The sequence below is a fragment of the Parundibacterium terreum genome (assembly GCF_014636315.1).
GTDB classification, from domain to species: domain Bacteria; phylum Pseudomonadota; class Gammaproteobacteria; order Burkholderiales; family Burkholderiaceae_D; genus Undibacterium; species Undibacterium terreum.
Genome location: NZ_BMED01000003.1, coordinates 747,059 through 804,729, shown reverse-complemented (window position 1 = coordinate 804,729; position 57,671 = coordinate 747,059). Strand labels below are relative to the sequence as shown.

The window sequence follows — 57,671 nt, the reverse complement described above, 5'->3', positions numbered from 1 at the left end:
GACGATGTGCGGGTGCGCATGATCTACAGGGCAATTGCTTTTTCTTACGCACTGAAAGATTTATTGCGCAATGCATCGCCATCCCCGGAAATCGCCGTATTACTGCGCGAATCAGAAAGAAAACGGCTTACCGGTTCGAGCAACGCCCCACATCTGATGATGCTGGACATGGGGCAGGACCTGCGCATCTGCCTGGATGAAGGCCGCATTGATCCTTGCCTGGCAACCACCATAGACAACACTTTGTCTGCGATGGGCGGGGCCGCCGCTGCATGCGAACGCATCAAGAGCACGCCCATTCCTTTCTCCTATACCTTGCTGCTGCATCGTACCGCCTATCTGTATTGCTTCCTGCTGCCGTTCGGCCTGGTGGACACCATAGGCTTCATGACGCCCTTCGTGGTCGCCATCGTCGCCTATACCTTCTTTGGACTGGATGCCTTGGGCGATGAAATTGAAGAACCCTTCGGCTCCGAAGCCAACGACCTGGCGCTGGACGCAATCTGCAAGAGCCTGGAAATCAACTTGCGGGAATCGCTGGCCGAGCAAAATGTGCCCGCTCAGCTTGCCCCCGTCAATTACTGCCTGACCTGAAAATCTTTGCTCAACGACAGTAAATGCCTTTTTCAATGACTTAATGGAATCCACATGCCAGCCAATTATGCAGACCGGATAAGATTGCCCTACCTGAGACAGAGGATCACCAGCGCGGCAGATGCCGCCAAGTGGATACACGACGGCATGACGATAGGCATGAGCGGGTTTACCCGCGCCGGTGATGCCAAGGCAGTACCGATGGCGCTGGCCGAAAGGGCGCGCAGTGAAAACCTGCACATTACCCTGATCACCGGTGCATCTCTGGGCGGCGATGTCGACAAGGCGCTGGCCGAATCGGGCGCTACGACACGGCGCTTTCCATTTCAATCCGATCCCTCCCTGCGCGCCAAGATCAATAGTGGCGAAATCATGTACGCCGATCAGCATCTGTCGGAAACGGTGGAACAGTTGCGTAGCAGGCAAATGGCTCCGGTGGATATTGCCATCATAGAAGCAGCAGCCATTACAGAAACCGGGGGCATCATTCCCACGACCTCGGTGGGTAATAGCGCCAGCTTCGCCATATTTGCCAAGCATGTCATCATAGAAATCAATCTTAGCCAACCGCTGGAACTGGAAGGTCTGCATGACATTTTTATTCCCAAGATGCGACCGCAACGCGAACCCATGCCGCTGACAGCGCCGCAAGACAGAATAGGAGTTGCCGCGATCGAGATCCCTCCGGAAAAAATCGTCGCTATCGTCATCACAAACACTCCGGACAGTCCCTCCAATGTGCAGGCGCCGGACCACGAGACCGCAGCAATTGCCAAGCACCTGATTAATTTTTTCGAGAATGAAGTCAAACAGGGCAGGCTGGAAGAAAGCCTGCTGCCCCTGCAGGCAGGAATAGGCACGATCGCCAATGCCGTGATGGCCGGTTTTATCGACAGCCCCTTCCACAATATGACGATGTATTCGGAAGTGCTGCAGGATTCAACCTTCGATCTGTTTGATGCCGGCAAACTGGATTTTGCATCCGGCTCTTCAATCACCTTGTCGCAGCAGAAAAGCGCGCAGGTCTTTGCCGATTTTTCCCGTTACAAGGACAAATTGGTACTGCGCACGCAGGAAGTCAGCAATCATCCGGAGATCATACGAAGGCTGGGCGTCATCGCACTCAATACTGCGCTGGAAGCGGATATCTATGGCAACGTTAACTCCACTCACGTGTTGGGTACGCATATGATGAATGGCATAGGTGGCTCCGGAGATTTTTCCCGCAACGCCTACTTGTCCATTTTCGCTACCAAGTCGTTGGCGAAAGGCGGCAGGGTTTCCAGCATCGTCCCCATGGTGTCGCATGTCGATCACAATGAACATGACGTGGATATCATCGTGACTGAAATCGGACTGGCGGACCTGCGCGGTCTGGCCCCCAGGGAGCGCGCGAAGGCGATCATCAACAAGTGCGTTGCAGAGCCTTACAAGCAGATGCTGCTTGATTATGTCGCCGCAGCCAACCTGCGCGGTGGCCAGACACCGCACGTGCTGGAATGCGCATTTTCCTGGCACAGCAGATACCTGGATACAGACAGCATGTTGCTGCCAGAAAAAATTTAATCTATCTGCGGGGCAAATTTTGCCTTGCACTCATCCGTTCAAATACCGCATACGCCTTGCTGCAAAGGCCTGGCTTGCGAAATTTTCTGCGCCAGCATGCATCCTTCTAGCTCCGGATAAATATATTAATGTATTCATACTTGGGCGCACTTAGTTGCGATGGATAAATTCCTCACACTTTCATCTGGAAGTCTGGCAAACTCAACATAAATACCTATTTGCTTTGCTGGGCCAAGTTAAATGAAGTTACGCCAGCCTTGCATGCATTATTGCTCGCGACCATCACAATTAGTTTCTGTATTTTACTGATACCTGTCCAACCAACCTGACAGCCATGGCCACGACCGACAAGCCTACTGATAACAAAGAAGGGGCTTTACAAACCCTGCTGGAATATCAGGCGATACTGGATAATGCCTCCCTGGGCATTACCTTCACACGCGACCGTGCATTCCTTCATTGCAATGAGCGCTTCAGTGAAATGTTCGGCTGGACCAGCAAGGAACTGATAGGCCAGCCTACCTCCATTGCCTACCCATCGCTTGAAGATTATCAGGACCTGGGCGACATTGCCGAGCAAACGCTGGGAACCGGCAAGCGCATGGACATAGAGCTGCTGATGAAGCGGCGCGACGGCAGCACCTTCTGGTGCAGGATGATGGCCAATGCGATAGATCCGCATGACCATTCCAAAGGCACCATCTTCATTACCGAAGATATCACCGAGAGACGGGCAGCCAGCGATGCGATCAGGCAATTACTGCTGGAGCAGCAAGCCATCCTGGCCAACGCCCATATCGGCATCGCCTTTGTCAAACAGGACCGCATCATTACCTGCAACCAGCATCTGGAGCAGATCTACGGCTATCAGCCGGACGAACTGATCAATGCATCGTTCAGCAAGCTGCTGCAAACCGTGGACTCATTCGAGCCTGAACTGGAAATTGCCAGCGATATTGCGAAAGGCGGCAGCTTCATCCGCGAAGTCAGGCAAAAGAAAAAGGATGGCACCCTGTTCTGGTGCAGCATCACCGCCAACCTGGTGGACCAGAGCGCATTGGAAAATGGCGCTGTCTGGCTGCTTGACGATATCAGCGAGCGCAAGCAGGCGCAGGATTCATTGATGCAGGCGCGGCTGGAACTGGAGCTCAGGGTACAGCAGCGCACTGCTGAACTGGCTAACAGCAATCTGCAATTACAGCATGAGATACAAGTCCGGCAACTGGCGGAAGAACATATCCGCCACCTGGCCAACCACGACGCGCTGACCGGCCTGCCCAATCGACGCCTGCTGGAAGACCGGTTGGAACATGCGCTCGGCCATGCCCGCCGCAACCAGAACATGGTCGCTGTCAAATTCATCGATCTGGACAGGTTCAAGGAAGTCAATGACAAGCTGGGCCATCGCATCGGCGACATACTGTTGCAAACTGTCGCCAACCGCCTGCGTAGCCTGCTGCGTGAGATAGACACCATATCGCGCATAGGCGGCGACGAATTCATCCTGGTCCTGACGGATATGAGTTCGGAGCAGCATGTACTGGAAACGGCGGAGAAAATCCTGCACTCGCTGTCGCAACCCTACTTTATCGAGCAGCACACGCTGAGCACGACGCCCAGCATAGGCATCGCCATCTATCCACAGGACGGAGACAATCCGGAGCAGTTGATGTCCAGGGCGGATATAGCCATGTATCAGGTCAAAAAGAAAGGCCGCAAAGGCTACCACCTGTTCAGGGAAGGCGATCAGGCCTGACCGGGTCTGCTTCCTTCCTGCCAAGCTGAATTTTCAGCAGACATCTGCGGCGCAGCCAAAGGCAGGCGCAAGGTAAAACGCGTGCCCTCACCCAAACGGCTCTCCAGCCTTATCTCCCCGCCCAGCACACCGGTAACCAGGTTATACACAATATTCATCCCCAGGCCAGAACCGCCCTGGCCCAGCTTGGTCGTAAAGAAAGGATCGAATACTCGCTTCTGGTCAGCCTCCCTTATTCCTACCCCATTGTCTGCAAATATGATTTCTGCATGCGCATCATCCAGCAAGCGGCTGGACAGGCGCATCTCACCATGAGTCCTGCCGTCAAACGCATGTGTCAGCGCATTGGTCATGAAGTTGGTAATAATCTGCCCCAATGGGCCGGGGAAGCTGTCCATACCTATGCCTGCTGCAAGATCGGTCTCCAGCACAAATGGGCTCTTTTTGTACATGGGAGTCAGCGTAGCAATCACTTCTTCCAGTGCTTTCTGCAAATCAAACTTGCGGCGCTGGCTGCTGGATTGATCCACCGCCACCTGCTTGAAGCTGCTGATCAGCTCGCGCGCCACATTCAAGGTACGCATCAGCAGCGCGGTACCGGCAGTTGCGCTTTGCAGGTACTGATCCAGCGATGAACGGCGCAGCGTACCACCGGCGACTTCGCGCAGCAATTCTCTGGTCTTGTCTTCCAGCGTGCTGGCAACAGTAACGCTATTGCCTATCGGCGTATTCAATTCATGCGCCACGCCGGCAACCAGCGAGCCTAAGGCAGCCATCTTCTCCGAGCGTATCAGCTCATCCTGCGCATGCTTCAGCGACTCCATCGCCTCGCCCAGCTCCAGGTTGGCCTGCTCCAACTTCAGGGTCCGCAGCTTTACCCTGGCTTCCAGTTGAGCCGTCATCTCGCGGATTTCGCGCTCTATCTCATATTGCCGCGTCACATCCAGAAGGGAAAAAATGAACATCCGGCCCTTCTCTATGTCGAACAGCCGAGCCGACATCAGACAGATCAATACATGCCCATCTTTGTGCCTGTGGCGGATTTCAAATTTATCCACCCTGTCATGCAGCTGCAACTGCTTTATCATCGCAACACGCTCTTCCGGCCTGTCCCAGAATCTCAACTCCAAAGCCGTGCGCCCTATGACGTCTTCCTTGCGATAACCAAACTGGTCCAGCCATACATCATTGACTTCCACCACCTCAGATGTCAACACATTCACCAGCCCCATTGCAATCGGCGACAGCTGGAATATCGTTGAATACTTGTGTTCATTCGCGCGCAACAATGTCTCGGCATTGATCCTGGCCTGTTCTGTTAACAGCTCCTGGTCGATATTTTGTGAAGACAGCAGCAAGTATGTCTGATCACCTGCATCGAATTTTGATCCTGACACCCGGCAGTGAAATACGTGACCATTTTTATGCCGGAATTCGATCCGCAAGCCACGGACTTCACCATCGTCCAATATCCTTTGCACCAGTTCCCGCCGCTGACCCGTATCAGCCCACAGATTAAGGTCGCCAGAGGTGCGCCCTATCGCCTCCTCCCTGGTGTAGCCTGACAAAGGCTCCCAGTTACGGTTGACATCGATATAGCGTCCGTCGGAAATGCGGGTAATCGTCAATGTGTCGGGCACCAGCTGGAACACTGTCGCCAGTACGGCCTCACGCTCGCGCAGGCGCGCTTCCGCATCCTTCTGCCGCGTGATATCCACCATCGCGATCACCACCTGCTCTACAGCTTCCGAAGCTTCATCCGAAAAAATAGGATCGGTACTGACATATAGCCAGCGTATCGCCCCGTCAACCTGCCGCAAGCCCAGGGTCACGTTGCGCTGAGATTGGCCGGACTGGAAGGTTTTCCACATCGGCAGATTTTGCTCAAGCAGCGGACTGCCGTCTTCCTGCAAAAAGTCCAGCGATCTCGCATCGCGCATGGAAGACAATTGCTGTTCGGTGACCTGATGTATCTCCGCTGCTGCGGAATTGGACAGCACAACTTGCCCATACCGGTTGCAGACAATGACCCCTTCGCCCATCGCATTGAGCACCGCGCGCAGCTGACGCTCGCTATCATGCAGATTCTTTTCGGCACGCCGGCGGGCCCGTTCATTTTCGGTCTGCCGGGTAGTATCCCGCACTACGGCCAGCATAAACCGCTGCCCATCCGACTCAAACAGTGTGCAGAATGCCTCGACCTGGGCAAGTTCGCCGTTCTTTTTGCGAAATTCCGTGTGAAATCCGCGCACGAAAGACTCGCTCTCCAGCCTTTGCATCAGATGCTCCCGGTGTTCGGGATGCGGCCACAGGCCAAGGTCCGTGGCAGCGCGCTTGCCGATGGATTCGGCCCGGGTGTAGCCGAGTATCATCTCCCAGTTGTGATTGACGTCGACCAGTACGCCGTCCGGCACGCTGGTAATGCTGATGATTTCGGGTACGAGGTCGAACATTTTGACAAAGCGCTTCTCCCGCTCGCGCAATTGCAATTCCACCCGGTTGCGATAGGCTTCCGCCTCCAGCGCCGCGCTGATATCCTGTACCGTATAAGAGACGAAGAACTCCTCTCCTACCTTGACTTTAACGCCCGACACTTTCACGTAGTAGTGATGCCCATCCTTGTGCCTGAGCGTGGCATCCAGCCCCCAGAACTCACCCAGGCTCTCCAGGGTTGCCGCCATCGCATCCCGCTGCGCCAGATCCACCCACATATTCAATTCCAGTGAATTGCGCTCCAGCGTCTCTTGCGGCGAATATCCCGTCAACGGCTCCCAGTGCCGGTTCACTTCTACATAGCGGCCGTCTTTTTCCCGGCAGATGACCAGTACATCAGGAACCAGCTGGAACACCTTTTCAAATAGCTCCTCGCGCTCATGGAGGCTTTCCTCAGCCTTTTTCCGTGTCCCCATTTCCTCGTTCAGCTGGGCAATAGCCTGAGTCATCTGCTGCCTTTGGTCCAGCGCTGCAGCGACCAGCAGCATGATGCCGGCTGAAAAATCCAGTGAAGCACCCAGCGAGAAACCAAAGATCGCCAGTTGTTCAATATTGCGGATAAAAGGATAGTCAAACAGATGCAGGCCGCGCAGGCCTATCAGGCAGGCGAGGATGACATAGCCGGAATTACCGGAACTGCGATGGGCACGCCAAAAGCTAACCGCGGCAAGCAGCAGCAAGCCGCCGGCCAGGAAATGAGGCGGTAGCACACGCCAAAAGAAGGAAACTCTGCTCAGGTGGGCAAAAATGATCCACGCAGCAATCACACTCAGCAGCCATAGATTACGCAGGCTCTGCGGGGCTTGCTTATTGAATGCCCGCACGCCCAGCCACAAGCACAGCGCAAACCCTACGATAAAAAAATCGACCAGCATTGCGAGCCAGGCATAGCCAAACTCCCCCGCCAGCGTGCAGACTAATCGCAGGCTGAGACAGGCATAGGCAGCAGTCCAGTAGCGCGTGGCGTGTTGATTGACCTGCAAACGCTGCAAATAAAAGAGCACCAGCATGACCAGCGCGGAAGCTGCAATGGACATGCTAACGACGGTATGCAGGGAAAGAGATGGCATGAAAGTCCCGGATTCAGCACCTGTTTCAACGATTCTTCGGACCTTTCATTGCATCACCCGCGAAAGTGAACCGGTCCTGTCTATTTAGAACTCATTTCATGCAGGATGCGCGTTACGCAATGCTGCATTGCACATACCCATGAGTACTGTCAGCGTCCATACTATCATTATGATTTTTCAAATTAGCATGGGCTTGATACAAAACTCAGGTTACACTGAATAATCACTTATTTGTCCCAGACAACAAAGAACTGTCAATTCAAGTTGTCAATTTTTAACAAAATAGCCCCCCACGCTCTTGATTATCAATGCAGGTTCACATAAGATTAAATTGAAGAAAAATTTAATCCAAGCAACAGGGAGATAACTGATGAAGCAGCACCACAGTAAAACGCCCGGCTTGATTGAGCGCGCATACCGCTACTACTCCACCCCTCGCGAATTTTCCGCCGCTGGAGTTTATGTTGGAGATATAGGTTTATCGTCGTATCTGACTGAAGATGGCTTATTAAGCTGCAGCCTGGGTCAGAATGACGACGACATTATCGATTTCCTGGAAGAAGACAGTGCCGATTCACAGGCAAAAACCAGCTTTATTCCCTGGAAAATCCTGATCGCCGATGACGACACTAATGTCCACGAAACCACCTTGCTTGCACTGAGCGGAGTGCAGATACATGGCAGGCCGCTGGAATTCCTGCATGCCTATTCTGCCCGTGAAGCCAGGTCCGTCATAGAAACCAACCAGGATCTGGCTCTGGTGTTGCTGGATGTGGTTATGGAAACCGTCGACGCCGGCCTGAAACTGGTCAGCGTCATCCGCAATGACCTGGGCCGTGACAAACTGCGCATCGTGCTGCGTACCGGCCAGCCTGGCTATGCACCGGAAAAACAAGTGAATCACGAGTTCGCCATCGACGGCTATACGACAAAGTCCAAGCTGACTAGGTCGATACTGATATCCGTTCTGAGCGATACGTTGGCCAACAACCCACCTGCCTCCGACGATCTTGCAAACTGAATTGCAAACTGAGTTGCAATCTGGCTGCAAACTAAAGTAAACGGCAGCAAACAAAAAAGGATACCGCAACAGGTATCCTTTTTTTCGCCTGCACATATCCCAGGCCAGCCTGGGATATTGTTTGTTTCATCTATTCCGCATCCGGCTGGCTCGCTGGCGCTGCTTTGATAAACGCGTTCAACTCCAGACATGCCTGATTGATGCGCATGATGGTCGGCATCCGGCTCAGGTCGCAATTAAAGCGCTGCGCATTAAACACCTGCGGAACCAGGCAGCAGTCAGCCAGCGTAGGCGTATCGCCGAAACAAAACCGGCCGGTACGCGGATCGGCTGCCAGCTTCTGTTCCAGCGCTGCCATGCCGGCTTCACACCAGTGCCTGTACCAGGCATTTTTCTGCTCTTCAGTAAAACCAAGATCCTTGGTCAGGTAGCGCAATACGCGCAGGTTATTCACCGGATGGATTTCGCAGGCGACGGACAAAGCCAGCGAACGGACATGTGCACGGTCGATGGCATTCGCGGGCAAGACTGGAATTTCCGGGTAGGCCTCTTCCAGATATTCGATGATTGCCAGCGACTGAGTCAAGGCGACGTCCCGGCCTTCATGCATATCGCAGAAGGCAGGCACAAGCTCTTCAGGATTGATTGCACGGAAGCTGTCGGAATGCTGCTCTCCGCCATTTTTGACGAGGTGAATGGGTACCGTCTCGTAGTCCAGTCCCTTGAGATTCAGGACGACACGCACCCGGTAGGATGCGGAACTGCGAAAATAGCTATACAGCTTCATGCAATCTCCTCTTCAGACCAGTTTAATCTTCAGCGAGCCCAGGCCGGCGATGCGGCCTTCCAGCAAATCGCCCTGCTTGACCGCAGCCACACCTTCCGGCGTGCCGGTAAAAATCAGGTCTCCCGCTTTCAGTTCATAAAATTTGGACAGATACGCGATAGTCTCTGCCACATTCCAGATCAGTTTGCGGATATCGCTGTCCTGACGCTGCGCGCCATTCACATCCAGATGGATGTTTCCTTCGTTGATCAGCTTAGTCTGTGCAACGGGATAGATGGCTGAAATCGGCGCGGAATTGTCAAAGCCTTTGCCGGTGCACCATGGGCGCCCCAGCTCCTTGGCTTCCGCTTGCAGGTCTCGCCGTGTCATATCAAGGCCAATTGCATAACCCCATACATACGAAGCGGCATCTTCCACGGAAATATCTTTGCCGTCTTTGCCTATTGCAACCACCAGTTCAATTTCGTGATGCAGGTTCTTGGTCATGCTGGGATAAGGCATCTCGCCCGTCGTCCCTTCAGCCACCGGCAGCACTGCGTCTGCAGGTTTCATGAAAAAGAACGGCGCCTCGCGGCCGCTGTGGCCCATTTCCTTCGCGTGGTCGACATAATTACGTCCTACACAGTAGATCCTGTGTACGGGAAACAAGGCATCGGAACCGGCTACAGGCACGGCTGCAGCGACGGGGGGAAATACGTAGCTCATCTTTATTCCTTTCATACTTTCATATTCAATGCGTGCCGTGGAATCCGCTCAGGTATCAAGCAAGGAGCGGACTTATGTCACAGACCATATTTCAGAGTTCCGTGCAAGAATTTGGTTTCACTATTGCGGTCAAAGCAGCTGTGATCAAATTGCACTGACTGCCAGAATATTCCGCAATCTCTGTAGTTGCGCCTCTGTCGTCATCGCCGCCAATGCGTACAAATCGCGCAACTGGTCTTCGGCGGCCGTTTGCTTGCCGCCCGACTGTAACGATGCCTGCAATACCTTCACCTGCATCTGCAAACGCTCACGCGAGTAGGCTTCAGGGCTCTCTACACCGGCGATGATTTCCAGTTGCAGCAAATGCTGATCGAAGCTAGCTGCATTATCCCGCAATACGCCGACATACGCCTGATCCCTTGCTTGCAAGGCCTTGACGATGGCGGCAAAGCGGCGGTTCATGGAACTTGCGGCTTTTGCCGGCAAATTGGGCAAAGCAGCCCACTCCGCCGATAGCTGTTCTATCCTGGCATCATCAACAGCATCCAGCACCAGCATGGTTTCCAGTGCGTGGCAGATGCGGATTTTTTGCTCCAGCACCTGTTTCAGCTCTGCACTTTTTGCGCCAAGCAGTTGTCGCGCCAACTCTTCGAGCTTATTGACTGCCGCTTTATAACGCTGCTCTATGGCGGTCTCGTCGGCCTTGGGCACGTAGCCGGCATTACGCCAGGCCGCTGCACTTTGTTGCAATAATTGCTTGATTTTTTGATCATCCGCCAGCTCGGCCTGCTCCAACTCTGCGCATATATTCTCCTTGGCCTGCAGGCTCTCCTTGCGCTGGCTGTCGGCAGTTTCCGAGGCTGCGCGGCGCTGTGCAAAGATCGCATCACAGGCTGCGCGGAATTTTTCCCACAGGGCTTGCTCATCTTTACGCTTCAAGGGAACGCTGCCGGCCTGCTCCTGCCAGCGCGCCTGCAGCGCTCTTACCTGGTCCACCACGGCGCGCTGATCGGGGTTGAGCGCCTGAGCCTCGCTGATCAGTGCCTCCCTGGACAGGATCTCCTGCTGCCTGCGCTCTTCCAAAGGAGTCCACAATATTTTATAGGCTGCGTCAAACTCGGCTTCCAGCCGGGTCCGGTGCTTACGATCGATGGGTCCCAGAGCCTGCCACTTTTGCCTGGCCTGTTGCCCCAGGTTCACAAGGGCTTTCCAATCCACCGGCGGCTGGTTCAGCAAACCGGCATGGGAGCGCAGTTCTGCGATCATCGCATCTGCCTTCTCCAGATTGGCTTTGCGTTCTTCACCCAGCTGCTGGAAGTAGGAGGCAGCAGGCGCATAGGCTTGCGTGCACGCCGCATCAAAACGCTCCCACACTTCCTTGTTGGCAGAACCGCTGACCGCCTCCATGGCCTTCCAGCGATCGCGCAAATCCGCCACACGCTTGGCCAACTCATTCGGCTCCAGTTTCAGTGCAGCCAGTTCTTCGGCAGTCTTGATCAGCTCATCACGTGAAACGCCTCCGCCCCACTTGGCCCAGCCCTGTAAATGCCCCAACTCGCTGCGCAGACGCGTCAGCTTGTCGCGCAAGGAGGTGGAAGCGCCGGATGCTTTCAAATCTATGCCGCGCAGTTCGCGGTCCAGCTTCAGTGCGACCTGTACCGTACCTTGTGCAAGCGCATCTTCGATGCCCTGGATTGCAGCAGTAATTTTTCCCACGCTGGACGTGATCAGGGCTGGCTTTTCCCTGTTTTCCTGGCTTTCTTTTTTTACTACTGGCGCAGGTGCAGGCTGAGTTCCGTCGCGTTGCGCGATATCAGCGGCCACAGCATCCGGCGCAGCGGTAAATTCAATCGCTGCCTGCGCAGCCAGTGCCGCCGCGGCATCAGCGATGGCAGCGGCCTTATCCGCTGCTTTTTTCTCCGCCCTCGCATGTTCTTCTGCCTGTTTGCGCAATACGTCCAGTTGCGCATCGATAGTTTTGCGCAGATCGGCGATTTCTTCCGCAAATTCCTGAGCCAGATTTTTGGGCAGAGAAACAGCCTCGACTTGCGACATACTGTCGTCAAATTCCGCTTGCAACTGGCCCAGGGTATGCTGAGCCTGCTGCGGCTGAATATCATCGGTCGCAGCCAACTCATGCAGCTTGGCGATCAAATTCAAGACCCTGCGCTGCAGGGCGGTTTGCGCCTGCAATCTCGTATCCAGAGTCTGGCGCAGTAATTCAAACTCCTCCCTCAACTCCGCAGGAAAACCTTTCAAGCCGGCGACCTGCCTGTCCAGCTCCGCTACCTGATTTGCCAGCAGATGCTGCGCCGCTGCCATTTGTCGCGCAGCGGCAATATGTGCCTGTGCGGCCGCTTGTTGCTTGCCCGCCTGCAAAATGAGGTCCAGCCGCGACTGCACCAGCTTGGCAACCCGCCTGTCGGTATTCCGGACCGCCACAAGCACCTGGTTCAGCGCTGCCTCTGTATGTATATATTGTGCGGCTTTCAGGCGGCCATCGGCAAAATCGCAAGTAGTCAGAAAATTGACGACCGCAGCCTCATCCTGGGAAATTTGCTCCAATTGTGCCAGGGCTGCGTTTCTTGCCCGCTCGGCCTGCTGCTTTTTGATCTCCTGATTTTCCTGCTGGGACGCCGCCTGCGCAGAAATGGCCTGGGCCGGGGTGGGAGATTTGGATTTTCGTTTGAACAGGAAGTCGAACATGATGATGGTGTACCAGAGGAAAAGGCAAAACGAACATGATAGCAGGAAGGCTCAAATGAATAGTCGCCCGCTTCTATTATTTACCCGGCCAGGCGATCGATTCAATATTTGCACCATTATCTAACAAATAGCCTAAAAGCCCCATTTCCGCACGAATTCAGGGAGAAATTCGCACCCGGTTTGTCAAATTCTAAGCGGGCTCCACACCTGAATGCCCCGTAAAAGCCCAAATCTCCGCTGGCACGCAAACTGCTATTTCCTTTTGTGGAAGTCACGCGTCATCTCATCGCATCTCGCAGTATTTGGTCAACATCTGTCCTCATCACTATTTGGAGAAATCATGTCTCGTCGTACTTTACTAAAAGCAACAGCGCTAGGCGCAATGGCACTCGCGACATCCGGCTGGGTCACTCAAGCCCTGGCTGAAGACACCATCAAGGTCGGCATCCTGCATTCCTTGTCCGGCACCATGGCTATTTCCGAAACATCGCTGAAAGATGTCGCCCTGATGACGATAGATGAGATCAACGCCAAGGGCGGCGTGATGGGCAAGAAACTGGAGGCGGTAGTCGTAGATCCGGCCTCCAACTGGCCGCTGTTTGCAGAAAAAGCGCGCCAACTGGTGACGCAGGACAAGGTCGCCGTGGTATTCGGCTGCTGGACTTCCGTTTCACGCAAATCCACGCTGCCGGTATTCAAGGAATTGAATAGCCTGCTGTTCTACCCTGTGCAGTACGAAGGCGAAGAACTGGAAAAGAACGTGTTCTACACCGGTGCAGCGCCTAACCAGCAAGCGATCCCGGCCACGGAATACCTGATGTCCAAGGAAGGCGGCGGCGCCAAGCGCTTTGTGTTGCTGGGCACAGACTATGTATACCCGCGCACGACCAACAAAATCCTGCGCGCTTTCCTGCATAGCAAGGGTGTGAAGGATACCGATATCGATGAAGTGTATACGCCGTTCGGCCATTCGGACTATCAGACCATCGTAGCCAATATCAAAAAATTCTCTGCAGGCGGTAAAACCGCAGTGATCTCTACCATCAACGGCGATTCCAACGTGCCTTTCTACAAGGAACTGGGTAATGCCGGCCTGAAAGCGACTGACGTGCCTGTCGTTGCATTCTCTGTGGGCGAAGAAGAACTGCGCGGCGTGGATACCAAGCCGCTGGTTGGCCATCTGGCGGCATGGAATTATTTTGAATCTGTGAAAAACCCCGTCAACACCGAGTTCATCAAGAAATGGAAAGACTACGCTGCCGCCAAGAAACTGCCGAATGCAAATACTGTCGTAACCAATGATCCTATGGAAGCGACTTATGTCGGCATCTATATGTGGAAGCAGGCAGTAGAAAAAGCTAAGTCCACCGATACCGACAAAGTGATCGCGGCAATGGGCGGCCAGACTTTCAAGGCGCCTTCCGGCTTTGAACTGATGATGGATAAAACCAATCACCACTTGCACAAGCCTGTGATGATAGGCGAAATCAAGGCTGACGGTCAGTTCAGCGTCGTCTACAAAACCAAGACGACTATCCGTGCCCAGCCTTGGAGCCCTTACATCCCTGGTAACGAAGGCAAGCAAAAGCTGTAATCGCTTTAGCTGTAATGGCTAGTAGTTAATTTACCAACTACTAGCCAGTAGCTGAATCAGCGCGGCCTCAACCGCGCGGCTCGCCTGCCGGAGATGATCGATAATCTCCTGCAGGGTCCTGCGCACGCGGACGCATTACGCCGCCAAGCACCATAACCTTGCGCCGACTATGATCCTGATAAAAAAATGCCTGGCCCTGCTGCTGCTGACGATGTCGTTCGGCGCGCATGCCAATATCGATCCCAAGCTGCTGCAACCGCTGGCCGGCGATGATCCGGATGCCCGCATAGAAGCGGTTAATGCCATTGCGGCACTGGCCAATGAAGATGCTTCCAAAGTGCTGAATGCGCTGAAGAATGAAGCACTGTATGCAAACCCCGCCAAGCCTGATGGCGACGTCTATATTGTCACCGACGACCAGGCCTATAATCCGGCGACAGGAAAATCAACGCCGCTACCGGAAGGGATAGAGGCAATCAGCATCAATAATCGTCTGCGCGGCGCTATCGACAGCGCGTTGTCAGGCCTCAAATTATTTTCCCCGGAAAAAGCACTCAGGCTGGCTGCCGCCAAGGAGCTGCAAAAAGACGCCAGCCTGGAGCAATTACCGCTGGTGACCAAGGCTTACGTCAAAGAAAACGATCCCGAAATCAAGGGCATCCTGCAACTGGTTATCGCCACAGCCAACCTGCAGTCACCGGATGCGGCACAACGCAAGGCGGCAGTGAAATCGCTGGTGGATAGCGACAATGCCAACCTGAAACCCATGCTGCAAAAAATGCTGGCCCAGAACCCGGACGGCAGCTATGGCGAGCCGGATGAGTCAATACGTGTCGAGGTGGTCAACACCCTGAACGCAATCAACTCCCGCCTGACCAGGATGGAGTTTGTCGGCAACCTGTTTTATGGTATTTCCCTCGGCAGCGTGCTGCTGCTGGCAGCGCTGGGCCTGGCAATTACTTTCGGCCTGATGGGCATCATCAATATGGCGCACGGCGAATTGCTGATGATAGGCGCCTACACCACCTATGCCTGCCAGCTCGCCTTCCGCAAATTCATGCCGGGAGCGATTGATGCCTACCTGATCGTCGCCCTGCCGGCAGCCTTCATCGTCGCAGGCGCAGTAGGCATCATCCTGGAACGCACCGTCATACGCTGGCTCTATGGCCGCCCGCTGGAAACCCTGCTGTGCACCTGGGGCATCAGCCTGATCCTGATGCAATTGGTACGTTCCATCTTCGGCGCGCAGAATGTAGAAGTTTCCAATCCTTCCTGGATGTCCGGCGGCATTACCGTGCTGGGCTCGCTGGTGCTCTCGTATAACCGCATCATCATCATTTTCTTTGCCCTGTTTGTCGTGTTCTCGGTATGGCTGATACTGAACAAGAGCAGGCTGGGCTTGTTCGTGCGTGCAGTCACGCAAAACCGGCGCATGGCCGATTGCGTCGGCGTTCCTACCGGCAAGATAGACATGATGACCTTCGGCCTGGGCTCCGGCATCGCCGGCTTGGGCGGCGTGGCCTTGTCGCAACTGGGTAATGTCGGCCCCGACCTGGGACAGGGTTTCATCGTCGATTCTTTCATGGTCGTCGTGCTCGGCGGCGTCGGGCAATTGGCCGGCACGGTGATTGCCGCACTGGGCCTGGGCGAGGTAAATAAATTCCTGGAGCCCGTCGCCGGCGCGGTCATGGCGAAGATCGTGATCCTGGTCTTTATCATCATCTTCATACAGCGCCGTCCGCAGGGCTTGTTCGCGGTTAAAGGCAGGAGCGTGGAATGAGTACGCCATTGATGAACAACTCCCTGTTTTCGCGTCCTGCCTGGACCGGCATCGTAGTGTGTACGGCGGTACTCTTCCTGCTGCCCATTCTGAACCTGAGTTTCCCTGCAGGCAGCGCACTGCATATCTCCAGCTATACGATAGCGCTGGTCGGTAAATTCATGTGCTATGCGATGGCTGCGCTGGCGCTGGACCTAGTGTGGGGCTATACCGGCATCCTGTCTCTGGGTCATGGTGTATTTTTCGCGCTGGGCGGTTATGCGCACGGCATGTACCTGATGCGCGCCATCGGCCGTGACGGCGTATATCAAAGCAACCTGCCCGACTTCATGGTCTTCCTGGACTGGAAAACCTACCCCTGGTACTGGGCGATGACGGACAGCTTCTGGTATTGCATGCTGCTGGTGGTGCTGGTGCCCGGCGTGCTGGCCTTCATATTTGGTTTCTTTGCCTTCCGCTCGCGGATCAAGGGTGTGTATTTTTCCATCATTACCCAGGCGATGACCTTTGCCTTCATGCTGCTGTTCTTCCGCAACAATACCGGTTTTGGTGGCAACAATGGCTTCACGGATTTCAAGCGCATCCTGGGCTTCACCATCACCGCCCCATCCACCAAGGCTGCCTTATACCTGATTACGCTGGGCCTGCTGCTGGGTTCGCTATTGCTATGCCGCTGGATAGTCACTTCCAAGCTGGGCCGGGTATTGCAGGCGGTACGTGATTCGGAATCCCGGTTGATGTTCATCGGCTATAACCCGCTATGGTTCAAACTGTTTGTCTGGACCCTGTCGGCCGTATTGTGCGGCATCGCCGGCGCCTTATACGTGCCACAGGTCGGCATCATCAATCCGTCGGAAATGTCGCCCGGTAATTCAATCGAGATGGTGATCTGGGCTGCTGTCGGTGGCCGCGGCAGCTTGCTGGGGCCGATTATCGGCGCATTCACGGTCAATGGCCTGAAAAGCTGGTTTACCGCAGCCTTCCCCGAGTTGTGGCTGTATGCGCTGGGGCTGATCTTCATACTGGTCACGCTGTTCATGCAGCAGGGCATACTGGGGGTAATAGGCAAGCTGAAACGTAAAGCGGCACCGCCTGAATCAAGCGACGAGAGTGAGAACAATAAAGAAAGCAAGCCAGAGAGCAAACACGAAAGCATCCATATCAGCGGAGAAGCAGCATGAGCGAAATATCTCGCATCCCCTCCGTGCCTGCGATTACGCCGCTCCCGCCGAGCGCACCGGTTTCTCCGGTACTGCAACCTGGCCAGACCTATGACGGCCAGACCGGAGACCAGGGTGTTTCCTACGGCAGGGTCAAGCAGGAGGGCCTGGATACCACACACGGCGCCATCCTGTATCTGGAAGAAATCACGGTTTCCTTTGACGGCTTCAAGGCCATCAACAAGCTGACGCTGGACATCTCCGTCGGCGAACTGCGTTGCATCATAGGACCGAATGGCGCCGGCAAAACAACCATGATGGATGTGATTACCGGCAAAACCCGCCCCAGCTCAGGCACGGCCTTTTTCGGCCAGACCATGGACCTGACCCGCATGACGGAATACGACATCGCCCATGCCGGCATAGGTCGCAAATTCCAGCGTCCCACCGTATTCGAGCAGCACACGGTGTTTGAAAACCTGGAACTGGCGATGAAGATGGACAAGCGGGTCAAGACGACCCTGTTTGCCCGCTTGAACAGCGAACAAAAGGGCAAGATAGACGCGATACTCAAGCTGATACGCCTGAATGGGCAGGAAGCCCGCCTGGCCGGCTTGCTGTCGCATGGGCAAAAGCAGTGGCTGGAAATAGGCATGCTGTTGATACAGGAGCCGCAACTGATCTTGCTGGACGAGCCTGTCGCCGGCATGTCCGACGCTGAGACGGCACGCACCGCCGAATTGCTGAACGAGTTGCGCGGCAAGCATTCAATCATGGTGGTGGAACACGACATGGGTTTTGTCACTGAAATTGCCCAGCAAGGCAAGGTGACCGTCTTGCACGAAGGCTCTGTGCTGGCACAGGGCACGATGCAGGAAGTGCAGGCTGACGAACGCGTGATCGAAGTGTATCTAGGGCGATAGGAAAACTTATGCTGCAAGTAGAACAAATCCACCAGCATTACGGCTCATCGCATACTTTGCGCGGTATTTCACTCTCCGTCAAAAAGGGCGAATGCGTGACCCTGCTGGGACGCAATGGCGTAGGCAAGACCACGCTGCTGAAGTGCCTGACCGGCGTTTTGCCGCTCAGCCGCGGCAGCGTGTCGCTGGACGGTCAGGACATCAGCAAGCTGGCGCCGCACCAGCGCGCGCGCCGTGGCATCGCTTACGTGCCGCAAGGCCGGGAGATTTTTGCAAGGCTCACCGTGGAAGAAAACCTTCGCATGGGCATGGCTACCTTGTCCAGCAAAAAAGCTGCAAATATCAAGGGCGAGGTCTATGAATTGTTTCCTGTCCTCAAAGAAATGCTGCATAGGCGCGGCGGCGACCTATCAGGCGGACAGCAACAGCAACTGGCCATCGCCAGGGCCTTGCTGGCAGAACCTAAACTGATAATCCTGGACGAGCCGACAGAAGGCATACAACCGTCCATCATCAAGGACATAGAACGGGTAATCCGGCTGCTGCGGCAACGCGGTGATATGGGCATCCTGCTGTGCGAGCAGTATTTTGATTTTGCGCGTGCACTGGCCGATAGCTTCCTGGTCCTGTCCCGCGGCGAGGTCGTTGCCTCCGGCGCACAGGATTTAATGGATAGTGATGACGTGAGGCGTCACTTGGCGGTATAGTTTTGGCATGACGCGCACAGAGTTAGCTCCCGATTCCCTGCAAGAAATATCCGCACCCGCCAAGGCACACTGGCAGGCCAGTCTGCAGCTTGGTTTTGCCGATGACCAGGGCACCAGCCGCCTGGTAAAACGCCTGCACAGCGGCCCCCTGCGCGTGCAAAAGCCGCTCTACCCCGAAGGGGATCAGACCTGCCATGCCATCATCATCCATCCACCGGGCGGCGTGATAGGCGGTGACATACTCGATATCAGCGCCACGGTTAGTCAGAACAGCCATGCATTGATCACTACGCCCGGCGCAGCAAAATGGTATCGCAGCAATGCTTACACGTCCAAGCAGCAGGTATGCCTTGACGTGGCAGCAGGAGCAAAACTGGAGTGGCTACCGCAAGAGACCATCTTCTTTGACGATGCCCGCGTTATGCTGCATCAGACCATCAATCTGGCCGCGGATGCGCGCTACATAGGCGCAGACATTTTGTGCTTCGGCCGCACTGCATCTGGCGAAACCTACAATACCGGCGAAATCATGCAGCACACTGAAATCCGTCGGGCGGGTAAGCTGATCTGGTTTGAACAAGGCAGCCTGATGGGCGGCACATCTGCAATGCAAAGCCCGTTGGCGCTTGCAGGAAAAACTGTCTGCGCTACCGTCATTGCCACCGGCGGCAGCCTGGATGCCAACGCTCTAACCGTACTGCGTGAACAAACCCGGCAACTGGCTGAGGACAGGGACACGGGCGCGCAAACCGGCGCCAGCCAGCTTAAATCCCTGATCGTGGCGCGCTACCTGGGTAACTCCAGCGAAGTTGCGCGCCACTGGATGCAATGCGTCTGGCAGCACCTGCGGCCGGCCGTGATAGGCATGCCTGCAGCAATACCCCGAATCTGGAACACATAAGCTACCTAATATAGCTGACAATAGCTGACGAAAAATCTGTCCCTGCCATCTGAACCACATTGCAGCAAACGAATAAAAAGGAAGACCATGGATCTGACTCCCCGTGAAAAAGACAAGCTACTGATCTTTACCGCTGCGCTGCTGGCAGAGCGCCGCAAGGCTCGCGGCCTGAAGCTGAATTATCCTGAAGCGGTGGCCCTGATCACTGCGGCCATCATGGAAGGCGCTCGCGACGGCAAGAGCGTCGCCGAGCTGATGTCCGAAGGCACGCAGATATTGACCCGCGCCGATGTCATGGACGGCATCCCCGAAATGATCCCGGACATACAGGTAGAGGCAACCTTCCCCGACGGCACCAAGCTGGTCACCGTTCATCACCCCATCCCTTAGGCGGACATCATGACTCCAGGCGAAATGCTGATAGAACCCGGCGATATAGAATTGAATGCAGGCCGCCCCACAGTGACGGTCTCAGTCTCCAACGGCGGCGACAGGCCGATACAGGTGGGTTCTCATTTCCATTTTTTTGAAACCAATCCTGCCCTGCAATTTGACCGGCAACTGGCTTACGGCATGCGGCTCAATATCGCCGCCGGCACGGCAGTGCGTTTCGAGCCGGGGCAACAGCGCACGGTGGAACTGGTGGCGCTGGCAGGTGAGCGCAAGGTCTATGGGTTTAACGGCAAAGTGATGGGTGCGCTATGAAAATATCAAGACAAGCCTATGCAGAAATGTTTGGTCCCACCACCGGCGACCGTATCCGCCTGGCCGATACCGGTCTGTTCATAGAGATAGAAAAAGACTACGCCATCTATGGCGAAGAAGTGAAATTCGGCGGCGGCAAGGTGATCCGCGACGGTATGGGGCAATCACAAAGGCCGCATGCCGAGGTCATGGATACCGTCATCACCAACGCGGTGATCCTTGACCATTGGGGCATCGTCAAGGCCGACATCGGATTGAAAAACGGCCTCATCGTAAAAATCGGCAAAGCCGGCAACCCCGACATTCAGTCACATGTGGACATGGCCATAGGCGGGGCTACCGAAATCATCGCCGGAGAGGGCATGATAGTCACCGCCGGCGGCATCGATTCGCATATCCACTTCATCTGCCCGCAGCAGATAGAAGAAGCCCTGATGAGCGGCGTTACCACGATGCTGGGCGGCGGTACCGGTCCTGCGGTAGGCACAGCAGCCACCACTTGCACACCCGGCCCATGGCATATCCATAGCATGATCATGGCAGCCGATGCCTTTCCGATGAACCTGGGCTTCCTGGGCAAAGGCAATGTCAGCTTGCCTCTGCCCTTGCAAGAGCAGATCAATGCGGGTGCCATAGGCTTGAAACTGCACGAAGACTGGGGTACAACGCCGGCGGCAATCGACAATTGCCTCAGCGTTGCCGATGAAATGGATGTGCAGGTAGCAATCCACAGCGATACCCTGAATGAAGGCGGCTTCCTGGAACATACGTTGGCCGCATTCAAGGACAGGACCATCCACACCTTCCATACCGAAGGCGCAGGCGGCGGCCATGCACCGGACATCATCGCGGCCGTCGGCGAAGCCAATGTGCTGCCGTCGTCCACCAATCCGACCCGGCCCTACACCGTCAATACGCTGGACGAGCATCTGGACATGCTGATGGTCTGCCATCATCTGGATCCGGCGATTGCCGAAGATATCGCGTTTGCAGAATCGCGCATACGCCGCGAAACCATTGCAGCGGAAGACATCCTGCATGATCTGGGGGCGATCTCTATGATGTCTTCCGATTCGCAGGCGATGGGCAGGGTCGGCGAGGTCATCATGCGTACCTGGCAGACCGCCGACAAGATGAAGAGTCAGCGCGGCTCGCTGCCGGAAGACAATAGCCGCAACGACAATTTCCGCGCCAAACGCTATATCGCAAAATACACGATCAACCCGGCAATTACACATGGCATCGCGCATGCGGTCGGTTCGCTGGAAGTAGGCAAGATCGCCGATATCGTGTTGTGGAAACCGGCCTTCTTCGGCGTCAAGCCGTCGATGATATTGAAAGGCGGCATGATCGCAGCTGCCCAGATGGGCGATCCGAATGCTTCCATCCCCACACCGCAGCCGGTGCACTATCGGATGATGTTCGGCGCCTTTGGCGGCGGACTGAAAAAATCCTTTACCTTTGTATCGCAGGCGGCGTTTGATGCTGGACTGGGCGAACAATTAAAACTGAGCAAGACGCTGATCCCGGTAAAAAACACCCGCAATGTACGCAAGAAAGACATGATACACAATAGCCTGACGCCGAAGATGGAAGTCGATTCTGAAACCTATGAAGTCAGGGCAAACGGCGAACTGCTGGTATGTGAGCCGGCCAAAGTCTTGCCTATGGCGCAGCGTTATTTTCTTTTTTAAATCGCTGTTTAAGCTGTTTTTACGCTATTTCAGGCTGCTTTTACGTCATTCCTGGGCATTTTTTACTCCCCTGCCAGCAAGCGGGGGAGTACCCTCACCCATAACCAAAGTAAAATTTGCCAGCTATAATTGCACATTGAAATCTCAGAGCAATCAATGTCAACAACAAGCTGCCTCCATCCCAAATGGCTGATTCCGGTTGAACCGCGCGCCACCGTCCTGCAAAATCATGCACTCGTCATCACCGATGACATCATCAGCGCGATTATCCCCAGCGAACAGGCGCGTTTGCAATATCCGGATGCCGTCCACACCGACTTGAGCGAACATGCCTTGCTGCCGGGCTTTGTCAACCTGCATGCCCATTCTGCAATGAGCCTGTTGCGCGGCCTGGCCGACGATCTGGCGCTAATGGACTGGTTGAACCACCATATCTGGCCCGCTGAAAAGAAACATGTATCGGACGAGTTCGTGCATGACGGCACTCTGCATGCAATGGCAGAGATGATACGCGGCGGCACCACCACCGTGAATGACATGTATTTCCACCATGAAGCAGTGGCAACAGCGGGCCTGGCGGCAGGAATGCGTACTATCGTCGGTTGCAGCATCCTGGAATTTCCCACCGGCTATGCGAACAATGCAGATGAATACATCAGCAAGGCAGTAACAGCACACCAGGCTTTTGCCGGGCAGGCAGGCGTGGATTTCAGGCTGGCGCCGCATGCTCCGTACACCGTCGCCGATGAAACGTTTCGCAAGATCATCAAGCTGGCAGATCAACTGGATATAAGCATACACTGCCACATCCATGAAACCCGCGAAGAAATAGAAGGCAGTCTTACCGAGCATGGCAAGCGGCCGCTGCAACGCCTGCATGAACTTGGCCTGCTGACGCCACAATTGATTGCCGCTCACGTCGTGCATGCTAACGATGAAGAACTCGCGCTGCTGGCAAAACAAGGCGTGCATGTGGCGCACAATCCGGCCAGCAACCTGAAGCTGGCGTCCGGCTTTGCCAGGATCAGCGCAATGCAGGCGGCGGGCATCAATGTAGGCATAGGTACCGACGGTGCCGCCAGCAACAATAAAATCGATTTGTTGGGCGACCTGCGCATGGCGGCTCTGCTGGCCAAGGCACAATCCGGCAATCCCACGTCGCTGAATGCCGCAGCCGCGCTGGAAATGGCAACCCTGGCAGGCGCAAAGGCGCTGGGCAAAGGCGATATCACCGGCAGTCTGGTAGCGGGCAAACAGGCGGACATCATTGCCATTGACTTGTCGGCACTGGAAACCTTACCCTTGTTTGATCCTGTTTCGCAAATCGTGTATGCGGCCGGCCGCGAGCAGGTCAGCCATGTCTGGGTCGCCGGTAAATGCCTGATGCAGGAGCGCCGCTTGCAAACCCTGAGCCTTGCAGAACTGGGCGATAAGGCGCGCTGGTGGCAGCAAAGGATCATTCAGCAAATAGCATGACCCGCTTTCTCCACCATTCTTTTTCGCCGTAACACCCAGCCTCAAACATACTCAATTTATGGATGAAACTCACAGCATGATGACACGCCCTACCCTGCCCCTGCTGATCGCCCTTGCCCTGAATTCTGCCGCCGCATATGTACCCGCATATGCGGCCGAAAGCAAACCGTTGCCGTTGACGACTGTCTCGGAGCGCTCCGGTTTCCAGCAGACCGGCCGCTATGATGAGGTAATACAGCTTTGCAATACATTCCAGAAAACCTATCCCAAGGCAGTGCGCTGTGTGGAATTCGGCCGCACGCCGGAAGGCCGCCCTATGCTGGCGCTGATTGCTTCGCGTAGCGGAGCATTGACCGCAGCAGAAGCAGGCAAGCGCAAGCTGCCCGTGGTGTTGATACAGGGCGGTATCCATGCCGGGGAAATAGACGGCAAGGACGCAGGCTTCCTGGCCTTGCGCGAGATTTTGGACAACAAGGCCGCCAAAGGAGCGCTGGACAAACAGGTGCTGGTATTCGTTCCGGTATTTAATATAGACGGCCACGAGCGCTTTGGTCGCTGGAACCGCCCGAATCAGCGCGGCCCCGAAGAAATGGGCTGGCGCACGACCGGACAAAATCTCAACTTGAACCGCGACTATGCAAAGGCCGATGCACCCGAAATGCAGGCCATGCTAAGGCTGATCAACGACTGGGACCCCGTTGCAGAAGTAGACTTGCATGTCACCGACGGCGCCAAATTTGAACATGATATTTCCATACAAGTGGAACCCACCCATGCCGGTGACGAGGGCATGCAAAAAGCCGGCCGCGACTTGCAAGGCGCAGCCATAGAGGATCTGGCAAAGCAGGGCTCGCTGCCACTGCCTTACTATATGTCGTTCAAGGTGGATGATGATCCCATGTCCGGCTTCGCCGACAGCGTATCTCCTCCGCGATTTTCCACCGGCTACTTCCAGCTGCGCAATCGCCTTGGCATGCTGGTAGAGACTCACTCCTGGAAAGACTATCCTACCCGCGTGCGCATTACGCACAACACCATTGTTTCAGTTCTGCAGCAGATGGCGCAGCACGGGGCCGAGTGGCGCTTGCAGGCACGACAGGCCGACCAGCGTGCCGAAAAACTGGGTGGGCAAGACGTTCCTCTCAGTTACAAGGTGACGGACAAGACTGTCGATGTTGCCTTTCGCGGCTATGCATACACGCGCACGCAATCCGACATTTCGGGTGCATTGATGACGCGCTATGATGAAACCAAGCCGCAGATCTGGAACGTCAAGCTGCAAAATGAACTCGTGCCGGATATCAGCGTCAAAGCGCCGCAAGGCGGATATTTGGTTGCAGCCGCGTATGCGCCTGCCGTAGCCGAGAAACTGAAACAGCATGGCGTGCAATACCGCGTGCTATCGGCTTCATTTAGCGCTGCCGGAACCGAAACTTTCCGGGCCGACAAAGCGGTTTTCGATAAAGCGACGCTGGAGGGAAGACATATGCTTAGCCTGCAGGGGAGCTGGAAACCAGAACAGGCCGGCGCAGGCAAGGGCAGCCTGTTCGTGCCTATCGCCCAACCCAAATCCAGGCTGGTGATGGCTCTGCTGGAGCCGCGGGCACCGGACGCGCTGGTAGCCTGGGGCTACTTCAACAATGCGTTTGAAAAGAAGGAGTACATGGAAGCCTACGTCGCGGAAGAAGTCGCGCGGGAACAATTGGCGGCCAACCCTGCACTCAAGACGGAGTTTGAGCAAAAACTGGCCAGTGACGCCGATTTTGCAAAAAATCCTTGGGCCCGGCTGGAGTTTTTTGCCCGCAGGCATAGCTCATGGGATCAGCGCTACATGCTGTATCCGGTAATGCGGACAGCGGTTGTGCCTCAATAGTCTCCCTGGCGCTTTTAGATCCGCTTGCAAAACCTGAAGCAGGCCTAGGGCCTGTTAACATTTAAATTAGGAGATGCGTTCCAACCAAAACGCGGGCTGGCAAGGCGCGCAACGCGGTTAAGGCTGATGCATTAACAAGGAGTACAACGCAGTCGAGCCCGCGTTTTGCTTGGAACCCGGAGGGAATGGGTCTAAACAGGCGCAGGGCGTTGTTGCAGCCCGCTGGCAGTATTCATACTGCGGCGCGGACTACGCCTAGCCCTGCACCTGTTTAGATCCATTCGCACTCCTAATTTAATTGTTAACAGGCCCTAGCTGGCCTGCATATAGATGGCAAAGTCGATTAGCAATAATGCCGCATACGGAAACGCCACTGTCGGCTTTAGCGCACTGCCGAGATATTCAAGCAGCAGGCCCTGCAATCCCTTGCGGGAAGCCAGCCATTCGGAATGCAACTGAAAACCGGCAATTTCAGTTTGCATTCCAGCCTTGATCAAACCCTCGACCCGCACAATGCGCTCACCGAGGCGGAACTGCGAAGTTCTGAAGATAGCTTCCTGCAGCCAGAAGATCAGGATCAATACTGCGACGAGCGTGGCGTGCAAGCCCATGATCAAGACAGCGGTAAATAGGCAGATAGCCAGCAGCTTGATCAGCAGCGCAGTTCTTTCATATTGCTCTATATTGTTTTGCAGCGTGACCCATTCCAGTTCCAGGGCCTGCTTATCGCTTGTCGACATATTATCCTGTGTGGTCTGTATTGTTTGTGCTAACTGAGCCTGCTTGTCTTGCTTACCGCTATCAAGCCTTTTGATACTTCGTATTTCAAAGCTGACAAAGCTGGCTTCACTGCGACTTTTCTTCCCTGGCGCTCAATGCGGATTGCAAACGCCTGAACAGGGGCTGGTGCAGCGACCGTGCATGTTTGGTCATGTGCTTTTGTGCGTGCTGCAGCTCTGCATGCAAGCGCTGTGCAGTCACCAGGTCGCCGACGCTGACCGACCAGATGGCAAATTCGGCACGGCAAGCAACGCTGCCGAATCTTTCCAGCGCAGCGGTATAGACCTGTCTCGCTTCGTCGTTTTTACCCTCTGCCGCCAATGCGTGAGCGCTCAGCAAGGCGACTTCTTCGGCACGGAAATTAGGGGTATCTGCCTGGATATGCGCCAGCAGCGCTGAAGCAGCAGCCACCTGATTGCTTAACAGCTTGGCCTTGGCCGCGCCAAAACGTATTTCGGCATCCTTGGAAAACGGCCCTTGCAGGCAGAGATCGAATTGCTGTGCAGCCTGCTGCGCCTCGCCGGCCTCCAGCAAGGCATATGCCACGCGCATCTGGTTTTGTGCTGTCGGCGTCAGGTCAAATGCTGCCTGCGCATCGCGCAACTCGCGTCCGGGATCCAGGCTCTTGATTGCCTTGGTCGTCGCCTGGCGCAATCCCCTGTCCAGGCGGGAATGCGGAAGGTAAATCGCCAGGAAATAGATAAGGCTGCCCAGCAAAGGGAAGGAAAACAGGATAAACAGCCAATACAATTGCCCGCCGCTACGCACGACGTGTACAGCAAAAAAGATGGCGATCAAGACATGCAGGCCTATTCCTAACGGCATAACAATTCCTCAGGCTTCAAGAACAAAGATTGCAGTCTACGCAACTAAAAAGCAAAGTCAAGCCGGGCCGGGAATCCGCCATGCAGATGCTCCCGACTAAGACCAAAGTGCTTCGTGCGTGCCAAGAGGCACCGGCGGCAATGCAAAAGCCGGTGGCGTCAAGGACATCTGCTCTACAGGACCTATCGCCCTCACCCGACCAAATGGAGAATCCTGCACCTGCAAACATGCGCCTATTTCCTCCCGGCTCAGCTCTGTACCTGCCGGCTGGGCAGCAAGGCGGGTCTGGCTCTGCAGCCAATGCCCGGTCTGGGCCAGCGATACCCGCACCAGCCAGCTGCCTCCTTCTTCTGCCCGCCGTTTCAACGCCATCATCGTCGCAAACGCCGCCAGGTAGCCGGTCGCATGATCCAGAGCCTGGCAAGGCAATTTGCCGGGTTCTGCCAGCCCGGCGGAAGCCCCTTCTTCATATGCGATCCCTGTCGCTGACTGCACCAGGCTGTCAAAGCCGCGCCGCGTGGCCCAGGGGCCCACGTGACTATAGGCAGACAGGCTGACCTGGATCAGGCCGGGGCGCCGCTTGCATAAGTCTTCAGGCGAGAATCCGAGTTCCGCAAGCGCACCGGGCCGGTAGGCTTGCAAGAACACGTCGGCTCCCTGGATCAACTCCAGTAATCTGTCCTTCCCCGGCGCCGTGCGCAGGTCCAGTTGGGCGGAACGCTTGCCACGCCCGGTATCGATCACCAGCGGTGCGATATTTGGCAGATGTGCCGCGCTGATCGCCAGCACATCCGCGCCATGCTGCGCCAGCGTGCGGCCAGCGACGGGGGCGGCAATCACACGGGATAAATCCAGCACCCGTACACCCGATAATGGGCGGGATGCCTCCAATCTACTGACACGCTCCACCGGAGCATCGCCTATGCGAATAATCTCAAATAGCGGCAACCCTGCAATCGCCGCTGATTGCGGATGCGCCTGCCATTCATCAGGACTGCGTATCAGCGCGGCGCACATGCCCTGCTGCGCCAGCAATGCGTCCAGATCGGCAGCCTTCCATCTCCTGATCGCCGCGCTCACAGATTCATAACTGTCCTCGCACTGCAAAACCTTCAGCACACCGGCCCTGTGGTGCGGGAAATTGGTGTGCAACTGTATCCAGCGGCCATCGCCGGCCTGGAAGTAGCCTGTCAAGGGGCTGCGTATCTCCGATGGCGGCTGGCCATCCACCGTCAGGTAGCGCTCGCTGCGAAACATCGCCAGGGCTTTGCGCATCGATACCTGGATGTCCTGGCGCCGCCCACTGCGCATGGCCCAGATTTCCGCCGCTGCCAGCGCCTGGGCAGCAATGCTGGCTGCTGCCAGTGGACCTACCTGGAACACCGAAGGCAACTGCGTGTCTGTGCCGGTAAATGAAACCCTGCCCAGTGCGTCAGGATCGCCGCTGCCCAATTGCCAAAAAGCATGCAAAGCCTGCACAGCACTCGTGTTCATGTCGATAGCGTCCATACTTCCTCCCGGATCAAGATATGGGGTAGTCTATTGATTGCATCAACTAGGCGTCAATATTGATTAAATCGATCAATATAAATATTTATTTCGATAAAAATGAAAAAGAACCTGTCTGCGGCAGAGGCCGCCGGTCTGCTGGGCATCAGCCTGCCTACACTGTACGCCTATGTCAGCCGGGGCATTCTAAGGTCGATTGCGGAAGAAGGTCAGCGCAGCAGGCGTTACTTGCATGAGGAAGTACTAAAGCTGGCAGCGCGCAACAACGATAGCCGGCGTGCCGGGCGAACCGCAGAAGGTGCGATAGACTGGGGCGTGCCGGTACTCGAATCGAGCATCACATTGATTGCCGACGGCAAACTCTCTTACAGGGGGCGTGATGCCATAGAATTGGCAAAAACCGCAACGCTGGAACAGGTGGCGCAACTACTATGGGCGCACGACGGAGAAGACCTGTTTGACAGCCCTGCCAGGTGGGCCCGGCAGGAAGCTGGCGCGAAATTATGGCGCAGCATGCAAAGCCCATTAAGCAAATTGCCGCCACTGGACAGGGCAATGTCCTTGTTGCCCGCTATCGCGCCGCATCTGCAGCATACATGGGGGCGTACCGGGCCAGCGATGCTGCATTCGGGCGCGCAATTGATGCAAGTGCTGGCGGCGGCGCTGACAGCGGACGATATTGGCGGCGCCGCCAACAGAGAACCCATACATCATCTGGTGGCGCAGGCATGGGGGCTGGATGCGCACGCCGCCGAATTGCTGCGCTCTGCGATGGTGCTATGTGCCGACCATGAGCTGAATGCATCTACCTTCACGGTGCGCTGCGTTGCCTCGACCGGAGCCAATCTGTATGCAGCCGTCAGCGCCGGCCTGGCCGCATTGTCCGGTCCGCGCCATGGCGGCGAGAGCCAGCGTGTCCGCATGCTGCTGGATGCGGCACTGGAGCACGAAGATATACCCAGATTTTTGTCAGAGCGCGTGCGGCATGCCGATGGCCTGCCCGGCTATGGACATATCTTGTCTGGCTTCGGCCACCCGCTATATCCGCAAAGAGATCCACGCGGCAGTTTGCTGCTGCAAATGCTGCCCCAATTTGCAGGCCCAGCAAAAGCAGAAGCACTATTGGCAATTGCAGAGGCAGGCCGGCAAGTGACCGGCCAGCAGCCGAATATCGACTTCGCTCTGGCGGCGCTGGAGATTGCATGCGGCTGGCCCAGATCCGGCGGTCTGCTGCTGTTTGCACTGGGGCGCTCGGCAGGCTGGATTGCCCATGCGATGGAACAGGCTGCCGACGGTCGCCTTATCCGGCCAAGGGCCAGATATGTAGGCAGCTTTGATTAGCGCCTTTACTTTTCCTTAGGTGCTAACGGAAAAACAGCTAGTGGAAAAACAGATAAGCGACAAATATCGCCGCGACCACACCAGCAAAATCGGCCAGCAGGCCGTATGAAATCGCATAGCGGGTTTTCTTGATGCCTACCGAACCGAAGTACAGGGCCACGATATAAAAAGTGGTGTCGGCAGAACCCTGAAAAATACAGGCTAGGCGGCCAACGAAGGAATCGACGCCATAGGTTTTCATTGTGTCCACCATCATGGCCTTGGCGCCGCTGCCGCTCAGCGGTTTCATCAGTGCCGTTGGCAGCGCGGGAGTAAAGTCGGTATTGATACCCATGTGCGCAAACACCCAGTTGAAACCGGAAACGATAAAGCCCAGCACGCCCGAGTTACGCAATACGCCAATCGCCACCAGCATGCCGACCAGGTAGGGAATGATGGTCAGCGAAGTCTGTATGCCGCCTTTTGCACCTTCTATAAAAGCTTCATAGACATTGACCTTCTTCACCATCGCGCCGGCAATGAATGCGACGATGATGGAGAACAGCAGCAGATTGCTGCTGACCTTGGAAAAAACCTCAATTTCAGAACGGCTCATGTAATGACTCAGATACCAGACCATGCCCACGATGAAAGCCGTGATCCCGCCCAGCCAGCTCAGCACCACGCCGTTGAACAGATTGATGCGCTGCTTGATTGCAACCGCTACCATACCGACCAGCGTGGCGACATAGGTTGCTATCATGCAGGGGATAAACACATCAGACGGATCGCCCGCCCCCAGCACCGCCCGTTGCGCCATGATCGCCAGGGGTATCAGCGTCAACCCGGAGGTGTGCAGCACCAGGAACATGATCTGCGCATTGGTGGCCTCTTCCTTGTTCGGATTCAGGCTTTGCAGGCTCTCCATCGCCTTCAGGCCGAAAGGCGTGGCAGCATTATCCAGGCCCAGTAAATTGGCAGAAAAATTCATCACCATATGGCCGGTGGCTGGATGGTCTTTCGGTACCTCAGGAAAAATACGCGAAAAAAATGGAGAAATGATCTTGGCCAGCACTTTGATCGCCCCAGCCTTTTCGCCTATATTCATGATACCCAGCCACAGCGTCATGATACCGGCCAGCGGCAGCGCAATTTCCATCACGCTGATGCGCGCAGAATCGAAAGTGCCGTCGATGATGCGCTTGAAGACTTCAACGTCGCCGAGAAAAATCCACTGTCCGAGAGCAGCGACAAAACCGACCAGAAAGAATGCCGTCCAGATGTAATTAAGTACCATGTCGCCGAGTATGTAAGATCAAAGTCAGAGCGTGTTGTAACATGAAACAAGCGCCCTATCGTATGAATTTTGCGGGCCAGCGTATAGTTTCCCGGCATACCCCGCACGAACAGCTACACCTTACGCAATGAGGCCTGCAGCGATATTGATGGAGAATCCGAGGATCGCCGTGTTGAACAGAAAGCCCAGTACCGATTGCGCCAGCACAGTCTTGCGCATCTGGCGCGAAGTCACCGCAATGTCGGAAGTCTGCACCGCGACTGCAATCGTGAAGGCAAAGTATAGAAAATCCCAGTAATCCGGTTGCATTTCGTCATCCGGGAAACGCAGCGCACGGCGGTTATCCGGCGACTGGTAGTACAACAAGGCATAATGCAGCGTAAAGATTACCGCCAGCAGGCACCATGAACCCAGCACGGTAGTGCCGGTAAACAGGTATTTCATCAGGCGCACATCAGCAGGCAGGCCCTTTAGCTGGGCCAGCTCATAAATGATGGCCAGCAGGCTGATAGTGGCGGCCGTCGACAGGATGACCAGCACGGTAAATGCGCTCTCATCCTCTCTTTCTGCGATTTCGCGCACGCTCTCATGGTTGGCGCAGCTCATCAGCCAGCCCACCAGCACAAGATAGGACCAGACCGCCACGTTCCAGCCCAGCAGCGCGCGCGACACCCATCCCCATGCAGCGGGAGTAACGAAAACGACGATAATGCCCAGCAGAAAGGTAAAGATCAGCCGAGGACGGGTGTGCAAGACTTGAGGCATTGACATCATATCGTTGTGAAATCTCCTGTTGGTTAGTCCCATCTTGCTGCGGGCTTTTCAGTTTACAGCGGCCATAGTGCGTACATTATTGACAAAAGTAACATTAAGCTACAAGCCTGTGCTGGTATTACCCGAAAAAGCCGTACAATCGGGACAAACTTTTATTACACTGTTATTTATACACTGTTAATCAGAGACAACAAAGACGATCATGATAAACCGGCATCGCTATTTGCCACTATCCAAAGTAACGCCCGGCATGACGCTGGCAGATGATTTGCTGGACAAGCAGGGCCATGTCCTACTCCCCGCAGGAGTAACATTGACAGCGGGCATGCTTAAATCCCTGGCCCAGCATTCCGTGCAGCAGCTATCGATTGCTCAGGAGGGCATGTCCGAGCAGGAGCAAACCGTCGACTATCAAAAGAAGTTGGACAGGCTGGCGATCTTGTTCCGGCAAGGCCCCTATGAGGGTCCTACCGGCACCTTACAGGAATACATCTACAATTATCGCCGGGCGGAGGCCGAATGAACTTGCCGCCTAACGATCCGCAATACCATATCTCTCTGGATGAGGTGATTCTCCAGATCAGGGATTTACCCACGCTGGCTGCTGTTGCCCAGGAAATGCTGAGCAACCTGGACGATGACGATCTCAGCCTGGACAAGATCGCCGAAAAAGTCGCTATGGACCAGTCGCTGGCCGCCAAAACGCTGCGACTGGCAAACTCATCCTACTTCGGCTCCAACTCTAAGGTAGTGACCTTGCAGCAGGCAGTCGCCATGCTGGGCGTGAAGAACGTCAAGAACCTGATACGGATGACGATACTGACCACCAGTTTCCCTGTATCACGCTGCAAGGGCTTCGATTTCAAGGCATTCTGGCAGCAAAGCATAGGCACCGCGGTCTGCGCTGAACTGATTTCGCGCACCCTGCACATGAAGCATGATTTTGCATTCACCGCAGGCTTGCTGCATGCGATTGGCAGGCTGGTGCTGGTCACGCGCTTTCCCGATCAATACCAGGAAGTGCTCAGCTATCGCAAACAGCACGATTGCCATTTGTTGCAGGCTGAAAGAGTCGTGATGAAAGTGGACCATGTGCAGGCCGGCCTTGCGCTGGCTGTTCACTGGAATTTCTCCGAAGCAATACAAGACGCGATACGCGGCTACGTAGAACCCGGCATAGAAGGACTGAATCCGATTGCTGCTCTGGTCCATGTGGCCGATGCAATCGTGCATGCGCTGGACCTGGCCAAGCTGGAAGACGACCTGGTGCCTATCATTTCCGAAGCAGCCTGGAACACCCTGGCCATGGGGGAGATGGATTACCACGCAATCTTCCATGAGACAGAAATGCGCTTTGAAGCTTTGAATCAGATTGTTTTGTAAAACACTGCGGCATTTCTTTCACTGCCTGCCGCGGGAGTTTTGCGGGCGGAGCGAGATGTTAAGCATTGTCAATTTTGATATCAAATGATGTTTATAGGAAAAAAGCCCTGTGCTTCATCGTGCGCTTTGGATATAGTAAGTGTTAGCTGGCAATAGAAAAAACAGCAAGCAGTAATTCGGCAGCACGCAATAATTTAAATTTGTAGTGGAAGAGGCTACTTTGGAACACTTGATGCACTTTGGCAATACCGACTACAAGCTCAGCAATATCCATCTGTTCCGCGATATTTCAGATGACAATCTGGACACCATTGGCAATATCATCAGTCAGTGTGAAGTCGTCAAGGCAAAGGCCGGACAAGTTGTACTCGACGTACATAGCTCCGGAGCCCGCCTGTATATAGTCCTCAAAGGTGCGCTTGGCATTACCAAGATGGACCTTGGCCTGGACAATACCAATCTGCTGGAAAATGCGATCACGCAATACCTGCCCGGCGAATGCGTAGGTGAAATCTCCGTGCTGGATGAAGAAATTCACTCCGCAACCATAGCCGCTATCACCGACAGCGAATTGCTGGTGATTGAAGCCGAGACCATGTGGCGCCTGATCGACGAATCCAATGGCGTTGCCCGCAACCTGCTGCAATTACTGTCCTTCCGTATCCGCGCCGCCAACGCGCAAATCCGCAACCGGCAAAAAGTCGGCGAATTCTACCGGCAAATGTCAATGATAGACGGCCTGACCGGCCTGCATAATCGCGCCTGGCTGAACAATCAATTGCCAAGCCTGATAGACAGCGCCCAGGCTTCTTCGACGCCGATCAGCATAATCATGGTCGACCTGGATCACTTCAAGCGTTTCAACGACGAGCATGGCCACCTGCTGGGCGACGATGCATTGCAAAGCGCCGCCAAAGTGCTGAATGCCGGCCTGCGTCCGAGCGATTTTGCGGCCCGCTACGGCGGCGAAGAAATGATGGTCATCCTGCCCAATACCAACCAGCAGTCTGCACTGATTGTCGCCGAAAGGCTGTGCTCGCGCCTGAGCAAAACCCGCGTCTTCCAGGATATGCAAAAACCCTTGCCGCATATCACGGCCTCGTTTGGGCTGGCGACGCTGAGCGAGGGGCAGGATGGGAAAAGCCTGGTCGCCGCAGCAGACGCGGCACTGTATCGCGCCAAGGAAGCCGGACGCAACCAGGTAGCAATCTGAAACATCTAGTCAGGTCCGCTTGTGCTAAAGTTCATCTCATCCATGTCCGTGGAATGCCGTTTTTCACCTGCCACACCTGACTTGCAGTCTATGCAGACTTCGATGTGACTTCAATTTGGGGCGCGGCCTCGCGGATCAACCGGTTTTTACTGCCTGGGTCCGTCCATGCAAAAATTCGTAAGAATCGCCGTCATCTCGCTATTGTCCATCGCCGTATTGTTTGGCGCCTTGCTGGCCTATCTGGCGTTCGGCTTTGACGCCAACCAGTTCAAAACCCAGATCGTCCAGCTGGTCAAAGACAAGAAGCAACGCACCCTGGTCATAGACGGCGATATCAAACTCAGCGTTTTCCCCAGCCTGGGCGTCGATCTTGGGAAAACCAGCTTATCGGCACAAAACAGCAGCGCGAACTTCGCGACGCTGAAGTCTGCCCATATCTCGCTGGCTCTGCTGCCCCTGCTCAGAAAGGAAGTGCTACTGGACAGTATCGCGATTGACGGGTTGGACCTGACACTGGAGCGGCAGCATGAAGACAGCAGCAATGCAGACGACTTGCTGAACAAGGATGAATCCAGCGGCGACCCGGTCAAATTTGATATCAAGGGCATCGCCCTGACCGGCGCCAGCATCCATATCAAGGATACGGCAAACAATTTTTCCGGCAGCCTGAACAAACTGGATTTCAGCAGCGGCAGGATTGCCGACAAGGTAGCGACAGAGCTGAAATTTTCTACCGAGCTGGATTTTCAGCAGCCTGCCCTGCAGGGAAAAATAACAGTCCAGAGCGGCCTGAGTTTTGACCTGGCTGCCGGCACATGGGAAGCCAAGAACCTGGACTTGTTTGCCAAGGGCAGCCTGAACAAAGATGCAGCCAAGGCCTTTGACGTCGTCGCCAAGGCCAGCAGCATCAAGTTCAACAGCAAGGACCTGGCGCTGGCAGCGGATAATCTGGCGCTGGCTGCCAAAGGCCCTTTAGGGCAAGACAGTGCCGAGTTGAATCTGGAAATTCCCAAACTCGCGGTTGACCAGCAAAATGCCAGCGGCGACACAATCAAGGGAAACTTCAAGCTCAGCGGCACAAAGAGCATGGATATAGGCTATCAGATGAGCGGCGTCAGTGGTTCTGCGAAGACATTGAGCATCACCAAACTGCTGCTTGATATCAACGGCAAGGATGGCAGCAGAAGCATTGCCGGCAAACTGCAAACCTCGGTCAATGCGCAGCCCGAACAACGCTACTTCAGCTTGCCGGATCTGCGTGCGGACTTGCAGATAGATGATCCGGCGATGCCGCAAAAGATGCTCAAACTCCCTGTCAAAGCCACGCTGATGGCAGACCTTAAAAAGAAGACGCTGAGCGGCACTCTCAATACGCAATTCGACGAAAGCACCATCAAGGCCGACTTTGCAGTAGATCAATTTGACCATCCCAGCACGCAGCTCGAACTGGCCATCGACAAGCTGAATCTGGACCGCTACCTGTCTGCTGCATCGCCCGCAGCCCCACATACTGCCGGCGTGCAAGCCCCGGCAGTTGAAAAACCGATGGACTTGTCCGCACTAAAAAAACTGCAATTGAAAGGCAGTGTGCAGATAGGTCAGCTTCAGGTAAAAAAACTCAAGCTGAGCGAGCTTGCATTGCCGCTCAAAGCCAGCGAAGGTGTACTCAGCATAGCGCCACTATCGGCGAAACTATATCAGGGCACCTTGGCAGGCAGCGCAACGGTGAATGCCAACAGCAATAGCTTTTCGCTGCGCACTACGCTGACAGATGTCAATGTCAATCCGCTGCTGAAGGACGCACTGGACCACGATATCCTAGAGGGCCGAGGCAAGCTGATCTTGAATCTGACTACCACGGGCAAAAGCACCCCGGCCATGAAGCAGGCACTGGATGGCGATATCTCCATCGAGCTGCACGACGGCGCCGTCAAGGGCATCAATCTCGCCAAATCCCTGCGCGACTTCAAGAGCAAAATTTTGAATAAGTCTGACCAGCAGCAAGCCGCCAACGCTAGCGAAAAAACCGATTTTTCTTCTTTCTCTGCATCGATGCATTTTCACGATGGCATAGGGAAAAGCGATGACTTGTCGCTCAAATCCCCGTTCTTGCGCGTAGGCGGCACTGGCACACTGAATGTTGTGAACAGCAGCCTGGATTATCTGGCGAATGTAGTGGTAGTCAATACCGCCGCCGGCCAGGGTGGCGCTGATCTGGGGCAGTTGAAAAACATCACGGTCCCGGTGCGCATCAATGGCCCGCTGACGGCACTGGGCTACCAGATACAATGGAGCGCGATTGCAACCGGCGCCCTGAAATCAGTCATCGAGGACAAAGCCAAGCCTGTGCTGGAGCAAAAGAAAGAAGAACTGAAAGGCAAACTGCAGGACCGTCTGAAAGGCTTGTTCGGGCACTAATTCAACGGGAGAACACCATGGCGGAAGCAAAGACCCGTCCCACCGATCAGTCCATCGACGAATTCCTGGCCCGTATCTCCGAAGAAGGCCGCCGCAACGATTGTGTAAAAATTGCTGAATTGATGCAGCACGCAACGGGAGCCCCACCCGTCATCTGGGGCAGTAGCATCGTTGGCTTTGGCAGCTATCGCCTGCGATACGATAGCGGCAAAGAGGCAGACTGGCCGCTGATCGCGTTCTCGCCCAGGAAAAACGATCTGACCCTCTATATCATGCCCGGCTTTCAGCACTACGAGGCATTGCTGGCGCAACTGGGTAAATTTAAAACGGGCAAGTCCTGCCTGTATCTGAAAAAGCTCTCCGACATAAATTTGGATGTGCTGGCAAGCCTGATCGGAGAATCGGTGCAGCACATGCGCAAAAAATGGCCTGCGTCAAAGCCAGGCTAAAAATCGATCCGTGTGAACATAAAAAAACAGGATAAGGAGAAAACTCCCTACCCTGTTCCAGTGACTACTTGAATTCAGCTTTTGGAAAAGCTTTTAGATTTAGAAGCTGTAACCTGCGGTCACGATATAAACAATCGGACTGAAGTTGATCACTGTCTTGCGCTCTATACTGCCTGTGGTCGCAGTCAGCGGCGATTTCACGTCGGCTGTTGCCACGTTGGCCATCAGGAACCAGCGGTTGGTGATGTTGTACTTTACACCGATCTGTGCCGCCCAGCCGGTAGAATCACCCAGCGAAATCTTGGTCGGCCCGCCCGCTGCGAGGTTGCCGGATGCAGTCGACCTTGCATCGTAGAATTGGGTGTAGTTCAGACCCAGACCGATGAAAGGACGGAAGGCATTCGATTCATCACCGAAGTTATAGTTGATGAACATCGTAGGCGCACGTTGCTTGACCTTTGCTGTCACGCCGAACGGTGCCAGCGTACCGGTACCGCGGTTGTCGTGCTCAGGTGGAATGCCCAGTGCCAGATCGAAGTCCACATTGGCAGTCAGCCTGCGTGTGTAGCCGATATAGACAGTGTTGGCGTTATCCACTTTGATGCCGGCCGGTTGCGGCGTCAGGAAGGCAGGTCCGTTGCTAGTCAGGCTAGGCGCATCGGAATGCACTGCAATATGTGCATAACCGATACGTACCGTGTTCGGAAAGTTTTCATCAGCCAGAGCAGAGAAAGAAGCCAGGGCCAAAAGAGTGCTAATAGCGATTTGTGTTTTTTTCATGATCTTCTATCCTCGCCTTAGTTAGCCAAAACTTGCTGGAAGAATCCACGCGCAGCAGCATTGCAGAACGGTGGTACCAGGGAGCCGTGGTATGCACCTGCAACCGCAGTAGCCGGATCGACGTGGGCAGCAACAGCCGCTGCAATCGCACCTGCCTTGGCCTGCGCAAAGCCTACTTTAGCCGCTGCAAATGGATCCGTCGCGCTGGTTGGGGCGGAATCCACATCCAGCACTGTCAACGCTGCGGAAGGTAAGCCCTTGGCCAGGAAATAACCGGCTGTAGCCTGGGTGCTGGCGAAGAACACCGTAGGGTCTGCATTACCGCCGCACAGCATCACAGGTACATTCGGCACATAATTGCGCAGATCGTTTTTCAAACCGGCTTTACGGAAACCGCTGGCTGGCGTGCAGTTCAAAGGATCGGCAGGATTGGTGCCGCATGGATTGGCCTGCATGTCTGCCAGATAAGCATTGCGGAAGCTGGTCTTGACCAGATTGCCGTCGCCGAAGAAGACCGAGAAAGCCGGGCTGGAAGGACCTGGCAGCGAGTCTTTGGCAAACAGGGCTGTCTGCGGCAATTTACCCGAAGTGAACAACTGGGTAATCGTCAGCGGACCAGGCATCAGGCTTTCTATACCTGTCGCATACTTGGCTTCATAGATATCGCTTGGCGTGGTGTACAGGCCGCCGTAGGATTTCTGCCAGCTGGTGGTGATCAGCGGAACGAAGATGGTGCCGCCTGCATTTGGCGAACCTGCAAACACGACATCACCCAGCAAACCCAGCGCATAAGGACCGGACATGCCGGCCAGTGCCGCCACTTTGAATTCGCTAGCGTACGTAGTCTGCATTGCGCGTTGGGTTGCCATCGCAACGTGGCCGCCTTGTGAATAGCCTGCAATCACCAGCTTGCCGGAATCAGCTGCACCGATAGTGGCAAAGGCCTTACGCGCTGCGCGCAGGGAATCCACCATGTCGTTCGCGGATTGTTCTGCATTCAGATAAGGATGGTAGCTCAATGAAGAAACGTCGTAGCCGGCGTAGTTAGGAGCAACCACGATAAAGCCTTGCGCTGCATACATGGCAGCAACCAGGGTCGATTCAGCGTTGTCACGCAGATTGGCCATGTTGAAAGATTTTTCAACCGTAGTGCCGTGTGCGTACAGCACAACTGGGCGCGGGCCGGAACAGGCAGGATCGGAACCGGACGGCACCATGATCGCGCCGGTAGCATCGGTCGCTTCATTGGCGCCGCCGACAGTGCCGTACTTCATGTAGTAAGTCGTGATCGAACATTTAGGCACACCGGTTACCTGGGTAATGCCGGGCTGACCTGCTTCCAGCAAGGCCTTGAATGGGGCCGGATCGAGCTTGGTGACGGCAGTGCCGTCAGCCTGGGGAATGGGCACCAGGTTAGGCGGATTCGCAACCAGCGAACCGCGCGCCAGGGTCGTGTCCAGTGTTGGACCCGGCGAGCCATCTCCGCCGCCGCAGGCGGTCAAAACAGCAGCTGAGAGCAGGCCCAGCGCAAGGGTGTATTGACGCATCTTTTGTCTCCTATGATAGATTTTTTTATGCAAGTAATGGAACGGTCGTTCTATAACTTAACTAGTAGTATGTCATTTGACAACAATGGTGAATAGTAAAAACTACAATTCAATACAAATCTAGAGTAAACACTCTCAAAAAAAGCAACGCACTACGAGGTATACCCGGTAGTGCGTTTGCAGTGCAGCATAAGATCCGATCAAGATAAATGATACAAATCATATGTTGCAGGACCTCAACTTTTCTTCAAGTTTCCCTAAACTCTCTATCAAGCAGCATCTGCCTCGGCATGCGCCCCTGCTACCGCAAGATTGGGCACGGGAGCGACATGTGTTTTGCCGCCAAAGTATTTCTTGCCCCACAAGCCCAGTCTGTCCATGTAGGAATACGCAATCGGCACCACCAGCAAGGTCAGCAGGGTGGACGTGATGATGCCGCCTATCACTGCCCTGCCCATAGGCGCCTGCGATTCGGCACCATCACTGAGGCCTATCGCCATCGGCAGCATGCCGAAAATCATCGCCAGCGTAGTCATCAGGATAGGACGCAAACGCACCTGCCCTGCGGCCATGATGGCGTCATGCTGCGACATCCCTTTCCTTTGCGACTGGTTGATGAAATCCACCAGCAAGATCGCATTCTTCGTGACTAGGCCCATCAGCATGATGAAGCCGATCACAGAGAAGATGTTCAAGGTGCTGCCGGTAATCAACAGAGCCAGCAATACCCCTATCAAGGAGAACGGCAAGGATGTCATGATCGCCAGCGGCTGCAGGAAGCTGCCGAATTGCGAGGCCAGGATCAGGTAAATAAAGATGACCGCGATACCCAGTGCCGCCGCTGCCGAATTGAAGGAATCCTGCATATCCTTGGTCTGGCCGCCGATATCGAAACGGTAGCCCGGCGGCAATTCAATGGTCTTCACCAGTTTTTGCACCTCGCTACCCACGTCGCCAGCCGGGCGCCCTTCCACGTTCGCATAGATGGCTGCACGGCGCTCCAGATTCTGCCGCTTGATCACGCGCGGGCTGGTACCCGGGATGAACTGCACGACCTGGCGCATGGGCACCATGATGGGCTTGCCGGTAGCATCCAGCTTGTCGCTGGCCAATGACAGCTCGCCCAGGTCGGAGATTTTTTGGCGGCCGGATTTAGGCAACTGCACATTGATCTCGTAGTTCTGTCCATCCGGCGCCAACCATTGCCCCAGCGTGTCGCCGGCAACGAAAGGACGCAGTGCGGAACCTATCTGCTGCACTGACAGGCCGAGATCGTTGGCCAACTCATTATTGACCTTAACCAATACCGTAGGATTTGCACCTGTCAGGCTGCTTTCCAGATCCGCAATGCCTTTAATCGCGCTCATCTTCAGCATCACCTTGTCGATCACATCCTGCAGCTTGTCTGCTTCCGGTCCGAGAATCGCAACATAGATGGGCTTGTTGTAGCCCACGCCCAGCTCTATGCCCGGAATTGATTTAAGGCGCTGGCGTATCTTCATTTCCAGTTCCTTCTGCGACTGCCTGTGCGTGACGCGCGGGTCGCTCAGCTTCAGCGCCACCTGCGCGGTATTGCGCTCGCCTTCTATCCCCACGCTGGTGTTCATCGCAATGATTTCAGGAATGCCTTTCAACGCTTCTTCTACCTGATGTGCCTTGCCGTCGGTGTAGACCAGGCTGGAGCCGACCGGTGTTTTCAGGTTCAGCGAGATCTGGCTATCGTCGGTTTCCGGCGAAAATTCGCTGCCTATCATGGGTAGCAACAAGAAGCTGCTCAGGAACAGGGCTGTTGCCACCAGTAACGTGGTTTTTTTCCACTTCAGCACGCCTTCCAGCATACGGCCATAGATAAGGTGGATTTTGTCCAGCCCATGCTCCATGCCGTCCATCATTTTTTTCAGCCACGGCAAGCGTTTGAAACGATCCTCGACTGGATCATGCCATACCGAAGACAACATAGGATCCAGAGTGAAGCTGACGAACAGCGATACCAGCACCGCCACCGTTACCGTAACACCGAACTGGAAGAAGAAGCGCCCTATCATGCCCTGCATGAAAGCCACAGGCACAAACACCGCAACAATCGCAAAGGTAGTCGCCATCACTGCCAGGCCGATTTCATTGGTGCCGTCTTCGGCCGCGCGGCGATGATCCTTGCGCATGCCCAGGTGGCGCACGATGTTTTCCCTGACCACGATTGCATCGTCAATCAGCAAGCCTATGCACAGGGACAAGGCCATCAGCGTCAGGAAGTTCAGCGTGAAGCCAAAGGCCTTCAGTGCGATGAAAGTAGCGATCACCGAGATCGGCAAGGTGAGCCCGGTGATGATGGTGCTCCGCCATGAGTGCAGGAACAGGAAAACAATCAACACCGTCAGGCCTGCGCCTTCCAGGATGGTTTCCTTGACGCCGGCCAACGATTTTTTAACATTGTCGGCATTGTTGTAGTTGACGACGATCTCTATGTCTTTCGGCAAACGGCTCCTCAAGTCATCAATCGCTGCCATGATGCCGTCGCCGACCTTGACGATATTGGCATCCTGAATCTTGGTGATTGCCACGCCGATTGCACGCCTGCCATTCACGCGCGAAATAGAAGTTTCTTCCCTTTCGCCATCTTTGACGTCGGCAACTTGTTCAAGATAAACCGGAGTACCTGCGTGGCGCGCCACGATGATCTTGTTGAAGCCGCGCGGATCGGCAATCTTGCCCTCCAGCCTGACCAGTTGATCCCTGGAGCCCTGCGTGATCAGACCTGCCGGCATGTTCTGGTTGGTCGCCTGTATCGCAGCCAACACCTCATTGACGCCGACATTATTTGCCGTCATCCGGTCCGGGCTCAAAGAAACCTGCACCTGGCGCACGACCGCGCCGCGCACGTCCACCCGGCCAACACCTTGCACGCCCTGCAATTTCTTGCCTATGATCTGGTCCGTTATCGTGGACAAGTCACGCAGGCTGCGCGTCTTCGAGCTAATGGACAGTTGCACTACCGGCTGCTCATTGCCGTCGCTCCCTCCTTTGACAATCAACGGGTCTTTTACATCCTTGGGAAATCCGGTACGTATCTGCGCAACCTTGTCGCGCACTTCTTGGATGGCCTTGTCGGGAGTAACATTCAATTCGAATTCCGTCCAGATCCCTACCCTGCCTTCATACGAGCTGGCCATGATGCGCTTGACGCCGCTGATCGTATTCAATACCTGTTCCAGCGGTTTGGTCAGGTCATTTTCAACGATTTCAGGTGAAGCGCCGGGATAAGTCACTTCCATCCACACGCCAGGGGACTGCACGTCCGGCATCTGCTCCAGACCCAGTCCCTGGTAGGAAAACAGGCCAAGCACCACCAGCGCCACCATCAGCATGGTGGCGAACACCGGATTTTGTATACTGACTTTAGTGATCCACATGGCTTAGCCTTTGCTGGAAGCTGCGGGGGATGCGGATGACGCTGCAGGCGCGCCGCCGGTAGTCGAGCTTAGCAATTTAGGCATGATCACCTTGTTGCCGGGCTTGACCTCATCCAGCTTGGCGGCGATCACCTGGGCGCCGGCATCCAGGCCTTCCAGCACCTGCACGACGCCTTCATCCTCGTTGCGCAAACCCAATTTGACCGCCTGCTGCTGAATCTGGCTGTTGACAACTTTGTAGACGATGTCCTTGCCTGCCTGCTGGCGTACGGCGCTCAGCGGCATTACAGGGTAGGAGCCGGTTTTTTGCAGCACCAGATTACCTTTGGCAAACATGCCGCCTTTCAGGGCGCCATCGGCATTTGCAACTTCTATATATACCAGCATGGAACGCGAACCGGCCTCAGCAGCCGGATTCACGCGCGCGACTTTGCCGCTGAAGTTACGGCCATTGAAACCGTCAACATTGAAATTGACCGTCTGGCCTATCTTGATGCGTGGAATTTCGCTGGAGGGAACCTGCGCTTCCAATATCAATTGCGCCAGATTCACAATCGTGAACAATGCACTATCCGGCGACACTTTTTCACCGGCCTGCACGCTACGCTTGCTGATGATGCCGTCCACCGGAGACTTGATCAGCGTATCTGAAACTGCAATCTGCGCTACCTCCCGCTGCGACATCGCGGATTTCAGGCTTGCCTGAGCCAGCTCAACCCCGTTATGCATCGTATCGAATGCATTTTGCGAGATGTATTTTTGCTGCAGCAGGGTCTCTGTATTTGCCCGGTTTTTTTGCGCCAGCGACAGCTTGGCTTTCGCTTCGTCCACCAGCGCCTCTTGCGTAGTCAGCCGCGCGCGCAAATCCGCGCCGTCAAAGCGGGCGATGACCTGCCCTTTCCTGACCGGCATGCCCTCCTGCACCAGGGTTTCAAGCACTTCAGCGGCGACCTTGGAGCGCACCGTGGCCTGGCTGACCGGCGTCAGGGAACCCGAGATAGGCAGATTGACCGCAACCTCGCGCATCTGCACCAATGACACGTCGGCAGGGGCAAGCTCAAATACCACTTCTTTCTTGGCTCCCGGCTTGCCAGGAGTCTGCGCCTGAGCCGATGTATTTTTTGAATAAGCCATCCAGCCGCCGCCGGCAATACCAATGACCACCAGGCCTATGACCGGGATGCGCCAGCGATTACGGGAATTGGGGGCGAGTTGTATGCTATCTGTCTTCATGATTTTACTTTTATAGTTGATTTCCGCCGCACTGCATCCAGTGCTGACGATCGTACTGATTACTGCTTTGAACTACGCCGGAATAATTGCTACGAAATTCAGCAAAAGTCTGAATGCGAACAAACCCGTGCCGCAATGGCTGCAGGAAAATTAACCGGCTAGTGAAATTTTTATCATTTGCGCCACCTTGCTTTTAAATTATGACAAGGCAATGATGGTCTTTATATTTCTCAGTATCGAGAGATTCAGACCATAGACTTGCCAAGAAGTTCGCCAAATTGGTGCAAAGCTCCGTACTTTTTGCGAATGTTAGCAATGTAAAACAACCAACAAGCCAGGGCGACGGCTATGCGACGAACTGCATAAAGCCGTGCTTGGAATTGAAATAGTCGGGACAGGCGGGAAAGCGACGGAAATTGTCGGTAAAAAAAAGAAAAGCACCTGCCAATTTACACTGGCAGGTGCCTGGACAAACTAGGGCAGCCCTTTATTCTTGCTGAAACGCTAAATTGCAACTCAATCGCAACAGTACACCGTCTCTATGCCTTGCGGGATTTGCCCAGCCAGTTATCCACGGATAATTTACCCGACCCGATGGCAACCAGTATCAGCAGCAAAAATCCCCAGTACATATGGTCATTGATCGCCGCCGGGCATTCAAATTTCCACAATTGTGGATAAGAAATGACCGCCATCGCATTGACAAAGAACAGCCCGAGAGCCGCAGGCCGTGAAAACAGGCCCAGGAATAGCAGCACCGGAAATACCAGTTCGCCGCCGGCCCCCATTACCGCCGCCAGATCGGGCGGCAACAGAGGGACCGTATATTCTTCACGGAACAGCGACAATGTGCCATTCCAGTCACCCACCTTAACCATGCCGGCTTTGAAAAACTGCCAGCCGACAAAGAGGCGGATTGCCAGCGACATCAGCGAGCCACCCCATAACTGCAAAACGCCGTCAAAGCGGGTGCTTAGCCCGTGCAAACGCAAGAGTCCATTCATTATTTTTCCCTGTTGATTATTGTATTGTGCCGATCCAATCGGCATTACCGCGAGTTCTATTCAGGAGCAACCGCGATAGCTCCGCAAAACATGCCGGCAAGGAAGCAGCGTGACAATTCTTGTGGAATATCAAACTGTGCATCTTCCTGCAAGGCTATTTCCAGCGCCTCGCCCAGCAAGCGCCCCTTCATCAGTGCCTGCAATGCCAGGAATGCTGCCTTTCCGATTTCCGTCACTTGCACCTGCCATTGCGGCCTGCTGACTATCGCATAAGTATCCGCCTGCAATTGCCCTGGATACGCCTGCTCACTCCCCGGCTGATGCGCCGACCAGATTGCCGCAGTCGCCCATGACGACTGATGCAGGTAGCAGGCCGGATGCAACTGCAGCCGCAACTGTTCCAGCCCATAGGTAGCGAGCGGTGCCAGGTCCGCCAGAGCCAATACTTGCGCGTCTGCCGCATAGTAGGCCCTGTGCGCCAGCCACTCCAGCCGCGCAACATCGGCGAAATACGGATACGCAGCAACCCCGCCCGACTGCGCCAGATAATCCGCAAACTCCGCGCCGAACTGATTAAGGTCACCGCTCTGCGAAGGATATAAACGTCCGTATTCCCGCGCAATTTGCTCAAAAAAGGCATCGCCGACCAATTGCCTGATGACAGGAAAGGCATTTCCCAGAGACTGGCCCCAGATCGCGCTCAAATTGCCGCGATATATCGCCAGCCTGTCTTCCACCACAGCCGGATTTCCGTTAAACATTGCCAGGCCTGGCTTGATCTGCTCAAAATCCAGCAAGGCAGCAGCGAACCGCTGCTGTAGTCCTTCCAGTTGCTGTAGCTGTTGTGGCCTTGGCGGGTAATCATGCGGCATTCGCCACCTCCGCCATCACCCCGGCCCGGATCTGATCTGCCTGGGCGGCCTCATCCAGCAACACAGCCAATTCCGGTATATCCGTATCCCATTCGATCAAAGTGGGAATGCCTGTGCCAAACAGGCGGCAGGCATGCCTGTACAAATCCCACACCTGCGCATCAACCCGGCTGCCATGGTTATCAATCACGCAGTCTGCAGAAACCAGATGTCCGGCCAGATGTATTTCACCGACTGTGCCGACTGGTAATTTTGCCAGCAAGCCCAGGGCCTCCAGCGCATCTTCGCCGTGATTGCACTGATTGACATACAGGTTATTGATGTCCAACAAGATGCCGCAACCGGTGCGCCGCGCTACCTCGGCCAGGAATGCCGCTTCCAGCATATCGTCGCCGGCGAAGCGCAGATAAGTAGATACGTTTTCCAGCAGTATGCGGCGGCGCAGCACATTTTGGCTCAGGTCCACCCTGGCGCACACCAGGTCCAGCGCCTCGTTGACCAGAGGCATAGGCAGCAGGTCATTCATATGCCTGCCGGAAATGGCGCCCCAGCACAGGTGTTCGGATACCAGTCCCGGCTGTACGCGGTCGGCCAATTGCTTGAGCCGCTGCAAGTGCACCTCAGAAAATCCTTGCGCCGAGCCTATTCCCAGCCCCACTCCATGCAGGCTGACGGCATAGTCGCGCCGTAAATGCTGCAATACATGCAGGTCATAACCGCCATCGGAGAAATAATTTTCGGAATGTACTTCCAGCCAATTGATGTCTACCGGCGCACGCAAGAAATCCTGGTAGTGCCGGCTGCGTAAGCCTATCCCGGTTCCATAGACCTTGTCTGTGTCGGTATTCGGCTTACGCATAGTCTGGCTTGGAATCAAAAAACAGGAAATTAAGCAGCTTTGTCGAGCTTGCCGCCCATTTTTTCGCAAGTACCGGCAGGTACTTTTTTCCATTCGCTAGGATCGTTGTCCTTCTTGCCCTGGCCGGCGCAGGAATGGCTGCCAGTTTTGGTTGCGCAATCATTCTGGCCTGCTTTTGCCACGCCAAAGCATTTTTCTGTTTTCGCTGGCTCAGCGGCCATCGCTACGGTGGAACCCAACAAACCTGCCAGTGCTACTGCGATCATTGCCTTGTTATTCATTTGAAACTCCTTGGTGATTGAATAAAAATTTCAGGACAGATACCCGGTTCAACAGGTAAATCCAAACTACTGACATGTAGTCGGCTGACGCATTCACACCTTACACAAGATTTTTAAAAAAATCATGTAGATATGAATAAATCCGTCCCGCAACGCGATTCCTCTGATTCGCACTATGTATACGCTGGAGAAATTGATCTGGTTTCAAGGGAAGCGTCCCACGTCCGCCATTCGAGGTAAGATAGCAGCCATCCCTAAACGTTCAATTTTCTCCAAGATGGATCATCAGACGAACACCTCTCATCACCGGCAGTTGGCGCAACTGCAGGCCAGCCTGGCGGAACTGGGCCGGCAAACCATCAGTAGCAGCGAGTTTTGCCGGATCTGGCGCAGCCAGGCCGAATTGCTGGCGGCACTGCCGCTACGCTATGCCCAAGTGCAGGAAGATCTATTGTCGCGCCTGGAAGCCGGCAGCCTGTTTTCTGAAGAGAGCTGCTCTTTTAGCCAGGGCGAACTGGTAACACAACTGGATATGTGGCTGAGCAAGGCCATGCAACAATTGGAGCAGGCATGAGAGACGTGAATTTTCAAACCCAAGCGGAAAACGCAGGCTTTTCTTCCACTGCATTGCAAAAACTCAGCACTTGCGTACAGCGCGACATAGATGCAGGTAGAATTCCCGGCGCGGTGATGCTGATTTCCCGCAAAGGCCAACTGGCTTATTCGCAGGCGCTGGGCAAACAAAGCCCCGGTAGCGAAATGGCGATGTCGCTGGACAGCATTTTCCGCATTTACTCGATGACCAAGCCCGTGGTATCCATCGCCATCATGATGCTGGTGGAACAGGGGCAGTTCCTGATCAGTGACCCTGTTTCGCGCTACTTGCCGGAACTCAAGAACCTGCAGGTCGGCGTAGCAAGTACAGATGAAGCGGGCAAACCATGTCTGACACTAGAACCCGCCCGCCAGGAAATGACGATACAGGACCTGCTGCGGCATACCTCCGGTCTAACCTACGGTATTTTCGGAGAATCACTGGTCAAGGACAGCTACCGCAGCCAGAGAGTGGAAGCTTCCGACATCAGCAATACCGAACTGGTAAAGCGCCTGGCGGCGGTGCCTCTGGCCTATCAACCCGGCACTGTCTGGGAATATAGCCGCTCTACAGATGTCCTCGGCGCTCTGATAGAACGCGTCAGCGGCGTGACGCTGGATGTCTTCCTGCAGCAGCATATCTTCGCGCCTTTGAAAATGGTGGACACGGGATTCTGGGTGCCGGAATCGGAGCAGCATCGTATCGCCGAGGCCTTTGCACACGACCCGGACAGCGGCATTTCCGTACGCCTGTCCAATATCAGGCAGCGCCCGCTGTTTCTATCCGGCGGCGGCGGCCTGGTATCGACCGCTGCGGACTACCTGCGTTTTGCGCGCATGCTGCTGAATGGCGGCGAGCTTGACGGCGCGCAGATCATCTCCCGCAAGACGCTGGAATTCATGCGCAGCGACCATCTGGGGGAACTGCCTTTGGCGAGAAGCGGGGCCAGCTATCTGCCGGGCCCCGGCTATGGTTTCGGCCTGGGCTTTGCCGTCAGATTGAGCGTGGGCGGCGCCTACACGCCGGGATCAGTCGGCGATTACAACTGGAGCGGCCTGGCAGGCACCTATTTCTGGATAGACCCACAGCAGGAAATGATTGCCATTTGGCTAATGCAGGCACCGGAGCAAAGAGCGCATTATCGGCAGCTTTACCGCAATTTAGTGTATGCTGCGCTGCTTTAAGCCCTTATCGAACTATCTTCGGGCTATCATCGGCTGTACGGCAATCTTATTTATCGATCAAGAATCATGCAAAAACTGACTTTTAGCCTGAGCGGCGAATTTGTAGAACTGAACCAGTTGTTGAAACTGGTTGGCCTGTGCGATAGCGGCGGGGCCGGCAAGGCTATCGTCGCCAGCGGCGAAGTGTCGGTGGATGGCCAGCAAGAATTGCGCAAGACCGCGAAGATACGCGCCGGCCAGGTCGTCAGGCTCGGCGATGTGCAGATCAGGGTGGACGCAGAATAAATCCTGCAGGATGTGCAGCAATAAAAAAACCGGCATTGCCGGTTTTTTTTATTGGAAGAGCGAGATATCGAATATAGCAAACCCTAGCGTGCCGACACCATGCGCGGCATTGCCGCAAGCCGGGAACGCGACTTGTTCATCTTCAGGAATTTTTCTATATCCTCAGGCGGCAACGGGCGGCTGAAGTAATAACCCTGCATCAGGTCGCAGCCTTGCGCGCGCAAGTAGTCCAGTTGTTCTATCGTTTCCACGCCTTCGGCAACCACTTCCAGCCGCATACTATGCGCCAGCGCGATGACTGCGCGCGCAATTGCCGCATCGTCAGCGTCGGTACTAATGTCCCGCACAAAGGATTGATCAATTTTCAGCGTATCGATAGGAAAGCGTTTCAGATAGCTGAGGCTGGAATAGCCGGTACCGAAATCATCAATGGACAGATGCACGCCCATGTTGCTCAATTCCTGCAGGGTGTCCGTCGCCGATTGCGGATCTTCCATCACCACACTCTCGGTGATTTCCAGTTCCAGCCACTCCGGCTTGCAACCGGTTTCATCCAGCACTTTCTTGACCAGGCTGACAATATTCTTTTGCTTGAACTGGCGCGCCGACAGATTTACCGCGACCCGCAGCGGCGCATAGCCCTGCTCCTGCCACAAGCATGTTTGCTTGCAGGCAGAGCGCAACACCCATTCACCTATGGGCACAATCAGGCCGGTCTCTTCTGCGATAGGGATGAAGTCTGCCGGCGACATCGGCGGTTTGTCCAGCGGATGCCAGCGCAGCAGGGCTTCCATGCCCACTACTTTACCGGTCAGCACATCGATCTGAGGCTGGTAGTGCAGCACAAATTCTTCCCGCTCCAAAGAGCGCCGCAAGCCGCCCTCTATCGTGAACCGTGCCAGCGCGCGCGCATTCATTTCATGCGCATAGAATTGCATATTGTTGCCGCCGGCATCCTTGGCGCGGTACATCGCGGTATCGGCATTTTTCAGCAGGCTCTGGCTGTCGGCACCGTCCTTGGGATAGACGCTGACTCCGAGGCTGCCGGTCAGGAAAAATTCATGCTCGTAAATTGCCATAGGCTGCGACAGCACATCCAGTATGTTTTGCGCAGTCAGTGCCAGCGCATCGGTGCTGGCCAGCTCTGACAGCATGACGACGAATTCATCGCCGCCCAGGCGCCCTACCGTGTTGTCGCTTTCTATGATGGAAGACAGGCGCCGGCCTATCTCGACGATGATCAGGTCGCCTATGCCATGGCCCAGGCTATCGTTGATATTTTTGAAGCGGTCTATGTCGATCAGGATGACACCGGTCTGCACGCCCATCCTGTGCGCATGGGCGATAGCCTGGCTAAGCCTGTCCTGTATCAGCAGGCGGTTGGGCAAGCCGGTGAGCGAGTCGTGGTTGGCCAGATGCAGCAGATCCCACTCTATCTTCTTGCGGTTGGTAATGTCTTCGATCGCACTGACCGCATAGATAGGATTGCCGCTGCGGTCCGACACCAGCGACACGGTGATATTCACCCACACCGCATGCCCATCCTTGTGGATGTAGCGCTTTTCTTTGGTGTAGTCGGGATATTCGCCGGAAATCAAGCCGCGTATCATTTCTTCATCGGCCTGCAGATCGCCGGGATGAGTAATATCCAGATAGGACAGGTTCTGCATTTCTTGCGGCGAATAGCCGACAATCTCTGAAAACTTTTTATTGGTCTGGAACCAGCGCCCCTCCAGCGTCAAATGCGCCAGGCCTATCGCCGCCTGGTTGAAGATGCCGCGAAACTTGTCTTCGCTTTCCCGCAAATCCGCTTCCGCCTTCAGGCGGCTGCTGATATCCCGGACCACCGCAACCAATATCTGCCTGTGCTCCGACATCATGGCGCGCAGATAGACCTCTACCGGTAGGCGCGAACCATCTTTGCGCTGGTGTACGGTTTCTATCATGCCGGTTTGGGATACGCTATGGATAATCTCATCAAAGCGTTTATGGATGCGCTCAAGTTCGCCGGCATCCGGCTTCAGGTCCTGCGGTCCCAGTTGCAGCAATTCGCTGCGGCTGTAACCAAGAATTTTAGTTGCCGTTTCATTGGCATCGATAAAACGCATCTGCGCGCGATCGATCAGGTAGATCGCATCGATGGAGCTATCCAGCGCCATGCGGAAGCGCAGCAACTCTTCCGGCGAGTTCATGCGCTGCGTCATATCCTTCATCGTCAGCAGGATGACGGTTTCCGCTTGCCAGACGGCGCAGGCGATATGGCATTCGAAAAAACGCGTGCCGGAACGGTCGCCCATCGATATCAACACATTGTGCTGAGGCTTTGCCCCCTCCAGCACTGATATGACGGCAATCAGTAATTGTTCATTGCGAATCAGCTCGTCTATGCTCTTGCCGGCCAGTGTACTCAGCTCGCCAATGCCGAAATTGGCAAGGAACAGAGGATTGGCGAAATGCGCCCGCTGTTCGCTGTCTAGCGTCAGCATGGCGACGGGTTCGTGAGTTAAATCGCTGGCAGTCACTGCCTCCGCCAAAGTACGGGTCGCCTGGAAGTTGGCAATATCAAATTCCAGCGCGGCAACCTTGCGCAAAATCTGCAACGCAGACAAAAACGACTCAGGATCGTAATGGAAAATCTGCCATAGCAAGGGCAGCCAGCGCGCCTCGTATTCCTGATTTTTTATGCAAAGGATGAATTCTGAAAAGGAATTGCTGGCGGCGGGAAATTCAATCTGCGGCGTGGAGACCAGCTTTTGATGGATGAGTCTGAGCAAAGTGATGTCAATATCATTGATATCCAGCGCGGCAAGACGCTGATCTACCGTCATTTGACTCAAATCCATCTCTCTAGCACTCAAATCTTACCCCATCCAAATTTTTATGCGTTGTATCGTCCTTACGCCAGGCGCGAAGGCAATATGTTGCCGAACAAGAAAATATTAACAGATAAGTAACAGGGGTGCAGCTTTATTGAAGCATCCGGATGTAGCTGTCCAGACGTGCGCCCGCAGGCGAGTGATGCGGGATTGCCAATATATTTATAATTGCTCCGCAGTATCACATGAATGCATGCTTTTTTGAAGCAGGTGCCGTAGTTTAACAACAATTAAATTGTAACTGTTGCAAAAAAATTGAAGGTAAAAAGGAGGATAGCCGAAGGCTAAAGCGAGGGCGAGCAGAGCTTGGTAGCGGAAATGCAGAAGCAGTAACAGTGCCGCGGACGGCACCCGTTACACGCTTGAAATCAGGCGGTCGTATTGATATTGCGACCGAGATGGGATGGCAAATTGGAAACTGAAGGATTCTGCGGAATGGCTTCAATCAAGGCTGTAGCGCTCTCGGCACTGATATCCATCGCCTTTTTAAGGACGGCAATACCTACTGCCTGGCTAGTGCCTACATCGGCCATTGTGGTTGCCAGGCTGGCAATTCCAGTAACATCCATTACATTCTCCCGTATCTCTATACTTTGATTAACGACGGAATCTGGCGCGACTTTAGCTCTTTTGGAAAATATTTGCCGCAAGGGAATTTATTAGCCAGCTCAGCAGCTCTTCCGGCTGATTCAGATCCAGCCACACCAAGCCCTGGCGCAAATCCGGCGGAGCCGGCACATCCGAAGCCACCGCGCGGATATCGGGATCATCCAGATACAGGGCCGGCTTGCCCACCGAGGGCCTGTGTATTTCCAGTTTAATAATCGGCTCCCACTTATAGCCCTCTACCAGGGTCAGGTCGGCGGGATTCATGCGCGCCAATAATTCCGCCAGCGGCGGCTCTTGCTGGCCGCGCAGCTCGCGTATCAATGCATACCGGTAGGGTGAGGCCAGCAGCATCTCCGCCGCGCCAGCCTTGCGCAGGCGTGCACTGTCCTTGGTTTCCGGTTCCAGTTGGATATCGTGATGGCTATGCTTGACGACATTGACCTTCTTGCCGGCTGCCGACAACAGTGGCAGCAGGCGTTCCAGCATCGTGGTCTTGCCGCTTCCGGACCAGCCGACTATGCCTAGAATTTGCATGCTCATGGATAAAAATCTTTGCTTGAATACAGGCGCCTATTCTAACGCGCTTGGGCAAAAATTTTCTTGGAGGCAAAAGATAGAAATGCCCATACCTGGAATTGCCTCCAGGTATGGGCAGGATATCGAGCTCAGCCGCTATTTCTCAAACCGGCTGCGATGCCGTTGATCGATAGGTGGATGCCGCGCCTGACGCGCTCGTCCGGGTCACCGTTACGGTAGCGTTCCAGCAACTCCACCTGCACATGGTTCAGCGGTGACAGGTAAGGGAAGCGGTTGCTGATTGAGCGTTTCAGCAGTGGATTGGCAGACAGTAATTGATCCTGGCCGGAAATGGATTTCAACACTGCAATGGTCGCTTCATGCTCTGCCTGCAGGCGCGGGAATATGCGGTTGCGCAGCGCCTCATCCTTGACCAGTTGCGCATAGCGGCTGGCAATACCGATATCGCTCTTGGCCAATACCATTTCCATATTCGACAAAATGGTGGAAAAGAAAGACCAGGTCTTGAACATCGCCTGCAAGGTCGCCAGGCCATTTTCCGGATGCGCCTTCAGATACGCTTGCACCGCGGAACCAAAACCGAACCATCCCGGCAGCATCAGACGGCATTGCGACCAGCTGAATACCCAAGGGATAGCACGCAAATCTTCAATCGCAGTGGACTTCTTGCGCGAAGCAGGACGGCTACCGATATTCAGGCCGGCAATCTCGGAAATGACCGTGGACTCCCAAAAATACTGCTCAAAGCCCTCAGTCTCGTACACCATATTGCGATAGGCACGGAAGGCATGCTCTGACAATTCGCCCATCGCAGCCAGGAACTCTTCCGAAGGTGCAGGCTCGGCACCGGACAGCAGGCTGGCTTCCAGCGTTGCCGCTGCCAGTACTTCCAGGTTGCGCCGCCCTACTTCGGGATTACCGTATTTGGCGGTAATGACTTCGCCCTGCTCAGTCAGGCGTATCTGCCCCTGCACCGCACCGGCAGGCTGCGCCAGGATAGCCTGGTAGCTGGGGCCGCCGCCGCGACCAACCGAACCGCCGCGGCCATGGAACAGGCGCAGGCGTACCTGGCGGCGGGCAAACACCTTCACCAGTTCCAGTTCCGCCTTATACAGTTCCCAGCCCGAAGTCAGGAAGCCGCCATCCTTGTTACTGTCGGAATAACCCAGCATCACCTCCTGTGCGTTGCTGCGGCTCTGCAGCAGGCGGGCATACTCGGGCAGACCCAGCAGCCTGTCCATCGCAGGCGCGCTGTTTTGCAAATCTTCTATGGTCTCAAACAGTGGAATGATATTCACATCCAGCCTGCCCTCCAACGGATGCAGCAAGCCGGCTTCTTTCAGCAACAAGGCCAGTTCCAGCATGTCTGAAACGCCATCGGTCTTGGAGATGATGCAGTTGGGCACGGCACCCTTGCCATAGCGTTGCTGCGCAGTGCGGGCACCACGATAAATCGCCAGCTCGGAACGCGTATCTTCCGAATACTCGATATAAGGCGAAGCCAGCGGACGCGCCGAAGAAATTTCCGCCAGCAGCAAGCGTATGCGGCCCTCTTCATCCTGTCCGAGATAATTGGTGCCGGGATTGGCGGCTTCCAGCAGCTCTGCCACCACTCTTTCGTGCACATCCGAATTCTGGCGCAGGTCCAGCGGCGCCAGATAGAAGCCGAATACCCGCACCGCGCGGCGCAAGTGGCGCAATCTTCCGCGTGTCAGCGCAGCAGAACCGTGAGCCAGCAAAGACTGGTGCACGATATCCAGATCGGCAATCAGTTCTTCTGCATCGGCATACGGATCGGCCTCTCCGGCCGCATGAATTGCAGGCTCGGCATTGAACAGCTTTCTGTACGTGGCGGACAGCCTTGCATACATGCCGCTGATCGCCAGCCGGTAAGGTTCATCAGAGCGGTGCGGCGAGTGATCCGGCGAGCGGCGCGCCAGTGCCAGCAGATCTTCCGATGCACCCACCAGCAAGTTGGCGATGGATAGTTGCGAGCCCAGCGTATGCAGCTCGGTCAAATAAAATTTCAGTGCGCGATCAGATTGCATGGCCAGGGTTTTTTCCAGCACCTCGGCCGTCACAAAAGGATTGCCGTCGCGGTCGCCGCCTATCCAGCTACCCATTTTCATAAAGCTCGGCAACTCCAGTTGCTTCAGCTCGCCATCCTTGCTGCATAGCAAATCTTCCAGCCCCGCATACAGATGCGGCAGCTCGCGCAGGAAGGTGTAGTCGTAAAAGCTGAGGCCGTTTTCTACCTCGTCCAGCACCGACAATTTGGACGTACGCAGCATGCGGGTCTGCCACAATGTCAGAACCGCGCGGTTCAGGGCCTCTTCATTGGCCGCGGATTCTTCCGGCGTCAACTGCATACGGTCTCGCTCGTCCAGCAGGCGGGTAATCACCATCTGGCAATTCAGGATACTCTTGCGCTGCACCTCGGTAGGATGGGCCGTCAGCACAGGCGTAACCTGCGCCGTATCAAAAAATTCCAGCAGTTGCTGCGTAGTTTGTCCGCTCGCATACAGGGAATCTATCGTATGTTCCAGGCTGCCTTGTTTTGGCGCAGAGCCTGCGATCAGATGCGCACGCGAGCGGCGGATGTGATGCTGGTCTTCCGCCAGGTTGACCAGGTGGGAGAAATAGCTGAAGGCGCGGATAACCTGTGTGGTCTGGTCATTGCTTAAGTTATCCAGCGTGGTTTCCAGCTCTTCGCGCGCAGCGACATCGGCATCGCGCTGAAAGCGTATCGAGCTTTGACGTATATGCTCTATCAGTTCAAAAATCTGGTCGCCGTGCTGGTTGCGCACGGTATCGCCTAATATGCGGCCCAGCCTGCGTATATCTTCTCTCAGTGACTGGTCTTTGTCATCGGACAATAGCGCGCTTGAATTAAACTGGGACTCTGGCTTGGACTCGGCGTTCATGCTTGGGATTTATTCAGGTTAAGGAAACAAAGGAAACGAAGAATACGGTGATGCAGGGGCGGCCTGCCCTTCTTTTGTGAAGAAGGTATCTGCCAGTACGCTCTACTTGTGCGCCTTTGCCTTGCCGCCCTGATTTTGCAACGCAGCATACTTTCGCATTGTTTTACAATGGAGTAAATGCCCTTCAGCGCATAATGGTAATTACGTCGCTGGCTTGCCACATAAAATTGTGCGCGAGAAATTACCGAATCGTCGATGCCGGAGTCTTGCGCTTCAGCGCCTGCAACAGGCCGCGCGTGGAACTATCGTACTCTTCCTTGACCGCATCCGGATTCAGGCTAATCAGTTGCTGTGCCAGCGACTTGCCCAATTCTACGCCCCATTGATCAAAGGCATTGATATCCCAAATCACCGACTGCACGAATACCTTGTGCTCGTACAGCGCAATCAGTGCACCCAGCGACTTCGGGGTCAGCGCATCCAGCAGCAAGGTCGAGCTGGGGCGATTGCCTTCAAACACGCGATGCGGCAGCAGTTTCTCGGAAACGTCGCCCAGTTCGGCCCGGACTTGCTGGATATCCTTGCCCAACGCCATCGCCTTGGATTGCGCAAAGCAGTTCGCCAGCAAAGCCTGGTTGTGCCCTGGCAAGCCGGAATCATCTTCCGCCACCACGATGAAATCAGTGGGGATGATAGTCGCGCCCTGGTGTAATAACTGGAAGTAGGCGTGCTGGCCATTGGTGCCGGCTTCGCCGAACAGTACAGGCGAGGTTGCATAGTCAACGCGCTGGCCTTCACGCGTGACGGACTTGCCATTACTTTCCATTTCCAGTTGCTGCAGGTAGGCTGGCAAGCGCGTCATACGCTGATGATAAGGCGCGATCGACAGAGCCTGCAAACCGAGGAAATTGATATTCCAGACGCCGATCAGGGCCATCAGCACCGGCAAGTTCTGCTCCATCGGAGCCTGCGCGAAATGCAGGTCCATCTCATGCGCGCCGGCCAGCATTTCTTCAAATTTGTCGGCGCCGATATACAAGGCGATCGACAAACCTATCGCGCTCCACATCGAATAACGCCCACCGGCCCAGCTCCAGAAAGGAAATACGTTTTCCGGCGCAATGCCGAATTCCTTGGCGGCTTCCACGTTGGTGCTCAATGCGACAAAATGCTGGCGTATGCTGTCTTCGGGGCAG

Annotated in this window: 46 protein-coding genes (2 of these 46 running past the window's edge); 24 read left to right on the top strand and 22 right to left on the bottom strand. The window is 55.1% G+C overall.

Annotated features, from left to right (window positions below; translation table 11 throughout):
• The 3 genes from IEW12_RS18290 to IEW12_RS18280 form a co-directional block, all read left to right on the top strand.
• On the top strand, positions 1 to 594 hold the 3' portion of the coding sequence (locus IEW12_RS18290; protein WP_188567488.1) for a bestrophin family protein. It extends 348 nt beyond the left edge of the window; only the last 594 of its 942 coding nucleotides appear in the window; its start codon lies off the left edge, out of view; its stop codon occupies positions 592 to 594.
• A gap of 54 nt (positions 595 to 648) precedes the next feature.
• The gene (gene scpC, locus IEW12_RS18285) at positions 649 to 2,160 is read left to right on the top strand and encodes a succinyl-CoA:acetate CoA-transferase ScpC (RefSeq protein WP_188567487.1); all 1,512 of its coding nucleotides are present in this window, start codon (positions 649 to 651) and stop codon (positions 2,158 to 2,160) included.
• A gap of 334 nt (positions 2,161 to 2,494) precedes the next feature.
• Positions 2,495 to 3,916 (top strand): diguanylate cyclase domain-containing protein, encoded by a 1,422-nt coding sequence (locus tag IEW12_RS18280; protein ID WP_188567486.1) that lies wholly within the window; start codon positions 2,495 to 2,497, stop codon positions 3,914 to 3,916.
• On the opposite strand, the gene IEW12_RS18275 is transcribed toward IEW12_RS18280, so the two are convergent.
• On the bottom strand, positions 3,907 to 7,479 hold the full coding sequence (locus tag IEW12_RS18275; protein WP_188567485.1) for a PAS domain-containing sensor histidine kinase: 3,573 nt from the start codon (positions 7,477 to 7,479) through the stop codon (positions 3,907 to 3,909). The genes IEW12_RS18280 and IEW12_RS18275 overlap by 10 nt on opposite strands.
• Positions 7,480 to 7,849: 370 nt before the next feature.
• Here IEW12_RS18275 and IEW12_RS18270 point away from each other — a divergent pair, with 370 nt between their 5' ends.
• Positions 7,850 to 8,500 (top strand): response regulator, encoded by a 651-nt coding sequence (locus tag IEW12_RS18270; protein ID WP_188567484.1) that lies wholly within the window; start codon positions 7,850 to 7,852, stop codon positions 8,498 to 8,500.
• Positions 8,501 to 8,630: 130 nt separating this feature from the next.
• Here IEW12_RS18270 and maiA read toward each other — a convergent pair whose 3' ends face one another.
• From maiA to IEW12_RS18255, 3 genes are all read right to left on the bottom strand, one after another.
• On the bottom strand, positions 8,631 to 9,287 hold the full coding sequence (gene maiA / locus IEW12_RS18265) for a maleylacetoacetate isomerase (RefSeq protein WP_188567483.1): 657 nt from the start codon (positions 9,285 to 9,287) through the stop codon (positions 8,631 to 8,633).
• A gap of 12 nt (positions 9,288 to 9,299) precedes the next feature.
• Positions 9,300 to 9,992 carry a fumarylacetoacetate hydrolase family protein gene (locus IEW12_RS18260; protein WP_188567482.1) on the bottom strand — a complete coding sequence of 231 codons (693 nt, stop codon included), beginning with the start codon at positions 9,990 to 9,992 and terminating at the stop codon, positions 9,300 to 9,302.
• Between the two features lie 144 nt (positions 9,993 to 10,136).
• Positions 10,137 to 12,698 (bottom strand): DUF349 domain-containing protein, encoded by a 2,562-nt coding sequence (locus tag IEW12_RS18255; RefSeq protein WP_188567481.1) that lies wholly within the window; start codon positions 12,696 to 12,698, stop codon positions 10,137 to 10,139.
• A gap of 340 nt (positions 12,699 to 13,038) precedes the next feature.
• On the opposite strand from IEW12_RS18255, the gene urtA reads away from it, so the two are divergent.
• The 11 genes from urtA (at position 13,039) to IEW12_RS18200 (ending at position 25,511) form a co-directional block, all read left to right on the top strand.
• Positions 13,039 to 14,292, top strand: a complete 1,254-nt coding sequence (urtA, locus tag IEW12_RS18250) for an urea ABC transporter substrate-binding protein (RefSeq protein WP_188567480.1) — start codon at positions 13,039 to 13,041, stop codon at positions 14,290 to 14,292.
• Positions 14,293 to 14,461: 169 nt separating this feature from the next.
• Positions 14,462 to 16,072: an urea ABC transporter permease subunit UrtB gene (urtB, locus tag IEW12_RS18245; RefSeq protein WP_188567479.1), complete on the top strand. Its 1,611-nt coding sequence runs from the start codon at positions 14,462 to 14,464 to the stop codon at positions 16,070 to 16,072.
• Positions 16,069 to 17,253 carry an urea ABC transporter permease subunit UrtC gene (gene urtC / locus IEW12_RS18240; protein WP_229751199.1) on the top strand — a complete coding sequence of 395 codons (1,185 nt, stop codon included), beginning with the start codon at positions 16,069 to 16,071 and terminating at the stop codon, positions 17,251 to 17,253. Before urtB ends, urtC begins: the two co-directional genes overlap by 4 nt.
• A complete protein-coding gene (urtD, locus tag IEW12_RS18235) occupies positions 17,250 to 18,155 on the top strand; it encodes an urea ABC transporter ATP-binding protein UrtD (protein ID WP_229751198.1) in 906 nt (301 codons plus the stop codon). Before urtC ends, urtD begins: the two co-directional genes overlap by 4 nt.
• An 8-nt stretch (positions 18,156 to 18,163) precedes the next feature.
• On the top strand, positions 18,164 to 18,862 hold the full coding sequence (urtE, locus tag IEW12_RS18230; RefSeq protein ID WP_188567478.1) for an urea ABC transporter ATP-binding subunit UrtE: 699 nt from the start codon (positions 18,164 to 18,166) through the stop codon (positions 18,860 to 18,862).
• Between the two features lie 7 nt (positions 18,863 to 18,869).
• A complete protein-coding gene (locus IEW12_RS18225; RefSeq protein ID WP_188567477.1) occupies positions 18,870 to 19,763 on the top strand; it encodes an urease accessory protein UreD in 894 nt (297 codons plus the stop codon).
• 87 nt (positions 19,764 to 19,850) lie between these two features.
• On the top strand, positions 19,851 to 20,153 hold the full coding sequence (locus tag IEW12_RS18220) for an urease subunit gamma (protein WP_188567476.1): 303 nt from the start codon (positions 19,851 to 19,853) through the stop codon (positions 20,151 to 20,153).
• 9 nt (positions 20,154 to 20,162) lie between these two features.
• Positions 20,163 to 20,468 (top strand): urease subunit beta, encoded by a 306-nt coding sequence (locus IEW12_RS18215; RefSeq protein ID WP_188567475.1) that lies wholly within the window; start codon positions 20,163 to 20,165, stop codon positions 20,466 to 20,468.
• A complete protein-coding gene (gene ureC, locus IEW12_RS18210) occupies positions 20,465 to 22,162 on the top strand; it encodes an urease subunit alpha (protein ID WP_188567474.1) in 1,698 nt (565 codons plus the stop codon). The genes IEW12_RS18215 and ureC overlap by 4 nt, the downstream gene beginning before the upstream one ends.
• Positions 22,163 to 22,318: 156 nt before the next feature.
• On the top strand, positions 22,319 to 23,638 hold the full coding sequence (locus tag IEW12_RS18205) for a TRZ/ATZ family hydrolase (protein WP_188567473.1): 1,320 nt from the start codon (positions 22,319 to 22,321) through the stop codon (positions 23,636 to 23,638).
• Positions 23,639 to 23,714: 76 nt separating this feature from the next.
• Positions 23,715 to 25,511, top strand: a complete 1,797-nt coding sequence (locus tag IEW12_RS18200; RefSeq protein ID WP_371874553.1) for a M14 family metallopeptidase — start codon at positions 23,715 to 23,717, stop codon at positions 25,509 to 25,511.
• Between the two features lie 311 nt (positions 25,512 to 25,822).
• Here IEW12_RS18200 and IEW12_RS18195 read toward each other — a convergent pair whose 3' ends face one another.
• The 3 genes from IEW12_RS18195 to IEW12_RS18185 form a co-directional block, all read right to left on the bottom strand.
• Entirely contained in the window at positions 25,823 to 26,251 is a 429-nt protein-coding gene (locus tag IEW12_RS18195; RefSeq protein ID WP_229751197.1) for a hypothetical protein, read from the bottom strand.
• 106 nt (positions 26,252 to 26,357) lie between these two features.
• A complete protein-coding gene (locus tag IEW12_RS18190; protein ID WP_188567472.1) occupies positions 26,358 to 27,116 on the bottom strand; it encodes a hypothetical protein in 759 nt (252 codons plus the stop codon).
• Positions 27,117 to 27,212: 96 nt separating this feature from the next.
• On the bottom strand, positions 27,213 to 28,625 hold the full coding sequence (locus IEW12_RS18185) for a CoA transferase (RefSeq protein ID WP_371874552.1): 1,413 nt from the start codon (positions 28,623 to 28,625) through the stop codon (positions 27,213 to 27,215).
• Between the two features lie 99 nt (positions 28,626 to 28,724).
• On the opposite strand from IEW12_RS18185, the gene IEW12_RS18180 reads away from it, so the two are divergent.
• Positions 28,725 to 29,966 carry a citrate synthase family protein gene (locus IEW12_RS18180; protein ID WP_188567471.1) on the top strand — a complete coding sequence of 414 codons (1,242 nt, stop codon included), beginning with the start codon at positions 28,725 to 28,727 and terminating at the stop codon, positions 29,964 to 29,966.
• Positions 29,967 to 30,003: 37 nt separating this feature from the next.
• Here IEW12_RS18180 and IEW12_RS18175 read toward each other — a convergent pair whose 3' ends face one another.
• Positions 30,004 to 31,242 (bottom strand): spore maturation protein, encoded by a 1,239-nt coding sequence (locus IEW12_RS18175; RefSeq protein ID WP_188567470.1) that lies wholly within the window; start codon positions 31,240 to 31,242, stop codon positions 30,004 to 30,006.
• 120 nt (positions 31,243 to 31,362) lie between these two features.
• Positions 31,363 to 32,016 (bottom strand): DUF1345 domain-containing protein, encoded by a 654-nt coding sequence (locus IEW12_RS18170; protein WP_188567469.1) that lies wholly within the window; start codon positions 32,014 to 32,016, stop codon positions 31,363 to 31,365.
• A 202-nt stretch (positions 32,017 to 32,218) separates the two neighbouring features.
• Between IEW12_RS18170 and IEW12_RS18165 the strand changes: the two genes are divergently transcribed.
• The 5 genes from IEW12_RS18165 (at position 32,219) to IEW12_RS18145 (ending at position 37,479) form a co-directional block, all read left to right on the top strand.
• A complete protein-coding gene (locus IEW12_RS18165; protein ID WP_188567468.1) occupies positions 32,219 to 32,539 on the top strand; it encodes a hypothetical protein in 321 nt (106 codons plus the stop codon).
• Positions 32,536 to 33,399 carry an HDOD domain-containing protein gene (locus IEW12_RS18160; RefSeq protein WP_188567467.1) on the top strand — a complete coding sequence of 288 codons (864 nt, stop codon included), beginning with the start codon at positions 32,536 to 32,538 and terminating at the stop codon, positions 33,397 to 33,399. Before IEW12_RS18165 ends, IEW12_RS18160 begins: the two co-directional genes overlap by 4 nt.
• A 232-nt stretch (positions 33,400 to 33,631) precedes the next feature.
• A complete protein-coding gene (locus IEW12_RS18155; RefSeq protein ID WP_229751196.1) occupies positions 33,632 to 34,612 on the top strand; it encodes a GGDEF domain-containing protein in 981 nt (326 codons plus the stop codon).
• 165 nt (positions 34,613 to 34,777) lie between these two features.
• Positions 34,778 to 37,030: an AsmA family protein gene (locus tag IEW12_RS18150; RefSeq protein ID WP_188567465.1), complete on the top strand. Its 2,253-nt coding sequence runs from the start codon at positions 34,778 to 34,780 to the stop codon at positions 37,028 to 37,030.
• Positions 37,031 to 37,047: 17 nt separating this feature from the next.
• Entirely contained in the window at positions 37,048 to 37,479 is a 432-nt protein-coding gene (locus IEW12_RS18145; protein WP_188567464.1) for a DUF1801 domain-containing protein, read from the top strand.
• Between the two features lie 99 nt (positions 37,480 to 37,578).
• On the opposite strand, the gene IEW12_RS18140 is transcribed toward IEW12_RS18145, so the two are convergent.
• The 8 genes from IEW12_RS18140 to IEW12_RS18105 form a co-directional block, all read right to left on the bottom strand.
• Entirely contained in the window at positions 37,579 to 38,259 is a 681-nt protein-coding gene (locus IEW12_RS18140) for an OmpW/AlkL family protein (RefSeq protein WP_188567463.1), read from the bottom strand.
• A gap of 17 nt (positions 38,260 to 38,276) precedes the next feature.
• The gene (locus tag IEW12_RS18135) at positions 38,277 to 39,806 is read right to left on the bottom strand and encodes an alpha/beta hydrolase family protein (protein ID WP_188567462.1); all 1,530 of its coding nucleotides are present in this window, start codon (positions 39,804 to 39,806) and stop codon (positions 38,277 to 38,279) included.
• Between the two features lie 269 nt (positions 39,807 to 40,075).
• The gene (locus IEW12_RS18130; protein WP_188567461.1) at positions 40,076 to 43,216 is read right to left on the bottom strand and encodes an efflux RND transporter permease subunit; all 3,141 of its coding nucleotides are present in this window, start codon (positions 43,214 to 43,216) and stop codon (positions 40,076 to 40,078) included.
• 3 nt (positions 43,217 to 43,219) lie between these two features.
• Complete coding sequence (locus tag IEW12_RS18125; protein ID WP_188567460.1) at positions 43,220 to 44,449, bottom strand: efflux RND transporter periplasmic adaptor subunit; 1,230 nt, start codon at positions 44,447 to 44,449, stop codon at positions 43,220 to 43,222.
• A 539-nt stretch (positions 44,450 to 44,988) separates the two neighbouring features.
• A complete protein-coding gene (locus IEW12_RS18120) occupies positions 44,989 to 45,453 on the bottom strand; it encodes a DoxX family protein (protein ID WP_188567459.1) in 465 nt (154 codons plus the stop codon).
• Positions 45,454 to 45,509: 56 nt separating this feature from the next.
• Complete coding sequence (locus IEW12_RS18115) at positions 45,510 to 46,325, bottom strand: HvfC/BufC N-terminal domain-containing protein (protein WP_188567458.1); 816 nt, start codon at positions 46,323 to 46,325, stop codon at positions 45,510 to 45,512.
• Complete coding sequence (gene bufB / locus IEW12_RS18110) at positions 46,315 to 47,184, bottom strand: MNIO family bufferin maturase (protein ID WP_188567457.1); 870 nt, start codon at positions 47,182 to 47,184, stop codon at positions 46,315 to 46,317. The genes IEW12_RS18115 and bufB overlap by 11 nt, the downstream gene beginning before the upstream one ends.
• 29 nt (positions 47,185 to 47,213) lie before the next feature.
• Positions 47,214 to 47,465 (bottom strand): BufA1 family periplasmic bufferin-type metallophore, encoded by a 252-nt coding sequence (locus tag IEW12_RS18105; protein ID WP_188567456.1) that lies wholly within the window; start codon positions 47,463 to 47,465, stop codon positions 47,214 to 47,216.
• A gap of 277 nt (positions 47,466 to 47,742) precedes the next feature.
• On the opposite strand from IEW12_RS18105, the gene IEW12_RS18100 reads away from it, so the two are divergent.
• The 3 genes from IEW12_RS18100 (at position 47,743) to IEW12_RS18090 (ending at position 49,529) form a co-directional block, all read left to right on the top strand.
• On the top strand, positions 47,743 to 48,039 hold the full coding sequence (locus IEW12_RS18100; RefSeq protein ID WP_188567455.1) for a hypothetical protein: 297 nt from the start codon (positions 47,743 to 47,745) through the stop codon (positions 48,037 to 48,039).
• Complete coding sequence (locus IEW12_RS18095) at positions 48,036 to 49,244, top strand: serine hydrolase domain-containing protein (protein ID WP_188567454.1); 1,209 nt, start codon at positions 48,036 to 48,038, stop codon at positions 49,242 to 49,244. Before IEW12_RS18100 ends, IEW12_RS18095 begins: the two co-directional genes overlap by 4 nt.
• A 66-nt stretch (positions 49,245 to 49,310) precedes the next feature.
• Entirely contained in the window at positions 49,311 to 49,529 is a 219-nt protein-coding gene (locus IEW12_RS18090; protein ID WP_188567453.1) for an RNA-binding S4 domain-containing protein, read from the top strand.
• Between the two features lie 83 nt (positions 49,530 to 49,612).
• On the opposite strand, the gene IEW12_RS18085 is transcribed toward IEW12_RS18090, so the two are convergent.
• The 5 genes from IEW12_RS18085 to pgi all read right to left on the bottom strand — a co-directional run.
• Positions 49,613 to 52,372, bottom strand: a complete 2,760-nt coding sequence (locus IEW12_RS18085; protein ID WP_188567452.1) for a sensor domain-containing protein — start codon at positions 52,370 to 52,372, stop codon at positions 49,613 to 49,615.
• A gap of 401 nt (positions 52,373 to 52,773) precedes the next feature.
• Positions 52,774 to 52,974 (bottom strand): YjfB family protein, encoded by a 201-nt coding sequence (locus tag IEW12_RS18080; RefSeq protein ID WP_188567451.1) that lies wholly within the window; start codon positions 52,972 to 52,974, stop codon positions 52,774 to 52,776.
• A 52-nt stretch (positions 52,975 to 53,026) separates the two neighbouring features.
• Positions 53,027 to 53,554, bottom strand: a complete 528-nt coding sequence (gene mobB, locus IEW12_RS18075; protein WP_188567450.1) for a molybdopterin-guanine dinucleotide biosynthesis protein B — start codon at positions 53,552 to 53,554, stop codon at positions 53,027 to 53,029.
• A 125-nt stretch (positions 53,555 to 53,679) separates the two neighbouring features.
• Positions 53,680 to 56,475, bottom strand: coding sequence for a phosphoenolpyruvate carboxylase (ppc, locus tag IEW12_RS18070; protein WP_229751195.1), 2,796 nt, complete (start codon positions 56,473 to 56,475; stop codon positions 53,680 to 53,682).
• A gap of 241 nt (positions 56,476 to 56,716) precedes the next feature.
• Positions 56,717 to 57,671, bottom strand: partial view of a glucose-6-phosphate isomerase gene (gene pgi / locus IEW12_RS18065; RefSeq protein WP_188567449.1) — the 3' portion only. It continues 680 nt past the right edge of the window; the window shows 955 of its 1,635 coding nt (coding positions 681–1,635); the start codon falls outside the window, past its right edge — the gene reads right to left on this strand; the stop codon is at positions 56,717 to 56,719.

Excerpts from the sequence above, each read along its gene's own strand:
- ureC (WP_188567474.1), top strand. The coding sequence starts at position 20,465 with ATGAAAATATCAAGACAAGCCTATGCAGAAATGTTTGGTCCCACCACC.
- IEW12_RS18215 (WP_188567475.1), top strand. The coding sequence starts at position 20,163 with ATGACTCCAGGCGAAATGCTGATAGAACCCGGCGATATAGAATTGAAT.
- IEW12_RS18125 (WP_188567460.1), bottom strand. The coding sequence starts at position 44,449 with ATGAAGACAGATAGCATACAACTCGCCCCCAATTCCCGTAATCGCTGG.
- IEW12_RS18140 (WP_188567463.1), bottom strand. The coding sequence starts at position 38,259 with ATGAAAAAAACACAAATCGCTATTAGCACTCTTTTGGCCCTGGCTTCT.
- IEW12_RS18225 (WP_188567477.1), top strand. The coding sequence starts at position 18,870 with ATGACGCGCACAGAGTTAGCTCCCGATTCCCTGCAAGAAATATCCGCA.
- IEW12_RS18180 (WP_188567471.1), top strand. The coding sequence starts at position 28,725 with ATGAAAAAGAACCTGTCTGCGGCAGAGGCCGCCGGTCTGCTGGGCATC.
- ppc (WP_229751195.1), bottom strand. The coding sequence starts at position 56,475 with ATGAACGCCGAGTCCAAGCCAGAGTCCCAGTTTAATTCAAGCGCGCTA.
- IEW12_RS18185 (WP_371874552.1), bottom strand. The coding sequence starts at position 28,625 with ATGGACGCTATCGACATGAACACGAGTGCTGTGCAGGCTTTGCATGCT.
- urtD (WP_229751198.1), top strand. The coding sequence starts at position 17,250 with ATGAGCGAAATATCTCGCATCCCCTCCGTGCCTGCGATTACGCCGCTC.
- IEW12_RS18190 (WP_188567472.1), bottom strand. The coding sequence starts at position 27,116 with ATGCCGTTAGGAATAGGCCTGCATGTCTTGATCGCCATCTTTTTTGCT.
- IEW12_RS18150 (WP_188567465.1), top strand. The coding sequence starts at position 34,778 with ATGCAAAAATTCGTAAGAATCGCCGTCATCTCGCTATTGTCCATCGCC.
- IEW12_RS18165 (WP_188567468.1), top strand. The coding sequence starts at position 32,219 with ATGATAAACCGGCATCGCTATTTGCCACTATCCAAAGTAACGCCCGGC.
- IEW12_RS18090 (WP_188567453.1), top strand. The coding sequence starts at position 49,311 with ATGCAAAAACTGACTTTTAGCCTGAGCGGCGAATTTGTAGAACTGAAC.
- IEW12_RS18220 (WP_188567476.1), top strand. The coding sequence starts at position 19,851 with ATGGATCTGACTCCCCGTGAAAAAGACAAGCTACTGATCTTTACCGCT.
- IEW12_RS18080 (WP_188567451.1), bottom strand. The coding sequence starts at position 52,974 with ATGGATGTTACTGGAATTGCCAGCCTGGCAACCACAATGGCCGATGTA.
- IEW12_RS18085 (WP_188567452.1), bottom strand. The coding sequence starts at position 52,372 with ATGGATTTGAGTCAAATGACGGTAGATCAGCGTCTTGCCGCGCTGGAT.
- IEW12_RS18255 (WP_188567481.1), bottom strand. The coding sequence starts at position 12,698 with ATGTTCGACTTCCTGTTCAAACGAAAATCCAAATCTCCCACCCCGGCC.
- scpC (WP_188567487.1), top strand. The coding sequence starts at position 649 with ATGCCAGCCAATTATGCAGACCGGATAAGATTGCCCTACCTGAGACAG.
- IEW12_RS18095 (WP_188567454.1), top strand. The coding sequence starts at position 48,036 with ATGAGAGACGTGAATTTTCAAACCCAAGCGGAAAACGCAGGCTTTTCT.
- IEW12_RS18135 (WP_188567462.1), bottom strand. The coding sequence starts at position 39,806 with ATGCGTCAATACACCCTTGCGCTGGGCCTGCTCTCAGCTGCTGTTTTG.
- urtC (WP_229751199.1), top strand. The coding sequence starts at position 16,069 with ATGAGTACGCCATTGATGAACAACTCCCTGTTTTCGCGTCCTGCCTGG.
- bufB (WP_188567457.1), bottom strand. The coding sequence starts at position 47,184 with ATGCGTAAGCCGAATACCGACACAGACAAGGTCTATGGAACCGGGATA.
- IEW12_RS18105 (WP_188567456.1), bottom strand. The coding sequence starts at position 47,465 with ATGAATAACAAGGCAATGATCGCAGTAGCACTGGCAGGTTTGTTGGGT.
- IEW12_RS18200 (WP_371874553.1), top strand. The coding sequence starts at position 23,715 with ATGATGACACGCCCTACCCTGCCCCTGCTGATCGCCCTTGCCCTGAAT.
- IEW12_RS18155 (WP_229751196.1), top strand. The coding sequence starts at position 33,632 with ATGCACTTTGGCAATACCGACTACAAGCTCAGCAATATCCATCTGTTC.
- IEW12_RS18195 (WP_229751197.1), bottom strand. The coding sequence starts at position 26,251 with ATGTCGACAAGCGATAAGCAGGCCCTGGAACTGGAATGGGTCACGCTG.
- urtB (WP_188567479.1), top strand. The coding sequence starts at position 14,462 with ATGATCCTGATAAAAAAATGCCTGGCCCTGCTGCTGCTGACGATGTCG.
- IEW12_RS18260 (WP_188567482.1), bottom strand. The coding sequence starts at position 9,992 with ATGAGCTACGTATTTCCCCCCGTCGCTGCAGCCGTGCCTGTAGCCGGT.
- IEW12_RS18170 (WP_188567469.1), bottom strand. The coding sequence starts at position 32,016 with ATGATGTCAATGCCTCAAGTCTTGCACACCCGTCCTCGGCTGATCTTT.
- maiA (WP_188567483.1), bottom strand. The coding sequence starts at position 9,287 with ATGAAGCTGTATAGCTATTTTCGCAGTTCCGCATCCTACCGGGTGCGT.
- IEW12_RS18100 (WP_188567455.1), top strand. The coding sequence starts at position 47,743 with ATGGATCATCAGACGAACACCTCTCATCACCGGCAGTTGGCGCAACTG.
- IEW12_RS18275 (WP_188567485.1), bottom strand. The coding sequence starts at position 7,479 with ATGCCATCTCTTTCCCTGCATACCGTCGTTAGCATGTCCATTGCAGCT.
- IEW12_RS18160 (WP_188567467.1), top strand. The coding sequence starts at position 32,536 with ATGAACTTGCCGCCTAACGATCCGCAATACCATATCTCTCTGGATGAG.
- IEW12_RS18175 (WP_188567470.1), bottom strand. The coding sequence starts at position 31,242 with ATGGTACTTAATTACATCTGGACGGCATTCTTTCTGGTCGGTTTTGTC.
- IEW12_RS18130 (WP_188567461.1), bottom strand. The coding sequence starts at position 43,216 with ATGTGGATCACTAAAGTCAGTATACAAAATCCGGTGTTCGCCACCATG.
- urtA (WP_188567480.1), top strand. The coding sequence starts at position 13,039 with ATGTCTCGTCGTACTTTACTAAAAGCAACAGCGCTAGGCGCAATGGCA.
- IEW12_RS18115 (WP_188567458.1), bottom strand. The coding sequence starts at position 46,325 with ATGCCGCATGATTACCCGCCAAGGCCACAACAGCTACAGCAACTGGAA.
- IEW12_RS18145 (WP_188567464.1), top strand. The coding sequence starts at position 37,048 with ATGGCGGAAGCAAAGACCCGTCCCACCGATCAGTCCATCGACGAATTC.
- IEW12_RS18270 (WP_188567484.1), top strand. The coding sequence starts at position 7,850 with ATGAAGCAGCACCACAGTAAAACGCCCGGCTTGATTGAGCGCGCATAC.
- IEW12_RS18205 (WP_188567473.1), top strand. The coding sequence starts at position 22,319 with ATGTCAACAACAAGCTGCCTCCATCCCAAATGGCTGATTCCGGTTGAA.
- mobB (WP_188567450.1), bottom strand. The coding sequence starts at position 53,554 with ATGAGCATGCAAATTCTAGGCATAGTCGGCTGGTCCGGAAGCGGCAAG.
- IEW12_RS18120 (WP_188567459.1), bottom strand. The coding sequence starts at position 45,453 with ATGAATGGACTCTTGCGTTTGCACGGGCTAAGCACCCGCTTTGACGGC.
- urtE (WP_188567478.1), top strand. The coding sequence starts at position 18,164 with ATGCTGCAAGTAGAACAAATCCACCAGCATTACGGCTCATCGCATACT.
- IEW12_RS18280 (WP_188567486.1), top strand. The coding sequence starts at position 2,495 with ATGGCCACGACCGACAAGCCTACTGATAACAAAGAAGGGGCTTTACAA.